Genomic DNA, 56737 nt, shown 5'->3' on the forward strand with positions numbered 1-56737 from the left:
AGGGCGTCCGCGTTGCGCTCGCCCTCCGTGACCTGTCCCCGGTTGGCCAGCGGACGGCTCAGGGCCTCGGCGATCGCCTCGATGACCGGCTGCGGCATCTGGGTGCCGCCGGGCGCGTCGAAACGCGCGGAGCCGGACGTCAAGGCGGGGATGAGCGCGCGGATCGCTTCGACGTCGAGGGCCATGGGACCTCCTGCGGGCTCGGGCGGGCGGCGGGCCTGCCGTCCGGCGGTCAGCCCATGATCGCAGCTCGGCCGTTCCGGGGAACCCCCTTGGTCGTTCCGTCTCGCGGCCCGGGCAGACGGGTGCCCCGCTCGCGGGCGAGCGGGGCACGACGGCACCGGGCACGGCGTCTCAGGCGTCCACCGCCTCCGCCAGCCGTGCACGGGCCTGCGCCCAGTCGGCCGGCGTGGCGACCAGCGCGCGCAACGACCGCGCCTGGCGGGGAGTCAGCCCGACCGCCAGGGCGCCGGTGGCCCGCCCGGACGTGCCGTACAGGGCGGCCAGCCGCAGCGGATCCTTGTCGAGCCGGAGCACCTCGGTGTGTTCCGCCCCGGCCAGGACGCCGTACGCCTGCAGTTTCAGCTCGTACTGGTCGGACCAGAAGTACGGCACGGGAGCGAAGGGGCGGCGCTCGCCGAAACGCTCGGGGTCCAGCTCGGCCAGCAGGTTGCGGGCGGCGGCCAGGCCCTGCTCGCCGGCGTTCATCCGGTGCTCGACCCGCAGATGCCGCCCCAGCACCGGGTGGTACCAGCGGGCCACGTCCCCGGCGCCGTACAGCCCCTCGGCCGCGGCGCAGAACTCGTCGCAGCCGAGCCCGTCGGACAGGTCCACTCCCGCCGCCTCGGCCGCGGGGCCGCGCAGCCAGCCCACGGCGGGGTCGGAGCCGACGGCCAGCAGGACGTCGTCGGCCTCCACCACGGTGCCGTCGGCGAGGACGACGCCGGTCGCGCGGCCGTCCTCGCTCGTGACACCGGTGGCCGCCTGCCCCGGGCGCAGGGTGACGCCGTGGGCGCGGTGCACCTCGGCCAGCAGCTGGCCGACCTCATGGCCCAGCACGCGCTCCATCGGGGTGGCCTGGCTGCCGATCAGCTCCACGTGATGGCCGAGACCTCGGGCCACGGCGGCGGCCTCGGCGCCGAGCACGCCGCTGCCCACGACGGCGAGCCGCCGGCCGGGCACGGCCAGCCGCCGGCGCAGGGCGAGCGCGTCGTCCAGGGTGCGCAGCACATGCACGCCCTGCAGCCCCTCGGCGCCGGGCAGGGTGCGCGGCGTGACCCCGGTGGCGGCGATCACCCCGGCGCACCGCAGCACGTCCCCGCGGTCGCCGTCCAGGGTGAGCGTGCGCTCCGCCGGGTCGTAGCCGACCGCGCGGGTGCCCAGCCTGAGGTCCAGGTCCAGCGCGGCGAGCTGGGTGCTGTCCCGCAGCGTGGTCCGCTCCGGCTCCCAGGCTCCGCCGAGGACCTGCTTGGACAGCGGCGGCCGGTCGTAGGGCAGTCGGGGCTCGTCGCCGACGACGGTGATCTCCCCGTCCCAGCCCAGGCGGCGCAGCGCCTCCGCCGCGGCCAGACCGGCGGCGCCCGCACCCACCACGGCCACACGGGGGCGGGCGGCGCTCATTCCCGCACCTGGATGGCCGCGGCCGGGCAGATGGTGGCGGCCTCACGGACCGCGGCGTGCTGTGCGGCGTCCGGGGAGGCGTCGAGCAGGACGACGATGCCGTCCTCGTCCCGCTGGTCGAAGACCTCGGGGGCCACCAGCACGCACTGGCCGGCGCCGCAGCATTTCGCCTCGTCGATGGTGATCTGCATGGGGTGCTCCTTGAGAGGTGGTGGGTTGTGCTCGACGGGGGAGGTCACCAGGTGACCGGCAGGGAGTGGCAGCCGTAGATGACCATGTCGGTGCGGAAGGGGATCTCCTCGAGCGGCACGGCCGGGCGCATCGTGGGGAAGCGGCGCAGCAGCGTGGTGATGACCACCTGCAGCTCGGCGCGGGCCAGTGCCTGCCCCAGGCACTGGTGGATGCCGTAGCCGAAGGCCACGTGGTGCTGGGCGTTGGGACGGCAGATGTCGAGCCGGCCGGCGTCGGGGAAGACGTCCTCGTCCCGGTTGGCGGACGGCACGGCGACGATGACGCCCTCGCCCTTGCGGATGAGCTGCCCGCCGACCTCGACGTCCTCCAGGGCGGCGCGGCGCGGGCCGTTGCGGATGATGCTGTGGAAGCGCAGCAGCTCCTCCACGGCACCGCGGATCAGGGAGGGGTTCTCGCGCAGTCGGCCGGCGGTGTCCTGGTCGAGCATCAGGGTCAGGGCGCTCAGACCGATCATGTTGGCCGTCGTCTCGTGCCCGGCGACCAGCAGCAGGACGGCGAACGCGACGAGGTCCTCGTGGGTCAGCTCGCCCTGGGCGTACCGCTCGGTGACCAGCCGGCTGAGGATGTCGTCGCCCGGCTCGGCCTTCTTCGACTCGACGAGGCCGTCGATGTAGGCGAGGAGTTCGGTCCGGGCCGCGCCGCGGTCCTCCTCGGAGATGTTCCGGGACAGCAGGGCGCCGGTGAGCCGCTGGAAGGTCTCGTGGTCCGCGTAGGGCACGCCCAGCAGCAGGCTGATGGCGAGCGAGGGCAGCGGCAGGGCCAGGGCCTTGACCAGGTCGACCGGGTGCTCGGAGCGGTCGAGGCGCTCCATGGCGTCGCACAGCTCGTCGGTGAGCCGCTGCAGGGTCGGACGCAGCTCCTCGACCCGCTTGACCATGAAGTCGCGGGTGACCATGCGACGCAGCCGGGTGTGCTCGGGCGGGTCCATGCGGATGAAGCCGCGGGTGGCGCCGGGACGCGGCCCGCCGCCGGTCATGCCGCTGATCGGATAGCCGGGCGTGTTGGTGTCGGAGCTGAAGCGGGAGTCGCCGAGGATCGCCCGGACGTCCGCCCAGCGGGTGGCCAGCCAGGCCCAGGAGCCGTCGTCCAGGGCCACCTTCGACAGGGGTTCCTCGATCCGCAGCCGGTCCAGGCCCTCGGGCGGGTCGAAGGGACAGCCGGCGGGAGGCCGGGTGGGAAGCGGGGGGAGAGGTGCGGTGCTCATGCCGCTCCTTGAGGAGGAGACGTTGGCTAACACCTGTTAGCTTACATCTGTATCCCTAGGATGTGCCGGGTTTCCGTCGCAGGAACGGTGAAGACCGACCGGCGACTCGGTGGACGAGCGGACGGACGACGGGCGCGCCGTACGCCGGGAGTTGGGCAGGGGCGTCGAGGCGCCGGACGGGTCGGAGGCCCGCGCTCCGTGGGCGGCGGGGTGCCGCCGCCGCGTCAGCGCTCCAGCATCAGACGCAGCAGTTCGTCGACGAACCGGTCCAGCCGGACGGTGTCCTTGCGGCGCGGCATGACCTGCCACAGAGCGAGCCGGCCGTGCAGCGCGTACCACAGCATGTACGGCGCCTCCTCGCGGGTGCCCCGCACCCGCCAGCCGCCCTCCTCGCACGCGGTGAGCGCCCGGCTCAGACCACGCAGCAGCAGCCCCGCCGGGTGCCCGTGCAGGCGCTCCTCGTCCACCGGGGTCTGCCAGGTCTCGCACATCAGGCGGTACTTCGCCGGGTTCGCCACCGCGAAACGGCAGTACGCGGTCAGCTGGGAGCGCAGCCGCTCCAGCGGGTCGTCGGCGGGCGCCGAGGCGTCGGCCTCGGCCATGATCCCCGCCAGCCGCTCGTAGTGCTCCGCCAGCACCGCCCACACCAGGTCGGTCTTGTCGGAGAAGTGGCGGTAGATGCTCGGGGTCGCGATGCCGACCTCCCGGGCCACCGCGCGCAGCGACAGCGCGTCCTCGCTGCCCACCTGCTCCAGCAGCCCCCCGGCCGCCCGCAGGATCTCCTCCCGCAGCCGCTCGCCCTGCCCGCGCGGGTTGCGCACCCGCGCGGTCCGCTCCGCGGCCGTCCCGGCGGTGGCGCCACCACCGTTCCGCCTCTGCTCGGCCACCGCCGCACCTCCCTCGTGTGGACACCGGCGCCGCAGCCGAACGACATCGCCGCTCTCGGCGGCCGCGCGGCGCCCACCCGAACCTACACGACACACCCGCCGCACCGGCACTTCGGACAGGGCGCCCGAAAAGGAGCGGCACCGGCGGGGCGCCGACGCCTCACCGATGCCGGGACTCTTCCGGGCCGGCCACGGAGCCGGCCGCGTCACCGCGCCGGGGCGCGCCTCACTCCGGCCAGGCGGAGTCCTGGATGACGTCGACGAAGTCGATGCGCCGGAAGCCGGGCACGAAGTGCTCCAGCACGTCCGCGTTCACCGTGCCGAAGGTGGTGGCGGGGCGGTGCCGGAATCCCTCGGTGAACGCCTGGAGGATCTGCCGCTTGAAGTCGGGACGCGGGTGCGCGGCGGTCACCGCGTCGATCTGCTCCCGGGAGAGGTTGGCCAGGTTCAGCCCCAGCACGTCCGTCTCCACCCCGGCGGTGGTCGCCGCGATCTCCGGGGCCATCTTGTACGGCACCTCCGGGGTGGTGTGCAGGGCGACGGCCGTCCACACGGTGTCCGCGGCCGACTGCGGCACGCCGTGCGACAGCAGGAAGGCACGCGCCTGGTCGGCACCGTCCATCTCGAACCGCTGGTCGTCGCTGCGGTACGGCGGCACCAGACCGGTGTCGTGGAACAGCGCCGCCACGTACAGCAGTTCCGGGTCGGGCCGGATGCCCAGCGCCGCGGCCTGCAGGCTGCCGAACAGGTACACCCGGCGGGAGTGGTGGAAGATCAGGGGCGGAGTGGTGTCACGGATGAGTTCGGTGGCCTCCTGCACCAGTTTGCTGTCCGGGATCTCCACACCGGCGATCTTCTCGGTCATGGCGTCGCTCCTCGGAAGAAGGGGGGGCGATGACGTCTTCACTCTCCGCGAGGGGCAGCCGCCGTGTCCGCTACCGGATGGCCGGGAATCCCTCGAATACGGTCATGACGTCACCGCCCCCGCGCCCCGGGCCGGCGTGCGGGGACGGCGGGACGCGCGGTCGGTCGAGGCGAAACGCTGCTGGTACCGGGTGGGGGACAGGCCGAGGTGCCGGGCGAAGGCACGCCGCAGGCTCTCGTAGCTCGGGAAACCCGACTTCGCCGCGGCCTCGGTGGCGTTGTGCCCGGCGTCCAGCAGTGCCTTGGCCAGGTCGAAACGGATCAGCTCCACATACCTGCCGGGCGTGGTGTCCAGCTCGGCGCGGAACATCCGGGTCAGGTGCCGCGGGCTGACCCGCACCCGCGCGGCCAGTGCCTCCAGGCTGTGGTCCGCGGTCGGATCGGCCTGGACGGCCTCCTGCACGAGTCTCAGCACGGGAGTCTTCGGGGCCGGGCCCTGCAGCGAGGCGGAGAACTGCGACTGTCCTCCGGCCCGCTGCATGGGCACCACCAGCGAGCGGGCCACCTGCCGGGCCAGGTCGGGGCCGTGGTCGTGCTCGACCAGGGCGAGCGCCAGATCGATGCCCGCGGTCACACCCGCCGAGGTGTAGGTGTTCCCGTCCTTGACGAAGATGGCGTCGGGCTCCACCCGGGCGGACGGGCAGCGACGGGCCAGCGTGGCGGCGTGCTCCCAGTGGGTCGTCGCACGTCTGCCGTCCAGCAGCCCGGCCGCGGCCAGCACGAAGGCGCCGGTGCACACCGAGGCCACCCGTGCCGACCGCTGCGCGAGTCTCCGCGCCGCCGCTGCGAGCTCGGGGGCGACGGGAGAGCCGGGCAGCGGATCGCCGCCGAGCACCAGGAAGGTGTCGAACGCCGACGCGGCCCGCGCGTCGCCGTCCACCGGCATGCGCAGCCCGATGGACGTGTGCACCGGCTTTCCGCCCACCGAGACGAGAGTCAGCCGGTAGTGCGCCCCGAACCGGTTGGCCTCGCTGAACACCTCGGCCGGACCGGACAGATCGAGCATCTTCATGCCGTCGAACACCAAGATGCCCACACCGTGCGTGCCCGCCGTCATCCGCTCTCCCGCTCGCCGCCGCATCCCGCTCGGTCACATTCTCCCTTCGCGGCGGCCGGTCGGCGAACCCCCTTCGCGCCGGACGACGACCATGGCCAGGTCGTCGTCCAGCCTGCCGCCCGTGTGGGCCCGCAGATCCTCCATGATCCGGTGCAGCAGCCGCTCGGGCCGGTCGCCGGCCCAGGCCGCGGCACGCCGGGCCAGCGGATAGAACACGCCTGTGTCGTCCCGTGCCTCGGTCACACCGTCGGTGTACAGCAGCAGCCGGTCACCGGGCGCGAACGGAAAGGACGCGGCGGTGTACGTGTCTCGCGCGATCGTGCCGAGGCCGAGCGGCGGGGCGGGCTCGGGCACGGCCAGCGCCGTGACGCCGGCGCCGCCACGGCGCAGCAGCAGCGGCGGCGGATGCCCGCAGCTGACCAGGCCGACCTCCGGCCGGTCGTCCGGGATGTCCAGGAACACCGCCGTCACGAACCGCTCGCGGGCCTCCTCACCGATCTCGGCGAACTCCTCCAGCCCCCAGCGGACCGCCTGCTCCACGGCGGCCACCAGCTCCGTCAGCGGCAGCTGGCGGTGTGCGGCGGCCCGGAAGGCGCCCAGCACGACGGCCGTGTCGCTGATGGACGCCAGCCCCTTGCCCCGCACGTCCCCGATCATCAGCCGGGTCGACCCGTGGGTGCGGGCCATCGCGTACAGATCGCCGCCGACGTACGTGTCGGCCTCCGCGCTGCGGTACACCGAGGCCAGGGACACCGGACCGGACCGCCGCGGCAGGGGCCGCAGGAGCACCCGCTGGGCCGCGTCCGACACCCGGCGCGCCCGCTGCAGCTCCCGTGCCCGCCGGCACCGCAGGAACGTCAGCGACGTCATCAGGACGCCGACCGCACCCAGCGACAGCAGCTCCACCAGGACGTTCTCGCTCGCCAGCATCTTCCGCTCGACCGCCGCGCACACCAGGGCAAGCACCGCGAGCCCACCCATGACCGCGGTGGCCGTGGGACCGGCCCCCATGGCGGTGACCACCACGGCGACGACCAGCAGATGCGCGAGATGGACAGACGGGGCAGGAAATGGTCGGCCACCGGGATCGCCACGATCAGCAGCAGAGGCCCGGCCTGCCACCACCGCTGCGCGACCGCCATGAACCGGCCCCGCGGCTTGTCGGCCATGTCGTACGTCGGGGTCACCGTGTTCATGGCATGCTCCCGGCCTCGGCACTTCCGGCCAACACTGCCACGCGTGGTTCGGTCGACCAAGTGGTCCGGGCATCACCGAACGGAGACGGCCCGGTGATCCCCGCCGGGAACCCTGGCGACGCGGCAAGGCCGCACACATGCGGGCGGCCGGCGGGTCGTGTCATGGCCCGCCGGCCGCTTCGCCGCGGCACACCCGTGGCAGGTGTGCCGGTGTCCGGCGCCTGCAGACGGATGTCCAGCCGGACCTGCGGCTGCGAGGTGCCCACCGTGACGGATTCCGCGCGCGGGGAGTGGCCGGGGGCGGACACCACCAGGGTGTGATGACCCGGGCGCGGACCGAGCCGGTAGCGGCCGGCCTCGGCACGAGCGCGCGCGACCCGCTGCCCGCGCGCGTCGACGACGGTGATCCGCGCCGGGCAGCCGACGGGGTGGTCGGCGCAGCCGGGGGTGCGGCGGCACCGGCGTCGGGGCCGACGACGGTCGCGGCGGCCACCGGCTGCGTGGCCCGGCGGCCCCGGCCCGACGACGCGGCACCCGCGCGGTGCTGCCGGCCGCTCAGGGGCCCCGCGCCCAGCGGCTGCGGACGGCCCTGCACGAACTGGACGCCCTGGATGTGGCCCTCGCCAATACAAAAGCCATGGCTTCGGCGAGAAGGACGACGGACAGGCGGGCGGCGCACATGACGCGCCCGCAGTCCTCGACGGGGGTGGGGCGCAGTGCGCTCAGCAGAGCCGCGGCCATGCGCTGCCGCCCCTGGCCGAGCAGGTGCCGTCCGGCGGGCGTGATGCTGGTCTCCAGGGCATGCCGGTCCGCCGAGCAGCGTCGGCGGGTGACCAGGTCACGCTCCTGCAGCTGCTGCGGGATCACGGTGACGCGGGGCTGGACCATGCCGGTGCGGGCGGCGAGTTCGGTGACCCGCAGCGGCGTCGCGGCCAGGGCGTCGAGTACGGACTCCTCGCTGCGGCTCAGTCCGAAGTCGGCGGCACGGAACAGCGCCCGGTTGAGTTGCCCCAGATCGCGCAGCATGCTGCGGGCAGCGGTCTCGATGCGTCGCTCGTCCGACAGGCCGTCGCCGGCGTCGGAAGGTATATGCATACTGCACATACATGACGCGACACAGACAGGTCCGTCCCCGCTCCGGCGACGCGACGACCGGGCAGACACCGCGGGCAGGACCGGCGCGCGCCGTTGAGGAGTGACCCGTCAGGGACGCGGTCGCCCGACCCGGCAGGGGAGTGGGCGTTCGACCCGGCGGAGGAGTGGTTCCGCGATCTGTCACGGGGCGGGTCTCCCGCCCGGCGGTGGAGCGGTTCAGGCCCGCATGCCGAACGCGGCACCGTCCAGGCGCAGCAACGGCTCGACACGGCGGGCCAGCGGACGCAGCACCGCCAGCGCCCCGGTCGGGGTGAGCCGCTCCTGCGGACCGTGCACACTGAGCGCGGCGACGACCTCTCCGTCCTCCCGGCGCAGCGGGACCGCCAACGCGAAGATCCCGTCCTCCGCCTCGTCGGCCGACGTCGCCCAGCCGTTCGACCGGATCACCGCCAGGTCGCCCGCCGGCGGCAGCGGCACCCCACGCCGGGCCGCCGTCGCGAGCGTCGTCTCCTCGGCCAGCGCACACAGCAGCCGACCGGCGGCACTGCCGCACAGGCCGAGCCGGTCGCCCGGCAGCAGGGTGGCACGCAGCGGACGCCCGGGTTCGGCACGCTGGACCACGCGGGCCGTGTCGCCGTCCAGCACGGCGATGCTCACCACCTCGCCGCAGGCCCGGGCGGCCTCGGCGAGCAGCGGGGCGGTGCGCTCGGCGACACCGGCCTGGCGCAGCGCGGTGTGTCCCAGGTGCGCCGGGCGCAGGGTGAGCCGGTAGGAGCCGTCGGGCAGCTGCTCCATCCAGCCGGCGGCCTCCAGCGTGACCAGCTGCCGGTGCACCTCGCCGCGCGAGGCCCCGACCGCGCGGGCCAGTGAGGACACGCGGACGGGCCCGTCCGAGCCGGCCAGGAAGTCGAGCAGCGCCAGCGCCTTCACCACGGTGCTCAACGGCCGGGTGGCGCGGGGCGAGGACGCGTCCGCGTCGACTCTTGTCACTCTGTGCATGGCGCTGACACTGCCCTTCTTGGCGAGCCGCGGGAACTGTAGGCGCTCGCATGCCGCGCCACAAGACACCTGCCGACGTTTTCTCCGCCGCCGCTCGCCGCGGGCGCCGCCACCGGGGCGCTGCGGCTCGTCGGCGTGGCCGTGGCGGTGGACGGAACGGAAGCCCGGAGAGGACGCCGCCCCGGCCCCGGACGGGCGCTCCGTCAGGCACTGACCTGGCGTCATATCCGTCCGTGAGTGGGACCGGTGAGTGGTTGTCGAGGTGAGGACGTGGCCTTTGACATGACTCCGTCTCCTTGTGTCCCTCGTCGTCTCGTCCCCTTGTGTCGCTGTACGACGCTCCACGCCGGCGGGCCTCCCGGCCGGGGAAGCCGAGCGTGAGGTGTGAGGGGCTGACGGGCGAGCAGGGGGGCGCGGGCCGGGGTGCGGGGAGGGGGCGAAGATGTGCGCCGTGGGTGCAGGTTCGTGGCCGGGCCGTCAGGAGCACCTGGCGTCGCATCGCAAGCGGGAGTGCGGCTGTCCGCCGATGCCGGTCATTCCGGTGCGGGTGGGTGTCGCCGCGCGGTGGGCACAGGGGGCCGGCCGCTGTGTCGCAGGTGTGGCCGTGCCGCCATGCTTCCCTGGGGCGCCGGGCGACGCCGCGGTGTCCGCTGCCCTGGGGACAGGAGACGATCCGGACGGCGCGGGATGCGCACACCCGAGTGGGGGTATCGGGCCGGTGGGAACACAGAATCCCGGCCCGATTACGGCGGGCCGGGATTCTGTGTCCTGTGTGTCATGCGGTTGTCGGCTGGGCTCCGGCCTGATTACGGCGGGCCGGGGTCAGGTTCTGAGCCGTGCTCGATCGACGTTCAGTCGTTCTTGTCGTCGTCGTGGTTGCCGTTGTCGTCGTAGTCGTCGTCGTAGTCGCCGTGGCCGCCGTAGCCGCCCTTGCCGCCGTGGTCGTAGCCGCCTTCGTCGTGGCCGTGGTGGTGGACGACGCGGAAGCTGGCGAGGACGCCGTCCTTGACCTTGACGGAGTGGGACTTGCCGGGCTCGACGCCGTTGCTGGTGCTGTGCGGGCCGACGGTGGCGATGGGGGCGCCGTTGTCGCAGGTGGCGCCGCGGAACACCTCGACGGTCCTGCGGCTGTCGTTGCGGATGTTGAAGGTCTTCGACCCCAGTCCGCTGATGACGGTGACGCAGCCGCTCGGGTGGGCGGAGTAGGACCGCTCGTTGATGTGGATCCAGCCCTCGTCGTGGTGCTTGCGGTGCTTCTTGTGGCCCTTGTCGTGGTCGTCGTGGTCCCTGCCCTCGTTGCCCTTGCTGTTGTTGTTGCTGTTGCCGTTGTCACCGCCCATGGGGGCCTGGACGGCGGCGGGGGCGGCCTGGGGCTGGGAGGCCGGTGCGGCGGTGGCGTAGGTGATGCCGGTCGCGGTCAGCGCCGCGGCGGCCGCGATACCCGCGGTGATCGCATGGGATCGGGTGATGGCCATGGTGTTGCTTCTCCTGTCTTGGAACCAGAGAGTGGCCGGCTGTGTCCGCCGACGTGTGATTGAACGTACATACGCCCCCGGACCCTGTCATGTCGGGAATTTCGCAAGGGCTCCCCAGTGCGGTCCGAATGGATGACGCGCGCGTCTGACAGCGTGTCCGCAGCACAACTGATGGCATGTCAAATACTGGCAATCGCAGAAGGATTGAATGACAAATAGTCCATCCGTGTGAATTCTGACGTCAGCTCACCTGTCGACGCATCGGCTCCGCGCGAAACAGCGGCGCGTCGCTGCTTGACAAAGGGGAGTCGGCTGTTCCGCCGCAGGTTCACGGCGTCCGGAGCCGGGTGATCGCCCTGGCCGCATTCCTGGTCGCACACCGTCCGGCGGTGGTCAGGTCCTCGGGGCGGCAGTGCCCTGACGGCGGGGACTGGGCCCACGGACACGCTCCGCAGGACCGACCGGGCCGATGGTGAGGGACCGGGACGGTTGTACGGCTGGAGTCGGCAGAAGGATCCGGGGTGCGGCGGGTTCTGGGTTCCCGGGGCCGCGGTGCGCCGGGGCCAGGCGCCCCTGCACGCGAAGCGTGCGGACCTGAGGCCACGCCGGCAAGGCGTCTCCGCACGCTCGTCCCGCGTCCTTCATCACGGGGCCGGGGGTGCGACTGGTGCGGCGCCAGAGCGGACCGAGTATCCCGCGGCTACGACCGGCGCCCGCAGCGCGTCGACACCTGATGCACCGCGACAGCGCCGCGGCTGACCGCTCAATGCCTGGCTCATCGCCTGGAGTTGACCGCATCGGAGGTGCCGCGGGCCAGGTCGTCTCCTGCATCCTGTGTGTGCCGGTCGCGCACCGACGGGCGGTAGACGTCGTCCAAGCGCTTGAGGACGCCCCTTTCCGTCCCGACCGGGGCCCGACGACAGTCACTCCCGCACGACGCCGGCCTCGGTGGACGACGGGCACGGCGCCCGCGATCGACAGGGTGCTTGCAGGTTCCGGGGGTGTGCGGCCGGTCGGCATCGGCGACTCCTGCCCGCGATCGCCGGCTGCGGCTCAGCCCAGGTAGAAGTCCTTGCGAGCGGCCACGAACGCCTCGATGCTCTGGGCAGGTACACCGGTGACGCGTTGTACGTCGTCGGATGTGCGGTCGTAGCGGTTCTCACGGTGGAGTCTGGCCATGGTGACGATGTGCTCTTCGACGTGCGGTGGCAGGCCCACCGAGGCGAGGTTCTCCGTCCGCCAACGCTCCGGTGGCACGTCCACATAGGTCACCTCACGCCCCAGCGCCCTCGAGAACTCCTGGGCCAGCTCCGTCATGTCGACCGTGCGTGGCCCGGTCAGCTCGTAGATGTGCCCGATGTGCGGCGCCGGGTCGCACAGCACGGTGGCGGCGACCCGGGCGACATCGTCAACGGCGACGGGGGATGTGCGACCGGTGCCGAAAGGCAGTGCGATCGTGCCGTTGGCCTTGATCGACTGCGCTGCCAGGGAGGTGAAGAGTGGGTTGTTCAGGAACACTGTGGGCCGCACGTGGACCACAGGCAGGCCGGACCAGTTCAGTACCTGCTCCGCCAACCAGTGCAACCGCTGTTGGTGGGACTCCGCTGTGCTGGTGGCCGTCATCTGCGACACCGTCATCTGCGACATGGCGACCAGACCGGTCAGATGGCCGTGCTCGCGCGCCACCGTGGCCACCACGGTCGCCGCCAACAGATGGTCCGGTGACACGGGCATCGCAAAGTACATCCGGCCGACGTTCTCCAGCGCGGCCGCGACCGTCTCAGGACGCGTCAGATCACCCACGACGACCTCCGCGCCCCGCGTACGCAGGTCGGCCGCGCGCTCGTCGTCGCGCCGGACCATCACCCGTACGGGCACGTCACGCGCACGCAGCTCCTCGAGGATGGCGCGCCCCACGCGGCCTGCCCCGGTGACGAGAACGAGATTGCTGGCAGCCATGGGCTGATCTCCTCTCGGGTGGTGGACTGTGCTGCCGGTCGTGCCCAGGTCGGGCAACGGCCACAGTGGAACGCCGCATCAGGCGAGGCACGGCCGCCCAAGGGCCACGGCGATGCCTGGCGCAGAGCGAGCGTCACCATTCTGCTGTGCGGTCACCGTCAAGTAGCTCATGCGGTGATGGCCCGACAAGCCACGACACTCGCAGGGGGCGGCAGGCCGCCCCGGTTTCACCCCAAGCACCTACCGTCACCGTACGGTCGTTCTTCGGGGGGCAGCGCTGGTGTCGCACGCTTGAGTTGTGGCCTGCGTGCATACTCGACGCGTCAGCACCGGTGGCTGGCGTCGACGCGAGCCGAGCCCGGCAGCGCGGGCAGCACCTGGTGTGCCTCGCGCAGCATGTTCCGCGCCCGGTCCTCGCGCCGCTGGCTGCGCAGGTCGTCGGCGTGGGCGAGCCACAGCGGGTGGAGCCGCTCCCACAGCGCGGGCTCGGCGGGCCGCTCGTCCACGTGCTCGACCGTGAGGCCGGCGGCACGGGCCTGATCCGTCCACACCGGGGTGGCGCCCCGCCGCGTGGCCCAGGTCATCACCAGCCGGCGGTTCGAGGCCAGGACACGCCCGAGCCGATGTCCGAAAGATGACGGTGATGCCCGGACGGACACCACCATCACCGGATCATGGTCAGGAACCGCCACCGACTCTGACTCCCGCGACGGGCAGCTCTTGTCCGTTTGCCGGGAGCTTCGGATCGTTCCGTTTGCGTGGGTGGCTGATACGGAACTGGGCGGCCAGGCTGAGCAGCGCGAAGACGACCGTAAGAGCTGAGTAACCCACTACCGCGGTGATGTCACCGACAGGCCCGGCGAGTTGTCCTGCGACGATGATGGGCACACCGAACGCCAGGTAGGCAACAACGTAGATGCCGGCCACGACTCCTGCCCGCTGGTGGTCGGCCGCGCGCGGGATGACGAGTCGCAATGCGGCGGTGAAAGAGGCACCGAATCCGATGCCGGCGAGGGCCTGTCCGATGATCATGAGCACCAGGCTCCCCCCGAGGACTCCCCCCGAGATGCCGACGGCTCCCGCGATGGAGGTGTAGATGCCGGTGGTCATCGCGTGCCGCGGTTCGATCCGAGCGAGCGACAGTCCGACAACGACGGAGACCGCAGGAGCGATGAAGCCGGTCAGCCCGTTGAGGAAACCGCTGTCGAGGTGGAAGACGCTCCTGACGAGGCTCGGCGCCAGGCCCCCCGACAAGCCTGCGAGCATCCAGACGGCCGCCACCACGGGTGCGGCGCCGGCAAACTCTCGACGGGCCGCCGGTGGCATGGCCACACGGGGAATCATGGAACGCGGCGTGCCGGGTGTGCGGGTCGCGGTCTCCCGGGAAAGGGCCGTGACGATGATCCCGAGAACGCTGAGCACGATGAGGCTGACGAAGGCGATGGTGTTGGCGCTCGGAGTGAACTGGATCGCTACTCCTGCCAGCAGCGACCCGGCGGCCAGTCCGCCGGTGAGCCCGATACTGCCCAGAACGGTTCCCAGCCTCTTCTTGTGGGGTGGGGCGAACTCGACCAGTGCCGCTGTGAACGCAGCCGTGGCCGCGCCACTGGCGATGCCCTGGATGACGCGTCCCGCGACGACCCAGCTGACATCGGAGCCTGTCAAGAACAGCACATCTGATACGAGTTGGACTATCAAGGCCCCGATGATGACCGGTCGTCGGCCGATGTGGTCCGAGAGGGATCCCAAGGTCAGTACGGCGACGAGGAACCCCAGCGCGTAGACGGCGAACGCGAGAGTGAGCATCGTGGCAGGGAATGACCATTGCTGCCTGTACAACACGAGCAGTGGGGTCAGCGCACCGGCGGAAAGGTAGAGGCTCATGAAACCGACGGCGGCCCCGGCCATTTCCGAAGTCGGGGACATCCTGCGGTGCGAGCGGCGTCCAGTCGGCAGGTCGGCAGTTGCCGCGGAGGATGACGGTGCAGTGTCATGGCCGGACCGGCGGACGCGAAGCATCCGTGTGAACCGGTGGAAGCTCTCGGGCCGGGTGGTGAACACGGTCCGAGGACCATTGGTGCTCGTGCGCGGTTCTCGTCCTGCCCTTGCGGACCTTTTACCGGGGGCGGGACCTTCGCGAGCCCGGCGCGGGCTGTAGAGGCGTTTCTTCACTTCGTTGCAGGTCGTCATGTCCGACAGACTATGGCTCGAATGGACCGCCGCCTCGGTCCATTGTTCACCCCAGTCGGCAGACCAATTCTGCTCGATCGGTCCCTCGCATGGCCATCGGAATGGCCGGGAGACGTCCCGCGGCCCGGGTTCCGTGTGCGCCCCAGTCGAAGGGCGCGGGCAAGGGCGGGTCATCCACACCAGCCATCGATGGTGGGCGCTACGGGAGCACTCCACACAGGATGTCCAGTGCCCCGGCCCATGCGCTGTCCGAAGGAGCCGCGTAGTTGATCACAAGGGCGTCCTGCTGAGGTGCGTGCCATCCGGCACCTGGCACTTGGTGGCGGAATTCCGACATTCCACTGAGTTCGAGTCCTTGGTGGGCCGCTGCCTCGATGACGGAGCGCTCGGTTCCCCGCGGCAGTTCGACAACTGCTTGCAGTCCGGCAGCCATGCCCGTCACCCGCACGGCGGGGGCTCGCTGCTGCAGGGCCCTCACCAGGTCCTCGCGACGGCGGCGGTAATGCTGACGCATCGCGCGGACATGGCGGTCGTAGGCTCCCGCCGTTATGAACTCCGCGAGTGTCAACTGTTCAAGGGCGCTTGACATGTAGTCGCCGTAGCCCTTGGCCGCGACCATCTCCGGGACAAGGTCCTCCGGCAGGACGATCCATCCAAGACGCACGCCGGGCGCCAGTGACTTGCTCACCGAGCCGAAGTACACGATCCGGTCCGGGTCGAGCCCTTGAAGCGCCCCTACCGGCTGACGGTCGTATCTGAACTCTCCGTCGTAGTCGTCCTCCAAGATCAGCCCTCCCGTGGCACGGGCCCAGTCCACAGCCGCCGCCCGGCGATCAGGATGCAGCGCGACCCCTGTCGGGTACTGGTGTGCTGGTGTGAGCAGCACGGCGCCGGCCTCATGCAGCGTCGCAAGGTCATCCGTGCGTGCACCGTACTCGTCGACGAAGAGAGGCGGGGTGTCCAGGCCCGCTGCGGACAGCAGGTCACGGTAGAGGTCCAGGCCGTATGCCTCCACGGCCACCGTCCGCGCCCCTTGGGCCCTGAGTACCTGACCCATCAGCGAGAGCCCATGATGGAACCCGGAACAGATGACGAGCCGGTCAGGATGGGCCACCACCCCACGGGCCCTGGCCAGGTATTCGGTGAGAACGGTGCGCAGCCGCACTTGACCGAGGGGGTCGCCGTAGCCGAAGGCGTCGTGCGATGCGGTGCCCAGAGCTCGGCGCGCGGCGCTGAGCCACTGGCTGCGGGGGAAGCTCGCCAGGTCGGGTGAGCCGGGGCGCATACCGTACGTGGGATGGCGCCGCACTGCCCGTGCCCGGGGAGAGGAACGTGGCGCCGAGTGCGGCTCGGTCCGCCGCGCCACACGGGTGCCGGAACCCTGCCGGGCGGTGAGCCAGCCCTCGGCGACCAGTTCCGCGTAGGCGTCGGTCACGGTGTTGCGGGAGACACCGAGATCGGCAGCGAGGGAACGCGACGGAGGCAGTCGCGTGTCGGGGCCGAGTCGCCCTGTCCGTACCGCATCGCGCAACGCATTGGCCAGCCCCATCCTCAGCCCGGGCCCGCGCAGTTCCACGAAAAGATCGATGCCAGGCCCGGAATCGGACGCCGACGTCGAATTGGTCCGCGAACGTTCCATGCAAATGGAGCCTACTCCGGTGCCACTCGATACGTAGCCTGGGCGATAGGGCGAGGAACGAAGTTCACTGAAGGAGTTTGACAAGGGTGAGCCGGTCAGGCTCATCGTCGCGATCACGACGATCAACGCCTGGAACCGATTCGGCGTGTCCACGCGACTCGTCTCCGGTCGCTGACGCCGCCACCACGGGCATTTTCATTTCATCTACAGAAGGACTGAGAACTCATGCGTGTTCTTGTTGCCGGCGCGACCGGCGCGGTCGGCCGACTGCTCGTTCCCATGCTGCTGGACGCAGGGCACCAGGTCACCGGCCTCTCACGCTCGCTTTCGGGCCTAGAGCGCCTACGACTCCTGGGTGCGTCAGCTGTTCAGGCTGACGCGTTCGACGCCGAGGGTCTGCGGCAAACGCTGAGGGACACCGCGCCCGATGCGGTGATCCACCAGCTCACGGCACTGACGGAGGCAGACGGAGAAAAGACCAACCGACTGCGCCAGGAGGGCACACGCAATCTCGTGGACGCGGCCAAGTCCGCCGGCGCGCAGCGGATCATCGCTCAGTCGATCTCGTGGGCCTACATTCCGGGCGAAGACCCTGCCGACGAAACCGTCCCCCTCGACATCGCTGCCCAGCCGCCGCGAGGCGGAATGGTGGAGGGCATCCGGGCACTGGAAGCGACCGCGGCCGAGATGGAGACGGCGGTGGCTCTGCGCTACGGCATCCTGTACGGCCCTGGCACCTGGTATGCGCCAGGCGGCGCTGTGGCCGCAGCGCTGGCCGGCGATCCTGCCGCGCGTCTCCTCGCGTACTTGGAGGCAGACCGTTCTGTGACCTCTTTCGTCCACGTCGCCGATGCCGCGAGGGCTGCGGTCGCGGCCCTGGACTGGCAGGCCGGCCCGGTCAACGTCGTCGACGACGAGCCGGCGCAGGGACGTGAGTGGTTGCCGGTGTTGGCCGCTGCCCTGAAGGTACCCGCGCCGGCAAGCACGTCCGCACGACAGAGCTGGGCACGCGGAGCATCGAACGCACTCGCCTGCTCACGAGGGTGGCGTCCGGAATACGCGTCGTGGCGTTCCGGTTTTGCGGCACAGAGCACCACCTGAGCACCAACAGGAAGGCTGCGTTCTGTCTCTTTGGCCCGCGTCGGGTCAGATGAGGACGGCGGCGAGATGGAGGGCGGCCTGGGCCGTCTCGGAGGTGGCGCGTCACTGGCCTGGCCTGCGGTGATGGTGAAGGCGAGGGGGCGTGCGCGGCTGTCTGAGGCCAGGTGGACCTTGGTACTCAGCAGCCGCGGGAGCGTCCGAGTGCATGATCGGCGGATTCTTCCGGCCGAGCCGCCCTTTGTGTGCTCCGGCGGCATGCTGATGGGCCCGTACGACGGTGGATTCGACCGACCTCCGCCCAACTCTCGGCAAACAATGACCAGTTGACGGGAAAAAAATGATCAACTCCATTGCTATACGCTGTTCCTGCCGGAAGTGCAATGTCGCCACGCCCGGTAGGGTCCTGTCGCCGTCCCTCGGTGCATCGACAAAAGCGCGACGGTGTGGGGGAGTTGAAACTCACCACGGACGTGACGGCCGATGACACCACACGTGCGAACGCAGCCCGAGCCGTCAGGTGATCACGTGAGTGCGTGTACCGGCCTGAACCACGGGCGACACAGCCCCCGCGTACGACAGGCCCGCTCAGGTGCTCGCCGAGGAGGCTCGCCAGGTGCCGTCACGGCGCCCACCGCTCCGGCGGACAAGGTCGGGCTGCGGTCTCGGGCACCAGCGGGCGGACCGAACGAGCACGGCCGGGCCGAACGGCACCGCGGACGCTGCGACTGATCATCGCCGAGGGCGGGATGCCCGAGCACGTCACCGCGACGAGCGCGCGGCCATTCGGCCCGGCTGCACGTGTCAGCTGCCCGGTCACGTCATCTTCCGGCTGGTCATCTGCCTCGGTGCCCGGGACAGCAGAGGCGTGTACCGGGTCGGGCCGGCAGGCTTCCGATCCATGCCCGGACGGTTTCGCGCCGCGCCCCGGCCGGCGACGGCGGCCGCCCCGCGCGGGAGCGGCAGGCCTCGCGGAACGCCGGTGACGCCCGCGTCACGGTCACCCGTCCGGGTGCGTCCGTTGGGCGAAGGCCCGGTCCGGGGGCGGCGCGTGTACCATCCGTCCAACCGCAGCCCGAGCAGTGGGAATTGCGCCATGCACCGACCCGAGAGGCGAGGCGCGGCGCACGGATGCGGCTCCCGCCAGAAGCTCGCGGGAGCCGGGGTCCGTCCCTAGCATGAGGGGACAGGCGCGTGGGTTTCCTGGGCAGCGGCCCGGTGGGTGTCCCGGCCGGGACGGCTCACGGGGCGGATGCCCGCACGCGAACCCCGGCCCGATTACGGCGGGCCGGGGTTCGGTGTCATGCGTCTGCCTGTAGGATCCCGGCCCGATTACGGCGGGCCGGGTTCTACATGCTTCCGCTCATTCGGTGTGCCAGGCGGCGATCAGTGGTCGCCCTTGCCGCCGTGGTCGTAGCCGCCTTCGTCGTGGCCGTGGTGGTGGACGACGCGGAAGCTGGCGATGACGCCGTCCTTGACCTTGACGGAGTGGGACTTGCCGGGCTCGACGCCGTTGCTGGTGCTGTGCGGGCCGACGGTGGCGATGGGGGCGCCGTTGTCGCAGGTGGCGCCGCGGAACACCTCGACGGTCCTGCGGCTGTCGTTGCGGATGTTGAAGGTCTTCGACCCCAGTCCGCTGATGACGGTGACGCAGCCGCTCGGGTGGGCGGAGTAGGACCGCTCGTTGATGTGGATCCAGCCCTCGTCGTGGTGCTTGCGGTGCTTCTTGTGGCCCTTGTCGTGGTCGTCGTGGTCCCTGCCCTCGTTGCCCTTGCTGTTGCCGTTGTCACCGCCCATGGGGGCCTGGACGGCGGCGGGGGCGGCCTGGGGCTGGGAGGCCGGTGCGGCGGTGGCGTAGGTGATGCCGGTCGCGGTCAGCGCCGCGGCGGCCGCGATACCCGCGGTGATCGCGTGAGAGCGAGTCATGATCATGAGCTTGCCTCTCCTGTCTCAGAGTCAGAGAAGGGTGGGTCGGTCGTGGTGCGCCGACCTGTGATCGAACGTACTCACACCCTCCGAACCTGTCATGTCGGATGAATCGGAAGTGTGCTTGTACGGGGCCGATCGAGGGACCGGGTGTGTGCTCCCGCGTAGGGCCGGGTGGCACGTTGCCGCGTCAAAGCTCCCAGGAGTGCGAAGTGTTGACGCGCACTCCGAGAAACATGTGTGCGCACTGACGTGTGTTCACCCGGAACCGGTGCGCGGGCGTCGCCCACTCTCGGTGTGTCGGTGCTTGACATGCCGTCGGGGCGTGCCGCGGGCGGGCTGTCGTCAGAGGGACCAGCTGAGATCCCGTGCCGGAACGGGGCGGTTGTAGGCGGCCGCGGGGTCGCCGGGTGTGAAGGGGCGGAACCGGTGGCTGAAGTCGACGGGAATCTGCAAGGAGAGGAAGTCCTTGCCGTCGCCCGTGCGAGCCTTGAGCAGGATCCGGTGCCTGGCCACCGGAACGGCCCGCGGGATCATCAGGTCCCAGGTCTGCTTCCAGGGGCCGGCGGCAGGCCGGGTGTCACCGCACAGGCTCGCACCCATGCCGGCCAGGAGATCGGGCAGCCGGTAGGTGCGGTCCAGCATCTTGACCGGCCCGATCTTCATGACGACGTTGCAGCTGACCCTTGTCAGGTCCACAGATTCCTTGAGGTAGCCGTCCATCGTGCAGCGCAGCCGCTGGCCGAGGCGCGGCAGTGTCGGGCTCAAGGTGATGTCGAGGATGTCCAGGACGTAGTGGTCGTCGCTGGTGTCCTCCACCAAAGCGGTGCTCATCTCGCTCATCCCATCGTGTCGTGGGCGGGGGAGGGGGTGAGGACTCCGGGTCCTCAGAGCAGAACCCCGGCCCGATTACGGCGGGCCGGGGTTCTGCGTCACTCGTGTCGCGACGGTGGTGATCAGTGGTCGCCCTTGCCGCCGTGGTCGTAGCCGCCTTCGTCGTGGCCGTGGTGGTGGACGACGCGGAAGCTGGCGATGACGCCGTCCTTGACCTTGACGGAGTGGGACTTGCCGGGCTCGACGCCGTTGCTGGTGCTGTGCGGGCCGACGGTGGCGATGGGGGCGCCGTTGTCGCAGGTGGCGCCGCGGAACACCTCGACGGTCCTGCGGCTGTCGTTGCGGATGTTGAAGGTCTTCGACCCCAGTCCGCTGATGACGGTGACGCAGCCGCTCGGGTGGGCGGAGTAGGACCGCTCGTTGATGTGGATCCAGCCCTCGTCGTGGTGCTTGCGGTGCTTCTTGTGGCCCTTGTCGTGGTCGTCGTGATCCTTGCCCTCATGGCCCTTGCCGACACCGCCGTCCAGGGGGGCCTGGACGGGTGCCTGCTGGACGGCTGTCGGGACCGTCCGGGCCTCGGGTGCGGAGGCGGCCGCGGCATACGTGATGCCGGTCGCGGTCAGTGCCGCGGCGGCCGCGATGCCCGCGGTGACTGCGTGGGAACGGGTCATGGTCATGGCACTGTCTCCTGTCTCGCAGGGAGGCCGGCTCGGCAGCCGACGTGAGACTGAACGTACATAGGCGCCCCAAAGCTGTCATTTCGGGATTTTCCGGATGGTGCGAAAGCGCGGCTGATCGGGGTATCCGAAGAGTGTGCAGATGTGCCTGAGGGTGCGTCAGGTCGACATCGGTCGCGTCCGGTTGACGACTGTTGGTCCTTCGAGGTGATCCACTGACACCTGATCACCCGAAAACGCGTCGGACATCGAGCGAACGTCGGTGTGTCGCTACTTGACAAACGTCGTTGCAGGCATCGTGCGAGTGTGGCGTCGCGGTGTGCGTCGGGGTGTGCGTCGGGGTGGTGGCGCGGTGGCTCCGGTCGCACGGGCGAGCCGCTTGCCGGTCGAAGTGCCGGACGTGCGAGGCCGGTTGACACCCCGGGGGTGCTTTCTGTCATCAAAGGTCGTCCGGTCTATTGTTATCTGTTCGGAATATCGAACGATGCTGGCGGTGAATGACATGTTCACGGCGGTGTGTGCGTCACCCGTGGCCCACGCCGGTGACGGCGGCTCCCACGACTGGGACGCCACCGCCTCCTGGGCCGACGACACCAGCTGGGTCGTGGCCTCGCCCTGGTCCTGACCGTCACGCCGCACACGCACTCGGGCCGTGTCACCGGATCCCCGGTGGCACGGCCCGCCGTCCGCCCGGGCCGGCCCGGAGGCACGACGACGTGCGGGCGGGTGCCGGGGCGCGTCTGCGTCACACGCCTGCCCGGCGGCGCCGGCGAACTCGCCGACGTCCAGCAGGGTTTCGTCGACGCACCGCTCGCCCGCATGGGAACCGAGAAACGGAAGCGATCCGTGTACCAGGAGAACCGTGCGCGCTACCGGAAGGGGGCGTGCACCCGCGGACGAAGCTGAACGCACCGGCGAGCCGGCAAGAAGGCAAGAGTCCACGACCGCAAGAACGCATGAGGGTGCTGGGTTGCCTCACGGTCGTCGCCGCAGAGAATTCTCGGCGCGTGGCCGCTGTGGAACGCGTGGAATGTGTACCGTCTCGTCACCGGCGCACGGGACGGCTCGCGGCGGCGTCCCCTGTGGTGGACACGCCTTGCTCCGTCGCGCTTTTCGTCGGCGTGGCCGCCTGGATCCGGGGCCTGCTCGCCGCCGGCCCGGACGCCCGCACGACCTGCCTCTTCGTCCGGCACGAACGACAGGACGAGGCGTACCGGCGAGCCCACGCCGCCGACCGACGCGCTCTACCCGCTGCAGGACATGTACAACGCACACGCGGACCTCGTCCCCGCCCGGGTCGACCCGACGATCGCGCTCTGCGGAGCCGTCGTGCCGGCTGCCGCCCCGGTCCTGATGTGGTTCGCCTCCTCACACGCCATCAAGGTTCTCCGCCCGTCGGGGAAAGGGGACCGGTCATGACCCCGACCGGCCTGTCACACCACCGCTTCCTCGGTGCCACGACCTCGGCCACCGCCGTCACGCTCGCCGGTGCCGGTGACGGTGACGCGGACACGGCTGTGGCCGGCGCGGGCGGGGTCACCGAGCTTCACGCCCGCAAGATCCAGGGCCGGCGGGCAGGCCCCGGCGCGGGCACGGGCGCCACCGACGCCTTCGCTCCGCGCCGTCGCGCGGCGGCCCGCGCGTTCCAGCGACGCACGGCGGGGCTGAGCCGGGGCCGTGCCGGAGGCGGGCGCCGGCCGGCCCCGTTTCCGGCACGGCCGCACGGCCTGGGCAGAAGCTGCGGTCAGCGGCGCAGCGCCTCGGCCGCGATCGCGGCCACGGCATCGGCCAGCGCCGTCAGCGCGGGCGAGTCGAGCTTCCACTGCTGCCAGTACAGCGCCACGTCCGTCCACTGCCCGGACGCCAGCAGCCGCAGCCGGCCCGCCGCCAGCAGCGGGTCCGCCTGCGCCTCGGGGACCATGCCCCAGCCGAGTCCGGCCACGACCGCGTCGAGGAACCCCTCCGAGGTGGGGATGTGATGCCGGCGTGCGGAGGCGGCTGCCCCGCCGCCCAGCCGGCGCACGAAGCCGTCCTGCAGGTCGTCCTTGCGGTCGAACGCCACCACGGGGGCGTCGGCCAGGCATCGGGGAAAGGGCTCGGCCGACATCTCGGTCGCGAGATCCGGCGCCGCCACCGGCAGGTAGCGCATCCGGCCGAGCGGCCGGACCGTGCAGCCGGGCACGGCATCGGGGGAGGAGGTCACCGCCGCCATCACCAGACCCTCGCGCAGCAGGGCCGCCGTATGGTCCTCGTCCTCCCGGTGCAGCTCGCAGCACAGCCCCGGCACCCGGGTCAGCGCCGGCAGGAACCAGGTGGCCAGCGAGTCCGCGTTCACCGCGACCGACACCCGGGTCGGTTCGCCGGAACCGCTCAGCCCCAGCTCGCTCCACGCGTCCTGCTCCAGCCGGGCGAGCTGGCGGGCGAACCGCACCAGGACCGCACCGGACTCCGTGGGCTGCACCGGCTTGGTGCGTCGCAGCAGTACCCGGCCGGTGCGCTGCTCCAACGCCTTGACCCGCTGGCTGACGGCGGACGGGGTCACATGCAGTGCGGCCGCCGCCGCGTCGAAGGTGCCCTCGTCGACCACGGCGAGCAGGGTCCGCACCTGGTCCACGGGGAGATCGGGAATCATCACGCCGGCTAAGGATACGTAAGAAACTTCAGCTGTACTTGAAATCGGCGGTTGTCTACGGTCGGCACCATGCCCCATGCCCTGACCGCCGCCGCAGCCGGATTCGGAACCGGAATGTCCCTGATCGTCGCCATCGGCGCCCAGAACGCCTTCGTCCTGCGCCAAGGCGTGCGACGGCACGCCGTCCTGGCTGTCGTCGGGATCTGCTCGCTGTCCGACGCCGTGCTGATCGCGCTGGGTGTCGGCGGGGTCGGAGCCGTGGTGGTCGCCTGGCCGGGTGTGTTGCGCGCGGTCGGGTTCGTCGGCGGGCTGTTCCTGCTCTGCTACGGCGTGCTGGCCGCCCGACGGGTGCTCAAGCCCGGCACCGGGCTGCGCAGCGACGGCGAGGCGGCCGGTTCCCGCGGACGGGCGGTGCTCACCTGCCTGGCGATGACCTGGCTCAATCCGCACGTCTACCTGGACACCGTGTTCCTGCTGGGGTCTCTCGCCGCCGGCCACGGCGCGCTGCGCTGGTCGTTCGGGCTCGGCGCGGCGCTCGCCAGTCTGTGCTGGTTCTCGGCGCTCGGCTTCGGCGCACGCCTGCTCGGCCGCTTCCTGGCCCGGCCCACGGCCTGGCGGGTGCTGGACGGCCTGGTCGCCGTGACCATGCTGACCCTCGGGGCGACGCTCCTCGTCGGGGCGTGAGCCCCTGCGCGTCGGCGCCCGGTGCCCTATCATCGACTCATCAAAGTTGAAAGTCGAACATCCTGTGCGGGGAGGACGGCGCCATGAGCAACACCGAAACGCATCCCGCCGAGGTGACGTGCGGCCCGCGACCCGGCACCGCACCCGCCGCGGACGTCGAGGTGCTCACACCACGCACCGTCCCCCTCGGCGGCCCGCGGGCGATGACGGTCCGCCGGACCCTGCCCCAGCGCGCCCGGACCTTCATCGGAGCCTGGTGTTTCGCCGACCACTACGGCCCCGACGACGTCGCCGCCACCGGCGGGATGAACATCGCCCCGCACCCCCACACCGGACTGCAGACCGTCAGCTGGCTGTTCAGCGGGGAGATCGAGCACCGCGACAGCCTGGGCACCCACGCCTTCGTCCGGCCCGGCGAACTCAACCTCATGACGGGCGGCCTGGGCATCTGTCACTCGGAGGTGTCGACGCCCGGCACGAGGACCCTGCACGGCGTGCAGCTGTGGGTGGCGCTCCCGGACGAACACCGCCATGCCGCACGGGACTTCCAGCACTACGTACCCACCCCCGTACCGCTGGACGGCGGCCGGGCCCTGGTCTTCCTGGGCACCCTCGCTGGAGACACCTCCCCGGTGCGCACCTTCACCCCCTTGCTCGGCGCCGAACTGTCCGTGGATCCGGGGGCCACGCTCACCCTCGGCATCGACGCGGACTTCGAGCACGGCCTCCTCGTCGACGCCGGCGACATCCGGCTCGGTGACACCGTGCTGCGACCCGCCGAGCTCGGCTACCTCGCCTGCGGGCGCCACGAGCTCACCCTCACCAACACCGGGCCCGAGCGGGCCCGGGCCATCCTCCTCGGCGGACCTCCGTTCCAGGAGGAGATCGTCATGTGGTGGAACTTCATCGGGCGCACCCACGAGGACATCGTCCGGGCCCGCCAGGACTGGCAGGAGGGCCGGCGGTTCGGCACGGTCACGGGGTACGACGGGGAGCCGCTGCCCGCACCGCAGCTGCCGAACACGCTGCTGAAGCCACGAGGCAACAAGCGCTGACGTGCACGCCCGCCGCGCTCACCCGGGAGCGCGGCGCGTGGCCGCACGCATGCGCGCGCTGCTCGGCGCCGTCGACCGGCAGCCCGCCTGGAAGCCAGGCCCCCTCCAGGCTGCGCGACGCCTGCCCTGGGTGCACGGCACCGCGCTCGCGGCGCTGGACGGCCTGCGGACGGCGGGACGCACCGGGCCGGGGCCCGCCGCACCGGCGGCTCAGCCCGGGCCGACCCGATGGACCGCCAGGGTGTCCGCCCGGTGCATCCGCGCGTCGGACGGTGCGCACACCAGACGCCCCGCGGTGCAGGCGGGACCGTCCAGCGGATGCTCGTCACGCAGCAGCGCCGGGACGAACTGCCGCATCCGCTCGGCACACCTGCGGTAGAACCGCAACTGGGTGCGCCGACCGAACAGCCGCCACCCGAGCGAGGTGACCGGACCCAGAGTCGGAGCCCCCTGCGAATAGCACGACACCACGAACAGCACCTCGCCGGTGTGCTGTCGCTTCACCACCTCGTACGTGACCTTGCCGCGTTCCAGATGGCCCTCCAGCGTCTCGTAGGCCCATCCCCAGACGCGGTCCGTCCCATCGCGCAGCTCGTTCACCACCTCGGTGACCCGCACCCCGCAGTAGAAGTGGATGCCGTGGAAACGCGCCTCCAGCAGCATGTCGCGGCCGAGCAGCGGCGCGGACGGGTCGTAGAGCGCCCGTACGATCTCCGGCGGCGAGAACTCGTAGTCGTGGACCAGGCGGCAGGCATGCTCCCAGCTGCCGCGCGGCTCCGGCTGGCCCGGCCGCTCCGGGGGCAGCTCGATGCGGTAATGGTCGATGTTCCACTGGGGGCGGCGCACCTCGTCGAACGAGTAGTTGACCTGCGCGTCCGCGAGCTCACGCCACACCCGTGTGGCGTCGACCCGGCCGAAGACCCAGTCAACCAAGGCGATCACACGCACTTTCGAGCGAGTCGCCGATCAGCCACATCGTCGGCGGCCACAGACCCACGAACAGCGCACGCCGCTCGGCGTTGCCCCGTTGCTCCTGATCGACGGTCTTCGCACGCACCCAGAAGGAGATGCACAGACCGATGGTCGCGAGCGAGGCGAGATGCATGTGCACACTTCGCACGCCCGCGCGGTACAGAAGCTGGACCACCATGAGGGCCTCCGGATCGCAACGACAGGGGGCACCGTCACACGTTGGGTACCCACCGAACCGGGTACCCACGGATGGGACACCGAGCGCGGTGCTCTGCCGGTCGCCCAAGCGGTTCGGGAGGCTTCGATGACGCGAGCGCAATGTCCTCGCACCGTCACCGTCCTGGCGCGGTTGCTGATGGGCACCGTGCTGGTCACGTGGCGCTACCTGTGGGAGACCACGCCGTACCACCGCGGCGGCGAGTGCCGGGGCGACGAGACGGACCTGCCCCCGCCGCTGCCGTCCGAAGCCGTCGACGACCGGGTGCAGCTGGCACAGGACGGCTTCGGCCCGCTCTACCACCGCCTCTTCCGCGTCCGCATCGCCGGCGCCGACACCGACCCGGCCCGGCTCATCACCTGGATGTGCCGCGACTTCAAACACTTCGTGCCGTCCGAAGTGGTCGACATCCACACCGGCGACCTGCGCGACCACGGCCTCGACGTCGCCGACGAACTTCTGGTGGAGATGCCCGGGCCCTGGAACGGCCCCGTCAAGGTCGTCCGACGCGAACCCGACCGGCTCCAGCTGGTGACCCTGCGCGGCCACATGGAGGCCGGACAGATCCAGTTCCGCGCTCGTGAGGAGGACGGCCTGCTCGTGTTCGAGATCGAGCTGTGGGCCTGCCCCGGCAACCGCCTCGTGCACTTCCTGTACGCGCACCTGCGCGTGGCCAAGGAGATCCAGCTGAACATGTGGGTGCGGTTCTGCCTCGCCGCCGCCAAGGCGTCCGGCGGCCGGCCGGTCGGCGGCGTGCACATCTGCACCCGCCGACTGCCCCCGCCCGGCAGCACACCGGTACGCCCGCTGCCGGCCGCCGCACCCCGGGCCGCGGACACGGTCGGCGGGGCGGCCCGGCCTGGGGCGGACGGCGACACCGGCACAGGCCGGCATCGCGCCCGGCTGCGACGGGGGAACGGGCGGTGAAGGGCAACCCGCTGCGGGGCCGGACCGTCGTGATCACCGGAGCCGCGCGAGGGCTGGGAGCGGCACTGGCCCACGAGCTGGCCCGGCGCGGCACCCGCCTGGCCCTGCTCGGCCACGAACGGCCCGAGCTGCACGACGTGGCGGCATCCGTGCTCGCCGAGGCACTGGCGATCGGCGTCGACGTGACCGACCGGCCCGGGCTGGAGAACGCCGCACAACAGATCCGCGAACGGCTCGGCCGCCCCTCGGCGGTCGTGGCGAACGCCGGCATCGCCGAGGCCGGCCCGTTCGCCACCTCGGACCCCGCATCCTGGGAACGGATCGTCGAGGTGAACCTGTGCGGCAGCGCGCGCACGGCCCGCGTGTTCCTGCCCGACCTGCGGGCCACGGGCGGCTACTTCCTGCAGGTCGCCTCGCTCGCCTCCCTCGGCGCCACACCGATGCTCAGCGCCTACTGCGCCGCCAAGGCAGGCGTCGAGGCGTTCGCCCACGCCCTGCAGGCCGAGGTGGCACACGAGGGGATCGCCGTGGGCGTCGCCTACCCCTCCTGGGCGGACACCGCCATGATCCAGGAAGGCGAGACCTTCGCGGCCCTGCATCAGCTGCGCACCCACATGCCTCCCGGCGCCCGCACCATCCATTCGGCCGACGCCGTCGCCGCCCGCCTGGCACGCGCCGTCGAACGCCGCAGCACCGCCGTCTACATCCCCGCCTGGCTGCGCCTGGTCCAGCCCGTGCGCGGGGCCCTGCCGCCCCTGATCACCCGGTTCGCCCGCCGGCAACTGCCCCGGTGGGACGAGGGCCGGCCGCTGCACCCCACGGGCAGGCTGGGCGCCGGCGGGCGCGCCGACCGCGCCGCGACCGCACCCGACGGTCCCTGACCGCACCGGCCACCCGGCAGCCCGACTCCCGCAGCAGGCGGGACACCGGCGTCCTCGCGCCGTGCGACGGAGCGCGCCGACGCCACCTGCTGATCCACCGCCGGACGCCGGGCAGCCCGTAGCATGCCGTTTCGGGTGGATTTCTCCGGACGGTGGATGGTCGTACATGGGCAAGACCGGGCAGGGACTGGCCACGCTCGCGCATCACCTGGCGGCCACCGGCGAACCGCACCAGCTCCTGCCGGCCCGTCAGCAGATGGCCTTCACCCTCGGATTCCACATCGTCCTGGTGCCGTTCGGGGTGGCGCTCACCACCCTGATGCTCATCGCCAACTACCGCGGCCTGCGCAGAGGCGACGACGACGCGCTGCTGCTCGCACAGCGCTGGTCCAAGGTGGCGGCGGTCCTGTTCGCGGTGGGAGCGATCTCCGGCACCGTCCTGTCCTTCGAACTCGGCATCCTCTGGCCCGGCCTGATGGGCCGTTACGGCGCCGCCTTCGGATTCCCGTTCGCCATCGAGGGGCTGTTCTTCTTCCTCGAAGCGATCTTCGTGTCCCTCTACATCTACGGCTGGAACCGCATGTCCCCGTGGGCACACTTCCTCACCGGGGTGCCCGTCCCGCTGGCCAGCCTCGGCGGGACCGCGGCCGTGATCGCGGCCAACAGCTGGATGAACCGACCCGAAGGCGTCACCGTGCGGGACGGACAGGTCGTCGCGGTCCGCCCCGTCGACGTGTTCTTCAACGGAGCCTTCTGGTACGAGATGCTCCACATGTTCCTGGCCGCCTACATCGTCGCGGGATTCGCCGTGGCCGGCGTGTACGCGGTGGGTCTGCTGCGCGGACGCGACACGCGCTACCACCGCCTCGGGTTCCACATCGGCTTCGTCTGCGCGGCCGTCCTCGTCCCCGCCCAGTTCATCGTGGGCGACACCATCGCCCGCTACGTCTTCCAGGCCGAGCCGGCGAAGTTCGCGGCCATCGAACTGCTGCCGACCACGGGACGCCACGTCCCCGAGACCCTCGGCGGCATCCTGCTGGACGGCCGGGTGCGCTACGGGCTGCGCATCCCCGAGGTGGCGTCCGTGCTGGCGGGATTCCGGCCGTCCACCGAGATCAAAGGACTGGAGGCCGTCCCGCCGCAGGCCAGGCCCTCCGACGCGGCCGTCAGCACCGTCCACCTGGCCTTCGACATCATGGTGGGCCTGTCGTGCGTCCTGCTCGCGCTCGGCATGTGGTTCGCCTGGCTGCGATGGCGGCGCCGCCCGCTCGCCCGGCAGCGGTGGTTCCTGCGCTGCTGCGCGCTCAGCGGTCCGGCGGCCCTCGCCTGCCTGTGGTCGGGCTGGGTCGTCACCGAGGTCGGACGCCAGCCGTGGACCGTCGTGGGCCTGCTGTTCACCAAGGACGCCGTGACCCGGCAGGGCGACATCTGGCCGTTCTTCGGCGCCGTCGTGGTCATCTATGCGGCCGTCGGAACGGGCGCGCTGGTCGTGCTGCACGCCATGAAACGCCGCTGGCAGGCCGAGGGAGACACCGCCGTCGACGTCCCCTACGGGCCGGGAACCCACGCCGGGCACGCCGAGCGCGGCCGGGGAACGGAGAGCTGATGGCAGCCGTCGTCGCGGTCTTCCTGTTCATCGGCGTCATCGCCTACTGCCTGCTCGGCGGCGCCGACTTCGGGGCGGGCTTCTGGGACCTGACCGCCGGAGGCGCGGCCCGCGGACGGCGCCGACGGCACCTCGTCGACACCTCGCTCGGCCCGGTGTGGGAGGCCAACCACACCTGGCTCATCTACTGCCTGGTGATCCTCTGGTCGGGCTTTCCCCGCGCCTTCGCCGCCATCACCACCACCCTGTACCTGCCACTGGGCCTGGCCGCCCTCGGCATCGTGCTGCGCGGTGCCGGCTTCGCCTTCCGCAAGGCCGCCTTCCGCACCCCCGAGCAACGTGTCTACGGACTCGCCTTCGCCCTGTCGTCCGTGCTGACCCCCTTCTGCTTCGGCGCCATTGCGGGCGGCATCGCATCCGGCCGGGTGCCCACCGGCGGCGCCGGCGACCCGGTCACCGCCTGGCTCAACCCCACCTCCGCGCTGGGCGGCGTCCTCGCCGTCGCCGTGTGCGCCTACCTGGCGGCGGCCTACCTCCGCGTCGAGGCCCACCGCCGGCGCGCCCCCGACCTGGAACGCCACTTCCGGACCATGGCCCTGCTCGCCGGACTCGGCACCGGTGCGATCAGCATCGCCGGCATCTTCGTCCTGCGGTACGACGCACCCCACCTGTGGCACCAGCTCAGCCACCGCGCGGTGCCGCTGGTCGTCGTCGCCGCGCTGTGCGGGGCGGCGAGTGTGGCACTCGCGGCGACCGGACGGATCACCGGCCTGCGTCTCCTCGCCGGTGCCGCGGTCGCGGTGATCGTGCTGGGCTGGGGCGTCGCCCAGTACCCCTACCTGCTCGGCACCCATCTGACCGTGGACGAGGCGGCCGCCCCGGCACCCACACTGAAAGTGCTGGTCGGGGTCGCCGTCACGGCCGGTGTGCTCATCCTCCCCTCCCTGGTGCTGCTGTTCCGCCTGGCGGGGCGGGGGCGCCTGGGGATGTCGTACGACGACGTCTCCCACTAGGGCGCGCGCCACGGCGGTCGCGTGGCGTCGGCTCGTCCGCGTCCGTCCGCGTCCGGCGGTCGTGACCGGTGTCCTCCCGGGTACCCGGCCGGAACAGCCGACGCGACACACGAGGAGAACCCATGAGCACGGTCAAGGAATCGGTGGAGGTCGAGGTCCCGGTCCACACCGCGTACAACCAGTGGACACAGTTCGAGGACTTCCCGAACTTCATGGAGGGCGTCGAACGGATCACCCAGCTGGACGACCGTCACAACCACTGGACCACGAAGATCGGCGGGGTCAGGCGCGAGTTCGACACCGAGATCGTCGACCAGTTGCCGGACGAGCGCATCACCTGGCGCACGACGAGCGGTGACGTCGGGCAGAGGGGAACGGTCCGCTTCGAGCCCGTGGACGACACCCACACCCGCGTGGAACTGGTGATGGACGTCGAACCCGGCGGAACGGTCGAGAAGGTCGCCGATGTGCTCGGCACGATCGACCGGCGCGTCAAGGGCGACATGAAACGCTTTAAGCAGTACGTCGAGCAGCACGGTGCCTCCGGCTCCTGGCGCGGTCGCATCCGGCCCGGCGACAGCGGCACCACCGGCTAGGGACGACGAGGACACACAGGCGAGGACATACACGCCTCGAGTCGGCCACACCGTCCGGGCGCACTCCCTCGGCCACACATCACCGGTGCGCCGGGGGAGCCTCACTCCCGGCGGTGGGGCCAGTCGGCCAGCCCGCTGCCCACGGGCACGCGGCGCGTCGCCGCGTCCACCGAGTCGTAGAAGGCGTACACCGAGTACAGACCGCCGACCTTGAACACCTTGCGCACGTGATCATTGGAGCAGGCCAGCAGCAGCGATCCCGCATGCGCACGGATCCGTTTGGTGATCGCCACGATCATGCCCAGCCCCATGGAGTCCACGAACGTCACCGGGCTGAGGTCCAGGACGAAGTGTCGGCGGCCGCCCTCGAGCAGCCGCACCACGGCCTCCCGGACCACCGGTGCGGAGCTGATGTCGAGGTCGACGGTGACACGGACGACGGTCCAGCCGTTGCTCTCGTCGTGCACGACCACGTCGTGGCCTTCCGGGGTGGGCTCGCTGAGGTGCACGTTCCGCCTTCCCGCTGCCCTGTCCTCTGCGCACGCGGTGCGTGGTGAGGGCTCGAGGCTGAATAGTCCGGACAGTGAGCGACAGGGCCTGGTGACCTCGTGCGACGACGCGGCGGACGGTGCACGGGCCTCGCGTCGGGGCGGGTGACCGGCATGTGCGCAGCGCGTGTACGGGCTCATTGCGCCCATGTGTCCAGCGTGCGCCGGGCGCCCGGCCACGGCAAGCGGCAGCGATCGCTGCGGCCCGCGCACAGCGCCCCCACGTCGACCGTGCAGCCGTGTGCTGCCGAATCGGTGTCATGCCTCCCACTGCGCCAGCAGAGCGTCCGCCGTGTCCGTCTCCGGTCCCTCGGCCGGCTGGTCGAGGGGCTGCTCGGCCCAGATGACCTTGCCGCGGGAGGTGTAGCGGGTGCCCCAGCGCCGTGCGAACCGGGCGACCAGGAACAAGCCGCGGCCGCCCTCGTCGGTCAGACGGGCCCGGCGCAGGTGCGGGGAGGTGCTGGAGCCGTCGGCGACCTCGCAGATCAGGCTGCTGTCGAGCAGCAGGCGCAGGCGTACGGGCTGGCTGCCGTGCCGGAGGGCGTTGGTGACGAGCTCGCTGACCATCAGTTCCGTGCTGAAGGACAGCAGGGGCAGGCCCCAGCTGTCCAGTCGGCGTGAGACCTCGTAGCGCAGTCGCGAGACGGCCGCGGGATCGGAGGGCACGTCCCATTCGGCGACCTGCCCGGGATCCGTGATCCGGGTGCGGGCCACGAGCAGGACGACGTCGTCGGCCGGACGGTCGGGCAGCAGGTCCTCGATGACCGTTCGGCACGTCTCGTCCGGGTCCGGGCCCGTCCGGGCCAGAGCCCGGCGCAGCAGCGACAGACCGGTGTCCGGGTCGTGCCGGTGCTCCTCGATCAGGCCGTCCGTGAACAGGGCCAGCCGGCTGCCTTCGGGCAGCCGTATCGTCGCGGTCTCGAACGGTGCGCCCCCGCCCAGACCCAGCGGAGGGGAGAGCGGCACGTCGGGAAAGGTGACGGCGCCGTCCGGGGTCACCACCGCCGGGCCCGGGTGACCGGCGCGGGCCATGGTGCACACCCCGGACACCGGGTCGTAGACGGCGTACAGGCAGGTGGCGCCGGTGATGTCGGCCTCCGCCTCCTCCGCCTCGTCCGCCCGCTCCTCGGTGTCGGTGCGGGCCACCAGCTCGTCCAGATGGGCGAGCAGCTCGTCGGGGGCGAGATCCAGGGCGGAGAAGTTGTGCACGGCGGTGCGCAGCCGGCCCATCGTGGCCGAGGCGTGCAGTCCGCGGCCGACCACGTCGCCGACCACCAGAGCGACACGTGTGCCGGGCAGCGGGATGACGTCGAACCAGTCGCCGCACACGCCGGCGTGCGAGGGCAGATAGCGGTGGGCGACGTCCAGGGCGGACTGCTCCGGGACGGCGCGCGGCAGCAGACTGCGCTGCAAAGTGACGGCCATGGTGTGCTCGCGGGTGTAGCGGCGGGCGTTGTCGATCGCCACCGCCGCCCGGGCGGCGAGTTCCTCGGCGAACGACAGATCGTCCTTCTGGAACGGCTCCGTGCCGCGGTACCGCCAGAAGTCGGCCAGGCCGAGCACGACACCCCGGGCCCGCAGCGGCACGGTGATCAGCGAGCCTATGCCGTGGTCCAGGATGCCCTGGGCCCGTTCCGGGCTGCGGGCGCGCCAGTCGTGCTCGGACGTCAGATCGGACACCAGGACCGCGTTGCCGTGCGCCAGGTTCACCGTCATGGGCGTGTCGGGCCCGAGGCGGAGCCGCTCACCGACCGGGTACAGCGGCCAGCTGCTGTCGGTGCCGCTGACCGCGGTGCGGCGCATCACGGTGCGCGCGTCGGGCGGCTCCTCGCCCTTGAAGACCGGCTCCAGCAGCATGACGGCGGCGATGTCCGCGAAACGGGGCACCGCCACGTCGGTGAGATCCTGCGCCGTGCGGGTCACATCCAGCGTGGTGCCGATACGGGTACCGGCCTCGTACAGCAGTGTCAGCCGGTCCAGAGCGGCCTCGGCCCTGCCCGCCAGCGCCCGCAGCTCGGTGGTGTCCCGCAGGGTCACCGCGCTGCCGGCGGGTCCGCCCCGGGCGTCGGTCGGTCGCACGTTCACGGCCAGCAGCCGGTCGCCGACCAGATACACCTGGTCGGTCACCGTCCGGCAGGAGGTCAGCAGCCCCGTGATCCGCGGGTCCAGACCCAGGTCCGCCACCGGGCGGCCCTGGGCGTCCGCGGGCAGTTCCAGCAGCCGCCGCGCCTCGTCGTTGGCCAGCAGCAGCCGGCCGTCCTCCCCGACGATCACCACGCCCTCCCGCACCGAGTGCAGCACCGCGTCATGGTGGTCGTACATCCGGGTGATCTCGGCCGGTCCCAGCCCCCGGGTCTGGCGCCACAGACGCCGGCTGAGCAGCGCGGCGGTGCCCGTGGTGACGGCCACCGCGGCGGCCGTGGCACCCAGCACGGCCGGCAACTGCTCGGTGACCCGCTCGCCGACGTGTTCCAGGGTGACGCCGGCGCCGACCGCGCCGACCACCCTGCCGTCGGCGTCCCGCACCGGGACGTACGCCCGGATCTGCGGTCCCAGCCCGCCGGTCGCCTCCTCCATCACCGTCCGCCCGGCCAGCAGGGGCCGGAAGTCGGTGTTGGACCGGTATCCGGGACGGTTCACGGGGGACGCCAGGGCCTCGTAGACGCCGTCGCGGTTCAGCACGCCCACGAAGTCCACGTGCGCCTGCTTCTGGGCCTCGACGACGCGCGGCTGCAACGTCGCGGTGGGATCGCCGGAGGTCAGGGCCGCGGCGAGGCCGGGAGAGCTGGCGAAACCCTGGGCGACGGCGACCGAGCGGTGGCCGGCGTCCCGGGCGCTGTCCCGTTGGGTGGTCATCACCAGCAGGGCGACGGCGCCGACGGCGAGCAGCAGCGCGATCACCACCTGCAGCAGGAACATCTGTCCGACGACACTGCGTGCGCTCAGCAGCGAGGGACGCCTGCCCCGCCCGCCGGGTGCGGCGGTGCCGCCGCCGGTGGGCCGGACGCTCCGGGAAGAGCGCGGACGGATACGCGATCCGGACATATCTCAATCCTGCGCTCGAAAGGCGCCCGACTCGTACCGCAGGAGGTCACGGGCCCGCACCCCAGGAGGTCACGCACCCGTGTCCCGGACGGGCCCGCACCGCCCAAGGGCACACACCCGCACCGCGAAAGGTCACCCGAGCGCCGCACCGCACACGGGGGACGCCCGTGTGCGGTGCGGAGGCCGCCGGGAGAAGGTGCCGCTCCCGGCGGGTGTGCCGGTCGTGGACGGTCAGCCGGTGATCTCGCAGATGGGGGCGCCGGAGGTGATGGAGGCGCCGACCTGGGCGGTCAGGCCTTTGATGGTGCCGGCTTTGTGGGCGTTGATGGGTTGTTCCATCTTCATGGCCTCGAGGACGACGACGAGGTCGCCGGCCTGGACCTGCTGGCCGTCCTCGACGGCGACCTTGACGATGGTGCCCTGCATGGGGGAGGCGAGGGTGTCGCCGGTGGCGACGGGGCCGGTCTTGCGGGCGGCGCGGCGTTTGGGCTTGGCGCCGGCGGCGAGGCCGGTGCGGGCCAGGGACATGCCCAGGGAGGCGGGCAGGGAGACCTCCAGGCGCTTGCCGCCGACCTCGACGACGACGGTCTCGCGGCCGGTGTCGTCGTCGGTGTCGGTGTCGGCGGGGGTGGTGAAGGCCGGGATGTCGTTGGTGAACTCGGTCTCGATCCAGCGGGTGTGGACCGTGAAGGGGCCTTCCTGGCCGTGGATCTCGGGGGCGAAGGCGGGGTCGGTGACGATCTTGCGGTGGAAGGGCAGGGCGGTGGCCATGCCCTCGATCTGGAACTCGTTCAGGGCGCGGGCGGCGCGCTGGAGGGCTTCGGTGCGGGTGCGGCCGGTGATGATGAGCTTGGCGAGGAGGGAGTCCCAGGCGGGGCCGATGACGCTGCCGGTCTCGACGCCGGTGTCCAGGCGGACGCCGGGGCCGGTGGGCGGGGCGAAGCGGGTGACGGTGCCGGGGGCGGGCAGGAAGTTGCGGCCGGGGTCCTCGCCGTTGATGCGGAACTCGATCGAGTGGCCGCGCAGCGGGGGGTCGTCGTAGCCGAGTTCCTCGCCGTCGGCGATGCGGAACATCTCGCGGACGAGGTCGATGCCGGCGACTTCCTCGGTGACGGGGTGTTCGACCTGCAGGCGGGTGTTGACCTCGAGGAAGGAGATGGTGCCGTCCTGGCCGATGAGGAATTCGCAGGTGCCGGCGCCTTCGTAGCCGGCTTCCTTGAGGATGGCCTTGGAGGCGCGGTACAGCTCGGCGGTCTGCTCGTCGGTCAGGAAGGGGGCGGGGGCTTCTTCGACGAGTTTCTGGTGGCGGCGCTGCAGGGAGCAGTCGCGGGTGGAGACCACGACGACGTTGCCGTGCTTGTCGGCCAGGCACTGGGTCTCGACGTGGCGGGGGCGGTCGAGGTAGCGCTCGACGAAGCATTCCCCGCGGCCGAAGGCGGCCACGGCCTCGCGGACGGCGGAGTCGTACAGCTCGGGGATCTCCTCCAGGGTGCGGGCGACCTTCAGGCCGCGGCCGCCGCCGCCGAAGGCGGCCTTGATCGCGATCGGCAGGCCGTACTCGCGGGCGAAGGCGACGACCTCGTCCGCGCCGGAGACCGGGTCCGGGGTGCCCGCGGCCAGGGGAGCGCCGGCGCGCTGGGCGATACGGCGGGCGGCGACCTTGTCGCCCAGGTCGCGGATGGCCTGCGGGGGCGGGCCGATCCAGATCAGGCCCGCGTCCAGGACGGCCTGCGCGAAGTCGGCGTTCTCGGAGAGGAAGCCGTAGCCGGGGTGGATCGCGTCGGCGCCGGACTCCTTCGCGGCCTTCAGCACCTTCTCGACGTCGAGGTAGCTCGTGGCCGGGGTGTCACCGCCCAGGGCGTAGGCCTCATCCGCGGCACGGACGTGCAGCGCGTCCCGGTCCGGATCGGCGTACACGGCCACACTCGCGATCCCGGCGTCCCGGCACGCCCGGGCCACGCGGACAGCGATTTCGCCACGATTGGCGATCAGCACCTTGGTCAGCATGCCGCCTCCAGGGTCGCCGGGCTGGCGGTCTCCCGGATCCCTCGGCTGTCCGCGTGCGCACCGTGGGGTGCCGGCGCGGAGGCGGCGCGGCGCGTCGCCTCGTGGACGGTGTTCATGGTCTCTCCGATCGGGTGTGTCAGCGGGGAAGGGCGGAGGCGCGCCAGCCGGCGGGGCCGAAACCGGACGGTGCGCCCAGCAGGCGCCACCGCGCGTTCCAGGCACCGGCGAACGACGGACGGGCGGGCCCGGGGCGCTCCTGCGCCTGGGCGAGGCCGAGCACCGCCAGGGCGGCGGCGAGCTCCTCGGGGGTCGGGTTGCCTCGGACGACCTTGATCACAGCGTTCCTCACAGGGGGATGTTGCCGTGCTTCTTGGGGGGAAGGGTTTCCCGTTTGGTGCGCAGGTGACGCAGGCCGCGGACGATGTGGGAACGCGTCTCGGAGGGGGCGATGACGGCGTCGATGTAACCGCGTTCGGCGGCGATGTAGGGGTTGAGGAGGGTGTCCTCGTACTCGCGGACGAGCCGGGCGCGTACCGCCTCGACGTCCTCGCCGTTCGCCTCGGCCTCGGCCAGGGTGCGCCGGTGCAGGATGTTCACCGCGCCCTGGGCGCCCATGACCGCGATCTGCGCGGTCGGCCAGGCCAGGTTCACATCCGCGCCCAGGTGCTTGGAGCCCATCACGTCGTAGGCGCCGCCGAACGCCTTGCGGGTGATCACCGTGATCAGCGGCACGGTGGCCTCGGCGTAGGCGTAGATCAGTTTCGCGCCGCGGCGGATGATGCCGTCGTGTTCCTGCCCGACCCCGGGCAGGAACCCGGGGACGTCGACGAAGGTGAGCACCGGCAGGTTGAACGCGTCGCAGGTCCGCACGAACCGTGCCGCCTTCTCCGAGGCGTCGATGTCCAGGCAGCCGGCGAACTGCAGCGGCTGGTTGGCCACGATCCCCACCGGGTGGCCCTCCACCCGCCCGAACCCGGTGAGGATGTTCGGCGCGAACAGCGGCTGGGTCTCGAAGAACTCGCCGTCGTCCAGGACGTGCTCGACGACGGTGTGCATGTCGTAGGGCTGGTTCGCGCTGTCCGGGACCAGCGTGTCCAGCTCCAGGTCCTCCGCGGTGACCGTCAGGTCGGCCGGCTCGGGGTAGGCGGGCGGCTCGGACAGGTTGTTCGACGGCAGGTAGGACAGCAGCTGCTTGACGTACTCGACGGCGTCCTTCTCGTCCGCGGCCATGTGGTGGGCCACGCCGGAGGCGGTGTTGTGGGTGCGGGCCCCGCCCAGCTCCTCGAACCCGACGTCCTCCCCGGTGACGGTCTTGATCACGTCCGGGCCGGTGATGAACATGTGACTGGTCTGGTCGACCATGATCGTGAAGTCGGTGATCGCGGGTGAGTACACCGCGCCGCCCGCGCACGGGCCGACCACCAGGGAGATCTGCGGGATGACGCCGGAGGCGTGGGTGTTGCGGCGGAAGATCTCGCCGTAGGCGCCGAGCGAGGCGACGCCTTCCTGGATGCGGGCGCCGCCGGAGTCGTTGATGCCGATGACCGGGCAGCCGGTCTTCAGCGCGAAGTCCATCACCTTGGCGATCTTCTGCCCGTACACCTCGCCGAGGGCGCCGCCGAAGACGGTGAAGTCCTGGGAGAACACCGCGACCGGGCGGCCGTCGACGGTGCCGTAGCCGGTGACCACGCCGTCGCCGTAGGGCCGGTTGTGCTCCAGCCCGAAATGAGTGGAGCGGTGCCGGGCGAACTCGTCCAGCTCCACGAACGAGCCCTCGTCCAGCAGCAGCGCGATCCGCTCCCGCGCGGTCAGCTTCCCCTTCGCGTGCTGCTTCTCCACCGCACGCTCGGAACCGGCATGGGTCGCCTCCTGGATCCGCCGCTCCAGATCCGCGAGCTTGCCCGCGGTCGTACGGACGTCGATGTCGTCGTTCACTGCTCGCTCCACCCGCGGGTCGACGGTCGGACCAGGGTGCGGTGCCGCCCCGCCCGCGCGGCGCGGTCGGCGCGTACGCCCCGGGACGCACGGCACCGCTGGTACTAGATATCGGTGCAACGGTACTCAGTACCAGCAGGCTGGGCAAGTGGTCTCCGGGCACCGTGACAAGGAAAGATGAGGCCCCATGAGCAAGCCACCGGCACGGATCAGGCTCGCGGACGCGGCCTTCGCCCTCTTCGACGAGCGCGGGTACGAGCAGACGACCATCGACGACATCGCCGAACGGGCCGGCGTGGGGCGCACGACCTTCTTCCGGCACTTCCGGTCCAAGGAAGCGGTCATCTTCCCCGACCACGACCGGCTGCTCGAACTGATCCGGGACCGGCTGGCCACCTCCAGCCATCGCACCGCCCTGGTCGCCGTCTCCGACGCGGTCCGGCTGGTGCTGATGCACTACATCGAGGAGGGCGACCTCGCCCGCCGGCGGTACGCGCTCACCAGCAGGGTGTCCGCCCTGCGGGACCGGGAGATCGCCAGCGTGGCCCGGTACCAGCGGCTGTTCCGCGAGTTCATCGCGGAGTGGATGGGCGACCCCACCGAGGCGGCGTCGCTGCGGGCCGAGATCATGGCGGCTGCCGTGGTCGCCGCCCACAACCATGTGCTGCGCCGCTGGCTGCGCGGCGAGTCCGCGGACCCGGTGGCCGAAGTGGACGAGGCCATGTCCGAGGTGCTGTCGCTGTTCCCCGCACCCGCCGGGGAGGACACCGGCCGGGGCGGCACCACCGTCGTCGCCTTCCGCACCGGCCAGGACCTCGACACGCTGCTGCCCGCGCTGCGACGGCTCGTCGAGGGCGGCGCCGAGGCGTCCGCGGGAACGGCAGGGCGGCGGCCCGGCGCGTCCTGACCGGCCTGCCCGGCGCGGAACGGGCAGGCCCGCACCCGGCCGGCCGTACCGGTCAGTCGACCGGCCAGGTGTGGACCGGCGCGTTGAGATGCATGTACTCCACGTACAGCTCCGTCGTGCGCCGCAGGACCTCGTGGCGGCTCGCCCGGGTGGCCGAGTCGAGGTGGTGGAACATCTCCTTCTGCCACACCGCCCCGTTCCGGCCGGTGACGCACCGCTGCTCGATGACGCCGAGCAGCGGCTCGCGCCACGCCGCGTCCATGCCCGAGCGTTCCAGGCCCCGGTGCGCCAGCGGCAGCAGACGGCGCAGGACCAGTTCCTGCACCGGCACCTCGCCCACCCCGGGCCAGTACAGCTGCGCGTCGATGCCGTGCCGGGCCGCCGTGTGCAGATTGTCCTCGGCGGCTTGGAAGGACATCCGCGACCACACCGGCCGCTCCTCCTCCACCAGGGCGCGGGTCAGGCCGTAGTAGAACGCGCCGTTGGCGAGGGTGTCGGCGACGGTGGGACCGGCGGGCAGGACCCGGTTCTCCACCCGCAGGTGAGGCTTGTCCTGGGCGACCGCGTACACCGGCCGGTTCCAGCGGTAGATGGTGCCGTTGTGCAGGGTCAGCTCGCCCAGCTGGGGGATGTCACCGCTGTCCAGCGTCTTCTCGGGGTCCTCGTCGTCGCACAGCGGCAGCAGCGCCGGGAAGTAGCGCAGGTTCTCCTCGAACAGGTCGAAGACGCTGTTGATCCACCGCTCGCCGAACCACACCCGGGGCCGCACCCCCTGCACCTTGATCTCCTGCGGCCGGGTGTCGGTGGCCTGCTCGAACAGCGGGATGCGGGTCTCGTCCCACAGCTCCTTGCCGAACAGGAACGGCGAGTTGGCCGCCAGCGCCACCTGCACCCCGGCGATCGCCTGCGCCGCGTTCCAGTAGGCGGCGAACTCCTCCGGGGAGACCTGCAGATGGAACTGGGTGCTGGTGCACGCGGCCTCCGGCGTGATGGTGTCCGCCCAGATGCGCAGCCGGTCGGTGCCGTCGATGTCGATGCGCAGGTCCTCCCCGCGGGCGGCGAACACCTGGTCGTTGAGCAGGTGATAGCGCGGATTCTCCGACAGCGCCCCCTCGCCGACGTCCTCCTGGCGCAGGGTCGGCAGGATACCGATCATGATCAGGTGGGCGCCGGTCGCGGCCGCACGGTCCTCCGCGTGGTTGAGCGCGGCACGGATCTCGGCCTCCCAGGCGTCGGGGCCGCCGGCCGTCAGACGGCGGGGCGGGATGTTGATCTCCAGATTGAACCGCCCCAGCTCCGTGGACCAGGCGGGATCCGCGATCGCCTCCAGCACGTCGAGATTGCGCATCGCCGGTTCCGCCCGGTCGTCGGCGAGGTTGAGTTCGATCTCCAGTCCCACCTGGGGGCGCTCGGACTCGAAGCGGGACGTGCGCAGCATCTGCGCGAAGGCGTCGAGGCATTTCTGCATCTTGATCCGGTACCGGCGGCGGTCCTCGCGGGTGAAGACCAGCGCCGGGACGTCGCGTCCCATCGGCCCTCCCGGTCACCGTCCTTCGGCACCTGTGCATGACCGGCACCGGTGCACTACCAGCGTCGCATCAGCGGGCGCGGCGGACCAGACGAGGACGCGGCGCACCGGACGAGGGCACAGTGGACCGGACGGGACGGAGGGTGGGCTCGTCGTGTCGCCCGCCGGACCAGCGGGCCTCCGGGCCAAGGATGGGGCCATGGAATTCGTCCTGCCGACGTTGTTCGCTCTGCTGGCTGCCCTGAGCAATGCACTGGCCACCGTGTTGCAGCGCCGGGCCGCGCTGACCGTGCCGCAGTCCCGGGGTTTCGCCCCCGGGCTGCTGCTCCGTCTGCTCCGCCGTCCCGTGTGGGTGGCCGGCGTGCTGACCGTGGTCGCCGCCGGTGTGTGGCAGGCGCTCGCGCTGGCGACCGGCCCGATCTCCCTCGTCCAGCCGCTGTTCGTGCTGGAGCTGCCGCTGGCCCTGCTGATCGCTGCGCTGTGGCAGCATCACCGGCCGTCCGCCGCGCTGCTGCTGAAGCTGTTCGTCGTGGTCGCCGGGCTGGGCCTGGCGCTGCTGTCCGCCGCCCCCAGCGGCAACCGTACGCATGTGCCGCTGGACCGTTGGGTGCCCGTCCTGGCCGTCGGCGTGGGCGCCGCGGTCGCGCTCGGTGCGGTGGGGTTGAGCAGGCCGCAGGGCCGGACCCGGGCCGCCTGTCTCGGTACGGCCACCGCGATCTTCTTCGCGCTGACGGCCGGGCTGATGAAGACCGCCGTGCACATCCTGGCCGAGGGCGGCCTCGGCGCGTTCCTCACGTCGTGGCAGACGTACGGCTTCGGTGCGTGCGGGGTGTGCGCCATGCTCCTGCTGGAGCACGCCCTGCAGGGCGGCCCGCTCATCGCCTCCCAGCCCGCCCTGACCCTCGGGGACGCCGTGGTGAGCTTCCTGCTCGGAGTGCTCGTGTACGAGGAGCATGTGCGGGTCGGCTGGTGGCTGCTGCCGATGCTGGCGGGCGTCGCACTGGTGTGTGTGGGGATCTTCGCGCTGGCACGCACCGAGTCCGGCGGCGAGTGATGGTTTCCGGCACGGCGAGCGGTCGTTTCCGGCGGCGAGTGGTCGTGCCGGTACCGAGCATCCGTTCGGCGGTGTGCCGCCGCGGCCGGTGCGGCGTCGGCCGGCGACGGAGTCACGGCGTGTGGAAGGGGCCCTCCCCGGGTGAGCCACGGGCCCTTTTCCAGGCGTCCACGGGGGTCAGGATGTGATGCCACCCATAGGAGACAGATCACGTCCTATGCCCGGTCGTAGCGAGGCGAAGCGCCTGAACAGCGTATACGCCGATCTATCTGTGCATACCGGACATATCTCCGTAAGCGGGTAGTGCGTCACACTCTTGCTCCGGTACCGAGGCACTTCCCAGGATGGCTGTCGTTGCGCCGAGCACCGGACGGGCTCACCGCTCACCAGCGGCCGCCCCGGGCGCCCGGATCGCAGCACCGAGGCACCGCCGCCCCGACACCCGCCGCACCACGGCAGGTGCCACGACGACGACCCCCCACACCGGAGATCTTTCCCGCATGACGATCCGCACCCGTACCCGCTTCGCCCGCCTGCGCACCCTCGCCGTGACCGGTCTGGCCACCACCGGCGCCGCAGCCGCCGCCCTGACCCTCACCCCGGCCACCGCTCAGGCCGCCGAGCCCGTCAAGGCCCCTGCCGCGCAGCAGATCCAGACCGAGACCGGCAAGGGCGGGTACGCGAACAACCTCGACGGCTGGATCAAGCAGTCCCTCGCCATCATGAAGGCCAAGGGCATCCCCGGCAGCTACGAGGGCCTGCACCGCAACATCATGCGGGAGTCCTCCGGCAACCCCAACGCCCAGAACAACTGGGACATCAACGCGAAGAAGGGCATCCCCTCCAAGGGCCTGCTGCAGGTGATCCAGCCCACCTTCAACGCGTACCACGTGCCGGGCACCTCGCACAACATCACCGACCCGGTCGCGAACATCACCGCCGCCGCCAACTACGCGGCTCACCGCTACGGTTCGATCGACAACGTCAACTCGGCCTACTGATCAGGCTCTCGCACACCACCAGCCGCGCGCCCGCTCCGCAGCCCCTTCGAGGGCCGAGGAGCGGGCGCGGCTCGTTGTCCGGCCGCCTGCCCGGTCACGCGACCGTGCCGTCCCGCCCGGCCTTCCCTTCTCCTCCGCTCTCTTCCGCCGTCCGGCGAAAGACACCCGCGTGCACGACCGGCGGCGGTGTCCGTGTGGCGGCCCCGGGTCCGGGCGGTGACACTGGGAGGCGGCAGGCCCCGGAAGCGGGTGGACCATGATCACCATCGAGGAAACGATCGACATCGCCGTCCCGGTGCGGACCGCGTACGACCAGTGGACGCAGTTCAAGAGCTTCCCGCGCTTCATGGCCCTGGTGAAGCGGGTCGAACAGGTCAAACCCAACATCACCACATGGGTCGTCGGCAAAGGGCCGGTGTGCCGCGAGTTCGAGGCGGAGATCGTCGAGCAGGAGCCCGATTCCCATGTCTCCTGGCGCAGTCTCGGGTGCACCCCGTCCCATGAGGGACGGGTGACGTTCCGGCCCACCGCGGACGGCGGCGGGACGACGGTCGAGGTGCGGCTGGACCTGCGGCCGCGCGGCCTCGCCGGTGCGGTCGCCGCCGTACCCGGGCTGATCCGGGGTGTCGTGCGGGCGGAACTGAGGCGCTTCAAGGAGTACATCGAGGGCATGGGCCAGGCGGGCGGCTCCTGGCGGGAGACCATTCGCGGCGGACATGTGCACGCGCGGCAGGCGGAACCGCCGAGGAGCCGGGTGGCCGGCTGGCCGGTCGGCTGAGGGCACAGGCGAGAGGCAGCACCGATGAAGAAACCGGACGAGGAGCCTCAGGACCAGCTCAGTGTGACTCCGCCCCGCACCTGGGCCGCCGGAGTCCCCGCCGTGGTGCACGCCCTGGAGTACTCGCTGCAGCAGACCTCCCCGCTCAAGGCCGGGGTGGACCTGCTGACCATGAACCAGGTCGACGGCATCGACTGCCCCGGCTGCGCCTGGGCCGACCCGTCGCCGGGCCACCGGCACCGCAACGAGTACTGCGAGAACGGCGCCAAGCACATCAACGACGAGGCCACCACCCGCCGGATCACTGCCGACTTCTTCCGCGAGCACTCCGTCTCCGAACTGAGCCGGCGCTCCGACCTGTGGCTCAACCAGCAGGGCCGGCTCACCCGGCCCATGGTGAAACGGCCGGACTTTGACCACTACGAGCCGATCAGCTGGAACGACGCCTTCGGCCTGCTCGCCGGCGAGCTGAACGCCCTGGACTCGCCCGACGAGGCCGTGTTCTACACCTCGGGCCGGGCCAGCAGCGAGGCCGCGTTCGTACTGCAGCTCTTCGCCCGCGCCTTCGGCACCAACAATCTGCCCGACTGCTCCAACATGTGCCACGAGTCCAGCGGATTCGCCCTGCACGAGACGCTGGGGACCGGCAAGGGAACGGTCAGCCTGCACGACATCCATCACGCCGACCTGATCTTCCTGGTGGGGCAGAACCCCGGGAGCAACCACCCGCGGCAGCTGTCCGCACTGGAGCAGGCCAAACGCAACGGCGCCCGCATCATCGCCGTCAACCCGCTGCCCGAAGCCGGCCTGCTGAGATTCAAGAACCCGCAGAAGCCACGCGGGGTGATCGGCCGCGGCGTGCCGATCGCCGACCGGTTCCTGCAGATCCGCGTCGGCGGCGACCTGGCGCTGTTCCAGGCTTTGAACCTGCTGCTGCTCCAGGCCGAGGACGCCCGGCCCGGGCAGGTGCTCGACCACGAGTTCATCCGCGCCAACACCAGCGGCTTCGAGGAGTTCGCCGCCCATGCGCGCACCCTGTCCTGGGACGACGTGCTCGCCGCGACCGGACTGACCCGGACGGAGATCGAGCAGGTCCGCGACGACGTCCTGCGCAGCCGGCGCATCGTCGTGTGCTGGGCCATGGGCATCACCCAGCACAAGAACGGCGTGGCCACCATCCGGGAGATCGTCAACTTCTTGCTGCTGCGGGGCAACGTCGGCCGGGCGGGAACCGGTGCCTGCCCGGTGCGCGGCCACAGCAACGTGCAGGGCGACCGCACCATGGGCATCTGGGAGCGGATGCCCGACTCCTTCCTGGACGCGCTGCAGCGCGAGTTCGGCTTCGACCCGCCCCGCGCCCACGGGCTCGACTCGGTGAACGCCATCCGCGCGATGCGCGAGGGCCGCGTCAAGGTGTTCCTCGGACTGGCCGGGAACTTCGTCCGGGCCGCACCCGACACCGACGTCACCGAGGCCGCCGTGCGCACCTGCCGCCTGACCGCGCACATCTCCACGAAACTGAACAGGTCGCACCTCGTCTGCGGGCGGACCGCGCTGATCCTGCCGACCCTGGGCCGCACCGAACGCGACGTCCAGGCCGGCGGGGAGCAGTTCGTCACCGTGGAGAACTCGATGAGCGAGGTGCACACCTCCCGCGGACGGCTCGAGCCGGCCTCCCCGCTGCTGCTCAGCGAGGTCGCCATCCTGTGCCGGCTGGCCCGGCGCACCCTCGGCGACACGGTGGACGTCCCCTGGGAGCGGTTCGAGGCCGACTACGGCACGATCCGCGAGCGGATCGGCCGCATCGTGCCCGGCCTGCACGACTTCAACCGCAGGGTGGTCCGCCCCGGCGGCATCCAGCTGCCCAACCCGGTCAACGAGGGCGTGTTCCGCACCGCCGTCGGCAAGGCCCTGTTCACCCGCAACACCCCCGAGGCACCCCACGTGCCCGACGGCCACCTGCTGCTGCAGACGCTGCGCTCGCACGACCAGTGGAACACCATCCCCTACACCCCGAACGACCGCTATCGCGGCATCCACGGCAGCCGTCGGGTGGTGCTCGTCAATCCGGACGACGTGAAGAACCTGGGGCTGACCGAGGGACAGCACGTCGACCTCGTCGGCGTGTGGAGCGACGGCATCGAACGCCGCGCGGACGACTTCACGGTGGTGCCCTACCCGACGAGCCGGGGCTGCGCCGCCGCCTACTACCCGGAGACCCAGGTCCTGGTGCCCCTCGACAGCGTGGCCGACATCAGCAACCAGCCCACGTCCAAGGCCGTCGTGGTCCGCCTGGAACCCACGGTTGCACGGGGGACTGCGGGGCAGGGGGCGTCGGCTTCGGTGTGAGGAGGGGTGGGTGCGCGGGGCGTTTCCGTTTCCGGTGACGCGTCGTGCGCCGGGGTGCGGTGGACGTGCTGCGCGCTGTCCCCGCAGGGAACCGGCTCAGGCGTGCTGTCGGCGTCGGCGTACCGCCTGGTTCAGCCACTCGGCGAGGACGGCTGCCCCGCTGCGGTCGACGTCCTTGGTGGCCGTCAGCAGTGTGACCTTGCCGCGGGCCGCCAGGTCGCGCACCCGCGCGACGGCCTGCCGGTGTTCGGGATCGTCCAGCTCGGCCCGGTAGCGGCGGCGGAACTCCGTGAAGCGCTCCGGGTCGTGACCGTACCAGCGCCGCAGCTCGGTGGAGGGCGCGACGTCGCGCAGCCACTCGTCCACGTGGGCATCCTCCTTGCTCACCCCGCGCGGCCACAGCCGGTCGACGAGCAGCCGAGTGCCGTCCTGGGGCGAGACGCCCTCGTAGATCCTGCGGTAGGTGATCGGTCCTGCCATGGCAGCCCTTCCGTCGGTTCGCCGACCGGGGCGGCGATGGTCACCCCACAGTCGCCACGCCGTGCTCGACGTCCCTGGCGCGCCGTTCCGGACGGCCGGGTGCCGGTGCGCCGGGCGTCGGTCCCTTCATGGTGGCACCCGGCCGGGGGCCCGGCGAACGGACGATCACCCGAGCCTTCCGCCCGGCTGCGATCCGGGGAACTGTGCCGGCGGGGGTGGGGAGGTCGCCGGAGGTGCGGGAACGTCACAAGGGTCCATCCCCGCAGGCGCGGGGAGCAGGAGGTCCGCGCGCTGCTGGACGCGGGGGAGGAGGGTCCATCCCCGCACGCGCGGCGAGCGGAGTGCGCGACCAGCGATCTCACGGTGCAGGACCGGTGGCGTCCACGAGTGTCAGTCCACGAGTTCCACCGACTCGGGCAACCGGACTCCCCGCCCAGGTCGGTGCCCACCCGGGCTTCCGTACCCTGGTGCTCGTGCCGCCCTCCCGCCGCCTGACCCGTGTCGCCGTCCTCGTGCTCGAAGGCGCCAAACCGCTCGACGTGGGCATCCCCGCCCAGGTGTTCAGCACCCGGGCCAGCATGCCCTACGAGGTCCGGGTCTGCGGCGCCGAGCCCGGCCTGGTCACCGGTGGTGACGGGCTGTCGTACACCGTGGCCCACGGTCTGGAGGCGCTGGAGTGGGCCGAGATCGTCTTCGTGCCCGGCTACCGCTTCCCCGACCGGGAGGAACCGCCGCCGGCCGTGGTGGAGGCGCTGCTCGCCGCCCACGACCGGGGCGTGCGCCTCGCGGCCATCTCCACGGGTGCCTTCGCCCTGGCGGCCACGGGACTGCTCGACGGCCGGCGCGCCACGACCCACTGGCACTACACCCGGGCGCTCGCGGAGAAGCACCCGAGGATCCGGGTCGACGAGAACGTGCTGTTCGTGGACGAGGGCAGCGTGCTGACCTCGGCCGGTGCCGCCTCCGGGATCGACCTGTGCCTGCACATCGTGCGCGCGGACCTGGGCGTGGCCGCCTCCCATCACGCCGCCCGGCGCCTGGTCGCGGCCCCCTACCGCAGCGGCGGCCAGGCACAGTACGTGCCGCGCAGCGTGCCCGAGCCGCTGGGGGAGCGATTCGCCGCCACCCGCGAGTGGGCGCTGCACCGGCTCCACGCACGCCTCACCCTGGAGGACCTCGCCCGCCACGCAGGCGTGTCGGAGCGCACCCTGTCGCGGCGCTTCGTCGAGGACACCGGGTACACGCCGATGCAGTGGGTGCTGCGTGCCCGGATCGACGTGGCCCGGGAACTGCTGGAACGCTCCCAGCGCAGCGTCGAGCAGATCGCCTCCGACGTCGGCCTGGGCACCGGAGCGAATCTGCGGCTGCACTTCCAGCGCATTCTCGGCACCACACCGAGCGAGTACCGCCGCACCTTCACCCGCGGTCGGTAGTCCCGCCGCCCGGTGGTGTCCCGTACCGCCTCCGGCCCCGTCTGCCACGGCTCGCCGTGCGCCGCAGGGCCTGGCGGGATCCTTGTGAACCGTGGCGATGGCGCCGCTGTCCCGCCGTGTTCCCGCTCGCCACCCTGGTGGGGCGAGAACAGAAGGGACAGACATGACCCGCATCGCCATCAACGGCTTCGGCCGCATCGGCCGCAATGTGCTCCGCGCCCTGCTGGAGCGGAACAGCACGCTGGAGATCGTCGCCGTCAACGACCTCGCCGACCCGGCCACCCTGGCGCGGCTGCTCTCCTTCGACACCACCGCCGGACGGCTCGGCCGCCCGGTGGAGGTCGACGGCGACACGCTCGTCGTCGACGGCCGCCGCATCCAGGTGCTCGCCGAGCGCGAGCCGGGCCGGCTGCCCTGGGCGGACCTCGGCGTCGACATCGTGCTGGAGGCCACCGGCCGCTTCACCGCTGCCGAGGCAGCCCGCGCCCACCTGGACGCGGGTGCGAAGAAAGTGCTGGTCGGAGCCCCGTCGGACGGCGCCGACGTCACGATCGCCTACGGCGTCAACACCGGCGCCTACGACCCGCGGCTGCACACCGTCGTCTCCAACGCCTCCTGCACCACCAACGCGCTCGCGCCGCTGGCCGCCGTCCTCGACGACCTCGCCGGCATCGAGCACGGCTTCATGACCACGGTGCACGCCTACACCCAGGAGCAGAACCTGCAGGACGGGCCGCACCGCGACCCCCGCCGCGCCCGCGCCGCCGGCGTCAACATCGTGCCGACCACCACCGGCGCGGCCAAGGCGATCGGCCTGGTGCTGCCGAACCTGGACGGCAAGCTGTCGGGCGACTCCATCCGGGTGCCCGTCCCGGTCGGCTCCGTCGTCGAGCTCAACACCACCGTCGCCCGCGACGTGAGCCGCGAGGAGGTGCTGCGGGCCTACCGCGCCGCAGCCGACGGGCCGCTCGCCGGCATCCTCGAATACTCCGAGGACCCGCTCGTCTCCTCCGACATCGTGGGCAACCCGGCCTCGTCGGTCTTCGACTCGGCCCTCACCCGGGTCGACGGACGGCATGTGAAGGTCGTGGCCTGGTACGACAACGAGTGGGGCTTCTCCAACCGGGTGGTCGACACCCTGGGACTCCTCGCGTCGTCCATGAACTGAACCGACCGCTGCCCGTCCCGGCCCGCAGCCTCCCTGCGGGGCCGGACGGCGCGGCGCCCGGGCCCGTGCGCCTGCCCGGGCGCCGCACACGGTGCAACAGGCCGGTCGGCGTCAGCACACGGCGGTCCGGTCGTACCGACCGAGGACGCCTTCATAGATGTACAGCTTGCTCGCTCCGGCCGCCAGCTTGTAGCAAGGGCTGTCGCCGGCGTACTTGACGACGACCTGGACCCGCATGGTCTTGCCGCAGTTGTTGGTCAGATGCACGTCGAAGCCCTCGGGGGTGTTCGTCACGTACCGGCCGATGCAGGCCGGTGCGGTGCCGCCGGCCGCGGGCGCGGCGGGGGCCGCGGACGCCGCCGGGGCGGTCGCGACGAGCGCACCTCCGAGAACGGCCGCCGTCGCCGCGGCGACACCTGCTGCACGCATGCCCATGGTTCCTCCTCGTCCTGTGCGTGGTGGAGATCACCGGACCGGCAACCACGGCGGCTGCCTCGCCCGGCGGGCCGTCGGCCGACTGCCCGCGGCCTCAGCCTGCCCACGGCCGACCGCCCGGGGAGCGGATGCGGGGACACAGGGCTATCAGTAGGGACACCACGGCGCTGACCTGCACGAACGCCCCTTTCCCTGACGCCGGGACGGGACGGGGGAGCACCGCGCCGGCGCCCCTGGCCCGGGGCGCTGATGCGCCTCACCACGCCGTGCGACGGAGGCGGACCCGACCGAGCCGGAGCGGTTGATGAGACGAATCTCTCGGCATGCGAGACACCTGTACGGTGCATGCTCATCTCGTCGTACGCTTCCGGACATGTTCGGACCTGCCCGCGGCCTCGTCATGGTGCTCTTCGCAGCCACCTGCTGGAGCGTCGACGACGCCCTCTGTCGCCGCTGACGCGAGCCGGGCCCCACGCCGGGCCCGCCTCCGAGCCCGTCCTGCCCTGCTGAAGCATGGGGGACCGCAGGGCTCAGGAGGTCCTCGCCGCCGCCCGACCGTCCGACGCCGTCGTCCGTCCCCGGAGATCCCCGTTGACCACCGTCCCGCCTGCGGGCGCGCCCCCGCGCGCTGCCCTGCTCGCCCCCGCCCCCACCAGCCGTCCCGCGCCCCAGGCGCCGGCCGCCCCCGCCGTCCGGTGGGTGCCGCTGGCCGTCGCCGCCGTGATCGGCGCGGCGCTGGCCGCGTACGTCTTCGCCGAGCACGGCGCCCGGCCCGGCGTGCTCCTGCTGCTCGGCCTGGGGCTGGGCTTCGCCCTGTTCCACTCCCGTTTCGGCTTCACCTCGGCCTGGCGGCAGCTCATCGCCGTCGGCAACGGCACCGGCCTGCGCGCCCACACCCTGCTGCTGGGCACCACCGCCACGCTCTTCGCCCTGATCATCGGCACCGGCACCGGTCTGTTCGGCTCGGTGCCGCAGCCCAGCGGCGGCGCGATCGGCGTCGGCCTGATCGTCGGCTCCTTCGTCTTCGCCGTCGGCATGCAGCTCGGCGGTGCCTGCGCCTCCGGCACCCTGTTCTCCGTCGGCTCCGGGCACGGCGCGGTGCTGCTCACCCTGATCGGCTTCATCGTCGGCTCCACCCTCGCGGCCTGGCAGTACGGCCTGTGGGGCGACCTGCCCGCCTTCGACTCCTACGTCCTGGCCGACCACATCGGCTGGTTCGGCTCGTGGCTCGTCACCGTGGCCGCACTGGCCGTGATCTGGTGGGTGACCCGCCGGGTGCAGGCCCGGCGCAACCCGCCGCCGGTTGCCGCCCCGCCCTCCGCACGCGGGGCGCTGGCCCGCACCGTCCGCGGTTCCTGGCCGCTGGCCGTCGGCGCCGTGGTCCTGTCGGTGCTGGGCGCCGGCGTGCTGCTGGTCTCCGGTGGTGCCTGGGGCATCACCAGCGCCTTCGCGCTGTGGGGCTCCAAGATCGCCGGGTGGCTCGGTGCCTCGCCGGAGACCTGGGAGTTCTGGCAGCGGCCGGGCAGCGCCGCACAGCTGTCCGGGCCGGTGCTCGCGGACAAGACCAGCCTCACCGACATCGGCATCGTCATCGGCGCCGCGCTCGCCGCGTCGGCGGGCGGTGTGTGGGTGCTGCACCGGTCCATCCCGTGGCGCACCGCCGTCGCTTCCGTGCTGGGCGGCGTCCTGATGGGTATCGGCGCCCGGATGGCCGGCGGCTGCAACATCGGTGCCTACCTGGCGGGCATCGCCTCCGGGTCGCTGCACGGCTGGATCTGGGGCGCCTGCGCCCTCGTCGGCACCTGGGCGGGCCTGCGGCTGCGCCCGCTGTTCGGCCTCGGCAACCCCAAGCCGACCGACAGCGTCTGCTGAACGAACCGGCCTGACCGGCCGCACCGGTCGATACCGTCGAAGCGCCCGGTGTCCCCAGGGACACCGGGCGTTCTCGCTGTTCGCCGGGGCGGCGGCCGGGACGGTCCCCGGCCATCCCGCGCTCAGCCGGCCGTCCGCCGGCAGTGCAGGAACAGATGGGGCTCGGGCGTCGCACCGGGAGCCGCGGGGGTGAACAGATGGCTCTGCCGCGACACGACCGTGAGCCCCGCGGCGGTGGCCATGCGGACGAAGTCCTCCTCGGCGAAGCTGGTCACCCGCACCGGTTGCCCCAGGAAGACCCCCTCGGCCCGGTCCACGTCGAGCGGGACGGTGGCCAGCACCACGATGCCGGACGGCCGCACGGCCCGCACCAGACGTCGCACGACGGCCTGTTGATCGCGGCGGGACATCTGCAGCAGAGCGAAGTAGACGCACACCGCGTCGAAGGAGCCCTCGTCGAGCGGCAGGTCGCGGATGTCGGCGCACCGGAAGGAGGCCTGCGGCACCTGCCGCGCCGCCAGCTCGACCATCACCGGTGACACGTCGACGCCCAGCACCTCGTGTCCCGCCGCGGCGAGCGTGGCCGCGGTGGGCCGCCCCGTCCCGCTGCCCACGTCCAGGACCCGGCTGTGCGGGCCGAGGTGCGCCGACAGCCGGTCCAGCGACGCGCGGTGGGCCGCGGAGCGCGCGAAGGCCTGCTCGTACCGGATCCCCAGAGCGTCGAAGACGGCCGCCGCCTGCGACCGTGCGTCCCGATCGGTCACCGTCGCTCCTCCCGCACCGCTCCCGCCGGCCGCTCCTTCCTCGTGCCTGCCCTTCCCGCGCGGCCTCATGTGCCGCGGGTCGTGTCCCGGCAGGCCGAGGGGCCGGCTCGACATGCGAGGTACGCCATTCGGCGGCATCCTGAATGCGACCCGGACAGGTCCCACAGGCCGACCTTGGGGAGGTGCTGTGATCCTGCTCGCCCTGCTCGTGCCGGCTCTTGCGATGGCGCTGCTCTTCGGCACGACCGCACTCGAGGAACTTCTCTTCCCGCGTTCCGCAGCCGACGACGACACGGACTCGAACGGCCACCGCACCGGCGAACCGTGACAGCCCTGCCGTACGTGAGGCTCCGTCCCCGGACGGAGCCTCACGTACGCACGTGTCACAGTGGGCGACGGCACGCGCGTCGTGCGGGAGACGGCGCACATGCCGTGCGGGGCGACGGCGCGCCGGCCCCGGTCCGCGTCGTCGGCCGTCTCACACCGCGGCGTCGGTGGCCGGCTCCAGACCCCGGGTCGTGACCAGGTGGGCGGTGCCGTCGATCAGCCGGTAGGACAGGCCCACCACGGCGGCACGGCCGGCCTCGACCGCGTCGGCCAGGGCACGGGAGCGGTCCAGCAGCAGATCCACGGACCGGCGCACATGCTCCGCTATGAAGTCGGAGTCCTCGGTGTGGCCGGCGGCACGGGAGACCAGCACGCTCGGAGTGACCCGCTCGATCACGTCCCGCACATACCCGCCGGCCGTCGTGCCGTCCATGACGGCGGCCCGGGTCGCCGCGACCGCGCCGCACGAGTCGTGCCCCAGCACCACCACCAGCGGACAGCCGAGCAGCTCCACGCCGTACTCGATGCTGCCCAGCACCTCAGGCCCCATGACGTGGCCCGCGGTCCGCACCACGAACAGGTCGCCCAGGCCGCGGTCGAAGATGATCTCGGCGGCGAGCCGGGAGTCGGAACAGCCGAACAGCACCGCGAAGGGACGCTGCACCGGCGCTGTCTCGGTGCGGCGCGCGGCATCCTGGTTGGGGTGCTCGGGGGTGCCGTTGACGAAGCGCCGATTGCCGGCCATCAGCAGGTCGAAGGCTTGGCGCGGCGTCGGAGGAGGCGGCGTCGGGGAGGGCGGCGTCGTCGAGGGAGGCGTCGAGGTCATGAACGAAGCCTACGGAACGTCATGACCTCGCGCATCGGCGCGTCCGGCGCCGCCCCGGCGGTCGTCCGTGCAGGTCCGGCCGCCGGGACCGAACACGCCCGCCGGACCCGGTCCGCCCTGTCAGTTCCCGGTGTGCAGGGCCACCACCTTGCCCGGGTTGAACAGGTGCTCCGGGTCCAGCGCGTCCTTGATCGCCCGGTTCAGCGCCATCACCTCCGGGCCCAGCTCGTCGGCCAGACCCTTCCGCTTGAGCAGGCCCACCCCGTGCTCCCCGGTGACCGTGCCGCCCAGCGCCAGGGCCTCGGCGATGATGTCGTGGAACGCGGCCTGCGCCCGCTTCCTGGCCTCTTCGTCTCCGGGAGGAGTGATCAGCAGCGGGTGCAGATTGCCGTCACCGGCGTGCGCGATGTTCGCGATCATGGTCTCGTGCCGGGCCGCGATCGCGTCGATGCGTCCCAGCATCTCCGGCACCGCGGCCTTGGGCACGCACACGTCCTCCGTCAGCACCGGACCGAGCCGCTCCAGCGCCGGATAGGCCAGACGGCGGGCCTCGAACAGGGCGTCGGCCTCCTGCTGGTCGGTGGAACGGACGGCGTAGGTGGCACCGGCCTCGGCGAAGCAGCGCCGCATGGCCTCCGCCTCCTCCTCCCCGGCGGGGCCCGGGGCGTCGGTGCGGCCCAGCAGCACCACGTCGGCCTCGGTCGACAGGCCCATGTTCTTCCACGCGTCCACCGCCGCGAGACAGTGCCGGTCGACCAGCTCCAGCGCCGACGGGGTCAGCCCCGCGGCGCCCACCGCGGCCACGGCACGGCCCGCGTCCACCGTCGAGGAGAAGTACCCGGCCACGGTGTGCTCGGGCAACCGGCGCGGCCGCAGCCGCAGCGTCACCTCGGTGATCACCCCCAGGGTGCCCTCCGAGCCCACCATCAGTGCGGTCAGGTCGTAGCCGGCCACGCCCTTGGCGGTACGGCGGCCGACCCGGACCAGCTCACCGGCCGCGGTGACGAACTCCAGGCCCAGCACGTAGTCCCGGGTGACGCCGTACTTCACACAGCACAGACCGCCCGCGTTGGTCGCCACGTTGCCGCCGATCGTCGACCAGGGCGCGCTGGCCGGATCCGGCGGGTACCACAGCCCCTGCTCGGCGCAGGCGGCCCGCAGATGATCGTTGACCACGCCCGGCTCCACCACCGCAAGCCGCTCCAGCGGGTCGATCGTCTTGATGGTCGTCATCGTCTCGGTGGACAGCACGACACAGCCGTCGACCGCGTTGGCGCCGCCGGACAGGCCGGTGCCCGCGCCCCGGGTGACGATCGGCACCGCGAAGTCCCGGCAGGCCCGCACCACGGACTGCACCTCCGCGGCGGTCCGCGGACGGACGAGGGCGAGGGGCGTGCCGTACGGCGCCCACTCGGCCTCGTCGTGGGCATAGCCGGCGGTCACTGCCGGGTCCGTCGACAGCCGCCCGGCCGGCAGCTCGCCCTCCAGCCGCTCGGTGAGGGCACGGGTGATCGATTCATCGCGCATGACAGCTCACGCTAGACGGAGCACCACCCACGGGACAGGGCCCCGACGCCCCCGGTCTGCCCGGGTGACGCACCGCACACCGGTGCCCCGGGCCGGCCGGCCTCCCGGCACACCCCGCTCCCGCACCCGCTCGTGGTGGACCTTCTCGTGCCGCCGCCCGCCCGGACGTGCTTACCTTGAGGTTGGACCGCACGACGCCGGTCGTCCTCCGCTCGCATCAGGAGCACCGTGGTGAGCGACAACGATCACAGCCGGCTGGCCGCGGCGCTGCGACGCGCCGTGCAGGACCTGCACGCCAGTACCGGCATCGCCTACGTGCCCGCCGACGACGGGCGCCTGCTGAGCGCGGTGACGATCGTGGGTCTGCCGGTCTCCCTCTACACCGCGCTGGAACGCATCGGCGTGGACCACGAGCGGTACACCCCGGCGATCGCGTACCGGACCGGACGGCAGATCATCGGCTCCAGCCCCGAAACCCTGTCGGCCCCCTCGGCCGCCGATGTGACGATGCCCTTCCCGTACACGGTCGCCTCGACGCCGGTGGCGATGTCCGGGGACACGGTGGGCGTGCTGACCCTGCTGTGGGTGCCCCCGCTGGGGCCCCGCCAGCTTCTGCCCGAGGACAAGAACCGGTGCTGCGGATGGGCTCAGGCGATGGCGCAGGACCTGGACATCGCCCGGCAGCACTACGCCCGGGCCCGCCCGGCCTCGGTGCCGTGCTTCCTGCTCCCGGCGACCGGCGACGCCCTCGGCACCGATGTGTCGTTCCTGTACGACTTCCAGAAGACGGCGTCCGCGCTGACCCGGGCGGTGCGGCCGCAGGACGTCATCGAGACCGTGGTGCACCGCATCATGGCGCCCTTCGACGCCCAGACCATGCTGGTCTGCGTCCTGGAGGACGGCCGGCAGCGGGTCCTCGGATACACGGGCTACCCACCGGAGATCACCCGGAACGTCTCGGTCCCCACGCCGGCGGAGCCGCTGTTCCTGGAGAACGAGACGGATCTGGCGGCGGCGCACCTCGGCGCCCTCGGCGACGGCCTGCGGGCCTGCGCACTGCTGCCGCTGATCAGTGAGCACCACGTCACCGGCATGTTCGTCCTGGGGTTCGACCACCCGCGCCGCTTCACCGCCGAGA

General features: G+C 71.9%; 51 protein-coding genes and 1 pseudogene (2 of these 52 running past the window's edge). 19 read left to right on the plus strand and 33 right to left on the minus strand.

Going from position 1 to position 56737, the window contains the following annotated elements; all coding sequences use genetic code 11:
* From OG899_RS25460 to OG899_RS25530, 15 genes are all read right to left on the minus strand, one after another.
* Positions 1-185, minus strand: partial view of a cysteine desulfurase-like protein gene (locus OG899_RS25460; protein WP_125496359.1) — the 5' portion only. It extends 1018 nt beyond the left edge of the window; 185 of the gene's 1203 nt are visible here — the first part of the coding sequence; the start codon lies at positions 183-185; its stop codon lies off the left edge, out of view.
* A gap of 169 nt (positions 186-354) precedes the next feature.
* On the minus strand, positions 355-1620 hold the full coding sequence (locus OG899_RS25465; protein WP_125496358.1) for an NAD(P)/FAD-dependent oxidoreductase: 1266 nt from the start codon (positions 1618-1620) through the stop codon (positions 355-357).
* A complete protein-coding gene (locus tag OG899_RS25470) occupies positions 1617-1811 on the minus strand; it encodes a ferredoxin (protein WP_125496357.1) in 195 nt (64 codons plus the stop codon). The genes OG899_RS25465 and OG899_RS25470 overlap by 4 nt, the downstream gene beginning before the upstream one ends.
* Before the next feature lie 44 nt (positions 1812-1855).
* Positions 1856-3076: a cytochrome P450 gene (locus OG899_RS25475; protein ID WP_125496356.1), complete on the minus strand. Its 1221-nt coding sequence runs from the start codon at positions 3074-3076 to the stop codon at positions 1856-1858.
* A gap of 224 nt (positions 3077-3300) precedes the next feature.
* Complete coding sequence (locus tag OG899_RS25480; RefSeq protein ID WP_125496355.1) at positions 3301-3963, minus strand: TetR/AcrR family transcriptional regulator; 663 nt, start codon at positions 3961-3963, stop codon at positions 3301-3303.
* A gap of 226 nt (positions 3964-4189) precedes the next feature.
* Positions 4190-4828, minus strand: coding sequence for an HD domain-containing protein (locus OG899_RS25485; protein WP_125496354.1), 639 nt, complete (start codon positions 4826-4828; stop codon positions 4190-4192).
* 102 nt (positions 4829-4930) lie between these two features.
* Positions 4931-5944, minus strand: coding sequence for a GlxA family transcriptional regulator (locus OG899_RS25490; RefSeq protein ID WP_168131993.1), 1014 nt, complete (start codon positions 5942-5944; stop codon positions 4931-4933).
* A 33-nt stretch (positions 5945-5977) separates the two neighbouring features.
* On the minus strand, positions 5978-6955 hold the full coding sequence (locus OG899_RS25495) for a PP2C family protein-serine/threonine phosphatase (RefSeq protein ID WP_240955781.1): 978 nt from the start codon (positions 6953-6955) through the stop codon (positions 5978-5980).
* Positions 6956-7695: 740 nt separating this feature from the next.
* A complete protein-coding gene (locus OG899_RS25500) occupies positions 7696-8235 on the minus strand; it encodes a MarR family winged helix-turn-helix transcriptional regulator (RefSeq protein WP_168131994.1) in 540 nt (179 codons plus the stop codon).
* 216 nt (positions 8236-8451) lie between these two features.
* A complete protein-coding gene (locus OG899_RS25505; RefSeq protein ID WP_168131995.1) occupies positions 8452-9234 on the minus strand; it encodes an IclR family transcriptional regulator in 783 nt (260 codons plus the stop codon).
* 851 nt (positions 9235-10085) lie between these two features.
* Positions 10086-10709: a hypothetical protein gene (locus tag OG899_RS25510; RefSeq protein ID WP_406311170.1), complete on the minus strand. Its 624-nt coding sequence runs from the start codon at positions 10707-10709 to the stop codon at positions 10086-10088.
* Between the two features lie 1053 nt (positions 10710-11762).
* Complete coding sequence (locus OG899_RS25515; RefSeq protein ID WP_168132459.1) at positions 11763-12668, minus strand: NmrA family NAD(P)-binding protein; 906 nt, start codon at positions 12666-12668, stop codon at positions 11763-11765.
* 323 nt (positions 12669-12991) lie between these two features.
* Positions 12992-13252 (minus strand): hypothetical protein, encoded by a 261-nt coding sequence (locus OG899_RS25520; RefSeq protein WP_168132460.1) that lies wholly within the window; start codon positions 13250-13252, stop codon positions 12992-12994.
* 94 nt (positions 13253-13346) lie between these two features.
* Entirely contained in the window at positions 13347-15032 is a 1686-nt protein-coding gene (locus OG899_RS25525) for an MFS transporter (protein ID WP_308431486.1), read from the minus strand.
* A 25-nt stretch (positions 15033-15057) separates the two neighbouring features.
* Entirely contained in the window at positions 15058-16497 is a 1440-nt protein-coding gene (locus OG899_RS25530) for a PLP-dependent aminotransferase family protein (protein WP_168132465.1), read from the minus strand.
* Positions 16498-16722: 225 nt separating this feature from the next.
* Between OG899_RS25530 and OG899_RS25535 the strand changes: the two genes are divergently transcribed.
* Positions 16723-17598, plus strand: coding sequence for an NAD(P)-dependent oxidoreductase (locus OG899_RS25535; protein ID WP_168132462.1), 876 nt, complete (start codon positions 16723-16725; stop codon positions 17596-17598).
* A 95-nt stretch (positions 17599-17693) separates the two neighbouring features.
* Here OG899_RS25535 and OG899_RS25540 read toward each other — a convergent pair.
* From OG899_RS25540 to OG899_RS25555, 4 genes and pseudogenes are all read right to left on the minus strand, one after another.
* Positions 17694-17889 (minus strand): annotated as a pseudogene (locus OG899_RS25540) (IS5/IS1182 family transposase); the annotation flags it as partial.
* A gap of 1092 nt (positions 17890-18981) precedes the next feature.
* Positions 18982-19521, minus strand: coding sequence for a hypothetical protein (locus tag OG899_RS25545; protein WP_406311171.1), 540 nt, complete (start codon positions 19519-19521; stop codon positions 18982-18984).
* 345 nt (positions 19522-19866) lie between these two features.
* Entirely contained in the window at positions 19867-20355 is a 489-nt protein-coding gene (locus OG899_RS25550) for a hypothetical protein (protein ID WP_185867973.1), read from the minus strand.
* A 122-nt stretch (positions 20356-20477) separates the two neighbouring features.
* Positions 20478-21032, minus strand: coding sequence for a hypothetical protein (locus OG899_RS25555; protein ID WP_229814578.1), 555 nt, complete (start codon positions 21030-21032; stop codon positions 20478-20480).
* A 484-nt stretch (positions 21033-21516) separates the two neighbouring features.
* On the opposite strand from OG899_RS25555, the gene OG899_RS25560 reads away from it, so the two are divergent.
* The gene (locus OG899_RS25560) at positions 21517-21657 is read left to right on the plus strand and encodes a hypothetical protein (protein ID WP_168132458.1); all 141 of its coding nucleotides are present in this window, start codon (positions 21517-21519) and stop codon (positions 21655-21657) included.
* 1119 nt (positions 21658-22776) lie between these two features.
* Here the strand turns inward: OG899_RS25560 and OG899_RS25565 are convergent.
* The gene (locus OG899_RS25565; RefSeq protein ID WP_168132466.1) at positions 22777-23664 is read right to left on the minus strand and encodes a LysR family transcriptional regulator ArgP; all 888 of its coding nucleotides are present in this window, start codon (positions 23662-23664) and stop codon (positions 22777-22779) included.
* 69 nt (positions 23665-23733) lie between these two features.
* Between OG899_RS25565 and OG899_RS25570 the strand changes: the two genes are divergently transcribed.
* Both OG899_RS25570 and OG899_RS25575 read left to right on the plus strand, forming a co-directional pair.
* Entirely contained in the window at positions 23734-24348 is a 615-nt protein-coding gene (locus OG899_RS25570) for a LysE/ArgO family amino acid transporter (protein ID WP_125500390.1), read from the plus strand.
* An 83-nt stretch (positions 24349-24431) separates the two neighbouring features.
* Positions 24432-25403 carry a pirin family protein gene (locus tag OG899_RS25575; protein WP_125500389.1) on the plus strand — a complete coding sequence of 324 codons (972 nt, stop codon included), beginning with the start codon at positions 24432-24434 and terminating at the stop codon, positions 25401-25403.
* Between the two features lie 210 nt (positions 25404-25613).
* Here OG899_RS25575 and OG899_RS25580 read toward each other — a convergent pair whose 3' ends face one another.
* Positions 25614-26345: a DUF1990 family protein gene (locus OG899_RS25580; protein ID WP_125500388.1), complete on the minus strand. Its 732-nt coding sequence runs from the start codon at positions 26343-26345 to the stop codon at positions 25614-25616.
* Positions 26329-26553 (minus strand): hypothetical protein, encoded by a 225-nt coding sequence (locus OG899_RS25585; RefSeq protein WP_125500387.1) that lies wholly within the window; start codon positions 26551-26553, stop codon positions 26329-26331. The genes OG899_RS25580 and OG899_RS25585 overlap by 17 nt, the downstream gene beginning before the upstream one ends.
* 126 nt (positions 26554-26679) lie before the next feature.
* Between OG899_RS25585 and OG899_RS25590 the strand changes: the two genes are divergently transcribed.
* The 5 genes from OG899_RS25590 to OG899_RS25610 all read left to right on the plus strand — a co-directional run bounded on the left by OG899_RS25590 (position 26680) and on the right by OG899_RS25610 (position 31615).
* Positions 26680-27519, plus strand: a complete 840-nt coding sequence (locus tag OG899_RS25590) for a DUF1990 domain-containing protein (RefSeq protein WP_406311172.1) — start codon at positions 26680-26682, stop codon at positions 27517-27519.
* Positions 27516-28400: a short-chain dehydrogenase/reductase gene (locus tag OG899_RS25595; protein WP_125500386.1), complete on the plus strand. Its 885-nt coding sequence runs from the start codon at positions 27516-27518 to the stop codon at positions 28398-28400. The genes OG899_RS25590 and OG899_RS25595 overlap by 4 nt, the downstream gene beginning before the upstream one ends.
* 166 nt (positions 28401-28566) lie before the next feature.
* Complete coding sequence (locus tag OG899_RS25600) at positions 28567-30006, plus strand: cytochrome ubiquinol oxidase subunit I (RefSeq protein ID WP_168132464.1); 1440 nt, start codon at positions 28567-28569, stop codon at positions 30004-30006.
* Positions 30006-31019 carry a cytochrome d ubiquinol oxidase subunit II gene (locus OG899_RS25605; RefSeq protein ID WP_125500384.1) on the plus strand — a complete coding sequence of 338 codons (1014 nt, stop codon included), beginning with the start codon at positions 30006-30008 and terminating at the stop codon, positions 31017-31019. The genes OG899_RS25600 and OG899_RS25605 overlap by 1 nt, the downstream gene beginning before the upstream one ends.
* A 122-nt stretch (positions 31020-31141) precedes the next feature.
* Entirely contained in the window at positions 31142-31615 is a 474-nt protein-coding gene (locus tag OG899_RS25610) for an SRPBCC family protein (protein ID WP_125500383.1), read from the plus strand.
* Positions 31616-31716: 101 nt separating this feature from the next.
* On the opposite strand, the gene OG899_RS25615 is transcribed toward OG899_RS25610, so the two are convergent.
* The 5 genes from OG899_RS25615 to OG899_RS25635 form a co-directional block, all read right to left on the minus strand.
* Positions 31717-32124, minus strand: a complete 408-nt coding sequence (locus OG899_RS25615; RefSeq protein WP_229814415.1) for an STAS domain-containing protein — start codon at positions 32122-32124, stop codon at positions 31717-31719.
* Between the two features lie 297 nt (positions 32125-32421).
* Positions 32422-35208, minus strand: a complete 2787-nt coding sequence (locus OG899_RS25620; protein ID WP_406311173.1) for a SpoIIE family protein phosphatase — start codon at positions 35206-35208, stop codon at positions 32422-32424.
* Positions 35209-35439: 231 nt separating this feature from the next.
* Positions 35440-37212 (minus strand): acetyl/propionyl/methylcrotonyl-CoA carboxylase subunit alpha, encoded by a 1773-nt coding sequence (locus OG899_RS25625; protein ID WP_406311199.1) that lies wholly within the window; start codon positions 37210-37212, stop codon positions 35440-35442.
* Between the two features lie 139 nt (positions 37213-37351).
* The gene (locus OG899_RS25630) at positions 37352-37564 is read right to left on the minus strand and encodes an acyl-CoA carboxylase epsilon subunit (protein WP_406311174.1); all 213 of its coding nucleotides are present in this window, start codon (positions 37562-37564) and stop codon (positions 37352-37354) included.
* Positions 37561-39150, minus strand: coding sequence for an acyl-CoA carboxylase subunit beta (locus tag OG899_RS25635; protein WP_406311175.1), 1590 nt, complete (start codon positions 39148-39150; stop codon positions 37561-37563). Before OG899_RS25635 ends, OG899_RS25630 begins: the two co-directional genes overlap by 4 nt.
* A 187-nt stretch (positions 39151-39337) precedes the next feature.
* On the opposite strand from OG899_RS25635, the gene OG899_RS25640 reads away from it, so the two are divergent.
* Positions 39338-40057 carry a TetR/AcrR family transcriptional regulator gene (locus tag OG899_RS25640; RefSeq protein ID WP_125500757.1) on the plus strand — a complete coding sequence of 240 codons (720 nt, stop codon included), beginning with the start codon at positions 39338-39340 and terminating at the stop codon, positions 40055-40057.
* A 52-nt stretch (positions 40058-40109) separates the two neighbouring features.
* Here the strand turns inward: OG899_RS25640 and OG899_RS25645 are convergent, their stop codons facing one another.
* A complete protein-coding gene (locus tag OG899_RS25645) occupies positions 40110-41588 on the minus strand; it encodes a glutamate--cysteine ligase (protein ID WP_406311176.1) in 1479 nt (492 codons plus the stop codon).
* 196 nt (positions 41589-41784) lie between these two features.
* Between OG899_RS25645 and OG899_RS25650 the strand changes: the two genes are divergently transcribed.
* The 4 genes from OG899_RS25650 (at position 41785) to OG899_RS25665 (ending at position 46767) form a co-directional block, all read left to right on the plus strand.
* Positions 41785-42639: a DMT family transporter gene (locus OG899_RS25650; protein ID WP_168132415.1), complete on the plus strand. Its 855-nt coding sequence runs from the start codon at positions 41785-41787 to the stop codon at positions 42637-42639.
* Between the two features lie 500 nt (positions 42640-43139).
* Complete coding sequence (locus OG899_RS25655) at positions 43140-43640, plus strand: transglycosylase SLT domain-containing protein (RefSeq protein WP_125500754.1); 501 nt, start codon at positions 43140-43142, stop codon at positions 43638-43640.
* A gap of 256 nt (positions 43641-43896) precedes the next feature.
* A complete protein-coding gene (locus OG899_RS25660) occupies positions 43897-44418 on the plus strand; it encodes an SRPBCC family protein (protein ID WP_125500753.1) in 522 nt (173 codons plus the stop codon).
* Positions 44419-44442: 24 nt separating this feature from the next.
* Positions 44443-46767, plus strand: a complete 2325-nt coding sequence (locus OG899_RS25665; RefSeq protein ID WP_168132414.1) for an FdhF/YdeP family oxidoreductase — start codon at positions 44443-44445, stop codon at positions 46765-46767.
* Positions 46768-46863: 96 nt separating this feature from the next.
* On the opposite strand, the gene OG899_RS25670 is transcribed toward OG899_RS25665, so the two are convergent.
* Positions 46864-47247 (minus strand): DUF488 domain-containing protein, encoded by a 384-nt coding sequence (locus tag OG899_RS25670; RefSeq protein WP_168132413.1) that lies wholly within the window; start codon positions 47245-47247, stop codon positions 46864-46866.
* A 473-nt stretch (positions 47248-47720) separates the two neighbouring features.
* On the opposite strand from OG899_RS25670, the gene OG899_RS25675 reads away from it, so the two are divergent.
* Complete coding sequence (locus OG899_RS25675; protein ID WP_125500822.1) at positions 47721-48680, plus strand: GlxA family transcriptional regulator; 960 nt, start codon at positions 47721-47723, stop codon at positions 48678-48680.
* Positions 48681-48843: 163 nt separating this feature from the next.
* Positions 48844-49848, plus strand: coding sequence for a type I glyceraldehyde-3-phosphate dehydrogenase (gene gap / locus OG899_RS25680; RefSeq protein ID WP_125500823.1), 1005 nt, complete (start codon positions 48844-48846; stop codon positions 49846-49848).
* A 111-nt stretch (positions 49849-49959) separates the two neighbouring features.
* On the opposite strand, the gene OG899_RS25685 is transcribed toward gap, so the two are convergent.
* The gene (locus tag OG899_RS25685; protein WP_229814575.1) at positions 49960-50277 is read right to left on the minus strand and encodes a beta-Ig-H3/fasciclin; all 318 of its coding nucleotides are present in this window, start codon (positions 50275-50277) and stop codon (positions 49960-49962) included.
* A 597-nt stretch (positions 50278-50874) separates the two neighbouring features.
* On the opposite strand from OG899_RS25685, the gene OG899_RS25690 reads away from it, so the two are divergent.
* Positions 50875-52155 (plus strand): YeeE/YedE family protein, encoded by a 1281-nt coding sequence (locus tag OG899_RS25690; protein ID WP_168132411.1) that lies wholly within the window; start codon positions 50875-50877, stop codon positions 52153-52155.
* Between the two features lie 122 nt (positions 52156-52277).
* Here the strand turns inward: OG899_RS25690 and OG899_RS25695 are convergent, their stop codons facing one another.
* Positions 52278-52919: a class I SAM-dependent methyltransferase gene (locus tag OG899_RS25695; protein WP_229814125.1), complete on the minus strand. Its 642-nt coding sequence runs from the start codon at positions 52917-52919 to the stop codon at positions 52278-52280.
* 187 nt (positions 52920-53106) lie between these two features.
* Here OG899_RS25695 and OG899_RS25700 point away from each other — a divergent pair, with 187 nt between their 5' ends.
* Positions 53107-53247, plus strand: a complete 141-nt coding sequence (locus OG899_RS25700; protein WP_168132409.1) for a hypothetical protein — start codon at positions 53107-53109, stop codon at positions 53245-53247.
* 150 nt (positions 53248-53397) lie between these two features.
* Here OG899_RS25700 and OG899_RS25705 read toward each other — a convergent pair whose 3' ends face one another.
* Together OG899_RS25705 and OG899_RS25710 are read right to left on the minus strand one after the other, a co-directional pair.
* Positions 53398-54072 carry a carbonic anhydrase gene (locus tag OG899_RS25705; protein ID WP_125500707.1) on the minus strand — a complete coding sequence of 225 codons (675 nt, stop codon included), beginning with the start codon at positions 54070-54072 and terminating at the stop codon, positions 53398-53400.
* 120 nt (positions 54073-54192) lie between these two features.
* The gene (locus tag OG899_RS25710; RefSeq protein ID WP_168132408.1) at positions 54193-55599 is read right to left on the minus strand and encodes an FAD-binding oxidoreductase; all 1407 of its coding nucleotides are present in this window, start codon (positions 55597-55599) and stop codon (positions 54193-54195) included.
* A 231-nt stretch (positions 55600-55830) separates the two neighbouring features.
* Here OG899_RS25710 and OG899_RS25715 point away from each other — a divergent pair, with 231 nt between their 5' ends.
* Positions 55831-56737: the beginning of a SpoIIE family protein phosphatase gene (locus OG899_RS25715; RefSeq protein WP_125500709.1), read on the plus strand. The gene runs 1211 nt beyond the window's last position; 907 of the gene's 2118 nt are visible here — the first part of the coding sequence; it begins with the start codon at positions 55831-55833; its stop codon lies beyond the right edge, outside the window.

Source organism: Streptomyces thermoviolaceus (genome assembly GCF_045209695.1).
Classification (GTDB): domain Bacteria; phylum Actinomycetota; class Actinomycetes; order Streptomycetales; family Streptomycetaceae; genus Streptomyces; species Streptomyces thermoviolaceus.

Excerpts from the sequence above, each read along its gene's own strand:
- OG899_RS25465 (WP_125496358.1), bottom strand. The coding sequence starts at position 1,620 with ATGAGCGCCGCCCGCCCCCGTGTGGCCGTGGTGGGTGCGGGCGCCGCC.
- OG899_RS25470 (WP_125496357.1), bottom strand. The coding sequence starts at position 1,811 with ATGCAGATCACCATCGACGAGGCGAAATGCTGCGGCGCCGGCCAGTGC.
- OG899_RS25475 (WP_125496356.1), bottom strand. The coding sequence starts at position 3,076 with ATGAGCACCGCACCTCTCCCCCCGCTTCCCACCCGGCCTCCCGCCGGC.
- OG899_RS25485 (WP_125496354.1), bottom strand. The coding sequence starts at position 4,828 with ATGACCGAGAAGATCGCCGGTGTGGAGATCCCGGACAGCAAACTGGTG.
- OG899_RS25490 (WP_168131993.1), bottom strand. The coding sequence starts at position 5,944 with ATGACGGCGGGCACGCACGGTGTGGGCATCTTGGTGTTCGACGGCATG.
- OG899_RS25495 (WP_240955781.1), bottom strand. The coding sequence starts at position 6,955 with ATGGGGGCCGGTCCCACGGCCACCGCGGTCATGGGTGGGCTCGCGGTG.
- OG899_RS25500 (WP_168131994.1), bottom strand. The coding sequence starts at position 8,235 with ATGCATATACCTTCCGACGCCGGCGACGGCCTGTCGGACGAGCGACGC.
- OG899_RS25505 (WP_168131995.1), bottom strand. The coding sequence starts at position 9,234 with ATGCACAGAGTGACAAGAGTCGACGCGGACGCGTCCTCGCCCCGCGCC.
- OG899_RS25510 (WP_406311170.1), bottom strand. The coding sequence starts at position 10,709 with ATGGCCATCACCCGATCCCATGCGATCACCGCGGGTATCGCGGCCGCC.
- OG899_RS25515 (WP_168132459.1), bottom strand. The coding sequence starts at position 12,668 with ATGGCTGCCAGCAATCTCGTTCTCGTCACCGGGGCAGGCCGCGTGGGG.
- OG899_RS25520 (WP_168132460.1), bottom strand. The coding sequence starts at position 13,252 with ATGACCTGGGCCACGCGGCGGGGCGCCACCCCGGTGTGGACGGATCAG.
- OG899_RS25525 (WP_308431486.1), bottom strand. The coding sequence starts at position 15,032 with ATGACCCGCCCTTGCCCGCGCCCTTCGACTGGGGCGCACACGGAACCC.
- OG899_RS25530 (WP_168132465.1), bottom strand. The coding sequence starts at position 16,497 with ATGGAACGTTCGCGGACCAATTCGACGTCGGCGTCCGATTCCGGGCCT.
- OG899_RS25535 (WP_168132462.1), top strand. The coding sequence starts at position 16,723 with ATGCGTGTTCTTGTTGCCGGCGCGACCGGCGCGGTCGGCCGACTGCTC.
- OG899_RS25545 (WP_406311171.1), bottom strand. The coding sequence starts at position 19,521 with ATGACTCGCTCTCACGCGATCACCGCGGGTATCGCGGCCGCCGCGGCG.
- OG899_RS25550 (WP_185867973.1), bottom strand. The coding sequence starts at position 20,355 with ATGAGCACCGCTTTGGTGGAGGACACCAGCGACGACCACTACGTCCTG.
- OG899_RS25555 (WP_229814578.1), bottom strand. The coding sequence starts at position 21,032 with ATGACCATGACCCGTTCCCACGCAGTCACCGCGGGCATCGCGGCCGCC.
- OG899_RS25560 (WP_168132458.1), top strand. The coding sequence starts at position 21,517 with ATGCTGGCGGTGAATGACATGTTCACGGCGGTGTGTGCGTCACCCGTG.
- OG899_RS25565 (WP_168132466.1), bottom strand. The coding sequence starts at position 23,664 with ATGATTCCCGATCTCCCCGTGGACCAGGTGCGGACCCTGCTCGCCGTG.
- OG899_RS25570 (WP_125500390.1), top strand. The coding sequence starts at position 23,734 with ATGCCCCATGCCCTGACCGCCGCCGCAGCCGGATTCGGAACCGGAATG.
- OG899_RS25575 (WP_125500389.1), top strand. The coding sequence starts at position 24,432 with ATGAGCAACACCGAAACGCATCCCGCCGAGGTGACGTGCGGCCCGCGA.
- OG899_RS25585 (WP_125500387.1), bottom strand. The coding sequence starts at position 26,553 with ATGGTGGTCCAGCTTCTGTACCGCGCGGGCGTGCGAAGTGTGCACATG.
- OG899_RS25590 (WP_406311172.1), top strand. The coding sequence starts at position 26,680 with ATGACGCGAGCGCAATGTCCTCGCACCGTCACCGTCCTGGCGCGGTTG.
- OG899_RS25600 (WP_168132464.1), top strand. The coding sequence starts at position 28,567 with ATGGGCAAGACCGGGCAGGGACTGGCCACGCTCGCGCATCACCTGGCG.
- OG899_RS25605 (WP_125500384.1), top strand. The coding sequence starts at position 30,006 with ATGGCAGCCGTCGTCGCGGTCTTCCTGTTCATCGGCGTCATCGCCTAC.
- OG899_RS25610 (WP_125500383.1), top strand. The coding sequence starts at position 31,142 with ATGAGCACGGTCAAGGAATCGGTGGAGGTCGAGGTCCCGGTCCACACC.
- OG899_RS25620 (WP_406311173.1), bottom strand. The coding sequence starts at position 35,208 with ATGTCCGGATCGCGTATCCGTCCGCGCTCTTCCCGGAGCGTCCGGCCC.
- OG899_RS25640 (WP_125500757.1), top strand. The coding sequence starts at position 39,338 with ATGAGCAAGCCACCGGCACGGATCAGGCTCGCGGACGCGGCCTTCGCC.
- OG899_RS25645 (WP_406311176.1), bottom strand. The coding sequence starts at position 41,588 with ATGGGACGCGACGTCCCGGCGCTGGTCTTCACCCGCGAGGACCGCCGC.
- OG899_RS25650 (WP_168132415.1), top strand. The coding sequence starts at position 41,785 with ATGGAATTCGTCCTGCCGACGTTGTTCGCTCTGCTGGCTGCCCTGAGC.
- OG899_RS25655 (WP_125500754.1), top strand. The coding sequence starts at position 43,140 with ATGACGATCCGCACCCGTACCCGCTTCGCCCGCCTGCGCACCCTCGCC.
- OG899_RS25660 (WP_125500753.1), top strand. The coding sequence starts at position 43,897 with ATGATCACCATCGAGGAAACGATCGACATCGCCGTCCCGGTGCGGACC.
- OG899_RS25665 (WP_168132414.1), top strand. The coding sequence starts at position 44,443 with ATGAAGAAACCGGACGAGGAGCCTCAGGACCAGCTCAGTGTGACTCCG.
- OG899_RS25670 (WP_168132413.1), bottom strand. The coding sequence starts at position 47,247 with ATGGCAGGACCGATCACCTACCGCAGGATCTACGAGGGCGTCTCGCCC.
- gap (WP_125500823.1), top strand. The coding sequence starts at position 48,844 with ATGACCCGCATCGCCATCAACGGCTTCGGCCGCATCGGCCGCAATGTG.
- OG899_RS25685 (WP_229814575.1), bottom strand. The coding sequence starts at position 50,277 with ATGCGTGCAGCAGGTGTCGCCGCGGCGACGGCGGCCGTTCTCGGAGGT.
- OG899_RS25705 (WP_125500707.1), bottom strand. The coding sequence starts at position 54,072 with ATGACCTCGACGCCTCCCTCGACGACGCCGCCCTCCCCGACGCCGCCT.
- OG899_RS25710 (WP_168132408.1), bottom strand. The coding sequence starts at position 55,599 with ATGCGCGATGAATCGATCACCCGTGCCCTCACCGAGCGGCTGGAGGGC.